The organism is Shewanella sp. BJSY2023SW001 (assembly GCF_047314685.1).
GTDB lineage: Bacteria > Pseudomonadota > Gammaproteobacteria > Enterobacterales > Shewanellaceae > Shewanella > Shewanella indica.
Genome location: NZ_JBKORF010000071.1, coordinates 1 through 50,742, shown reverse-complemented (window position 1 = coordinate 50,742; position 50,742 = coordinate 1). Strand labels below are relative to the sequence as shown.

The following is a 50,742-nucleotide window of genomic DNA, read 5'->3' as shown; positions in this document are numbered from 1 at the left end:
CTGTTGGATGGTAGTTATGGTAGTCAAGCATTTCAGGTAGGTGCGAATGCCAATGAGACTATTTCAGTGAGCTTACGTAATGTGTCAGCAGATGCTATCGGTTCAAGTAAGATAGCGCCTGCAGTAGGTACAACGGCAGGTGTTGTTGATGATGGGACAGCCGTGTATGCAGATACAAAAATCACTCTAACCAATAATAATTCAGGTAATACAACCGATATTGATATTGTAGCAGCGGATGATGCTTCGACGATTGCGAAGAAGTTTAATGATGTAAGCGCAACTACAGGAGTAAAAGCGCAAGCGTATAACACAATTGAGTTAAGTGATTTAGATTATACCACTGGAGGCGCAGGTCTAAATGCGACAATTGGTGGTGCTGTTGTTACTGGTGCGGCTGATGATGCCGATTTAGTTGACCAAATAAATACCAACGGAGCAGACAAGGGCATATCTGCGGCGATTGTTGACGGTAAAGTTCAAGTTACTCAAGCAGAAGGTAAAGATATTGCCATTGTGTCAGGCAATAATGGCTTTGATGTTGCGGCGGTCATTGATGGTAAAGCGGGTACTGCGCACACAGTGGCTGATGCTGGTTCCGCAAATGCTAATGGTGTGTTGTCTTTTGCAGCGAATACGTCTTTTGAATTATCGGGTGCTGCGGCAATTACTTCAGCCGCGACAGTGCAATCTTCACTTTCAACGATTGAAGATATTGATATTGCGACAGCTTCTGGTGCGCAATCAGCGTTAGATGTAATTGATGGTGCAATAGCAATGATTGATAACCAACGTGCTGACCTGGGTGCGGTGCAAAACCGGATGAGCTTTACTATCAACAACTTGAATAGCATTAGCACCAACGTATCTGATGCCCGTAGCCGGATTCAGGATGTGGACTTTGCCAAGGAAACGGCCACTATGACCAAGCAGCAGATTTTGTCTCAGACTTCTTCTGCCATGCTGGCCCAGGCGAACCAGTTGCCTCAGGTGGCTCTGTCACTGCTGTAATCCAAGCGATTAAGGCATAAAAGGTTATAATCAGGAGGGGGAGGGCTTAGTGCCCTCCCTTTTATTTGACGTACCGGGAATAATGGGTTTGCAATGTCATCGGATGATGTTTTAGTCCTTTATGGCTTTTGTTGTACTGGTTATGATGTGACCGGTTGCCAGGTGTCCAAAGGATGAAAGTGCGTCGTTAAGTTTGTGGCAAACCGTAACAGTGAGTAGGGAGAAACCTATGAGCGGTGAAATACAAATGGCTCCTGCAATTTCAGTTGCTGCAACGCCAGTAACTGAAAAATATGACAGGGCACAACAGAATAGCAGCTCAGATAAGTTGGCTGAAGTTGGCACGAAAGCTGCTTTGAATCCAACAGAGCTAGCCGGTGTTGCGTCCGCAAAGCCAGTCGAGGCTGAAGTAGATACTGATACCCTGATAGCGCTGACAGATTCTCTGACTGATATGATGAGCATGATGCGTAAGGGGTTGGAATTCAGGGTCGATGAGATGCAAGGAATGCCAGTTGTCAGTGTGATGGATATGGACTCGGGTGAACTGATAAGACAAATTCCTTCCGAAGAGGCTTTGGCCTTGGCTGAGAAAATGTCTGAAATTGCCGGTGTATTGATGAAGACTGAGGCGTAACTGGTACGTCACAATATTTAGGAGGTTAGCATGGCGGGTTTAACTGCGACCGGCATAGGTTCTGGGCTGGATATTAGTGGTATTGTTTCTGCTTTGGTTAATGCCGAGAAGGCCCCCAAGGAAGCTAGGCTCAATCAGACAGAAGGGTTGATTAACACTCAAATCTCGGCGATAGGTGCGTTGAAAAGCAGTATTTCCGAGTTTATGGATAAGTTGAAACCCTTGTCTGAAAGCAAAACCTTTACCGGCTTTACTTCCAACTTATCCAAGAGCGATTATTTATCGGCCAAGGCGACGCCGGATGCCGTTGCCGGCAGTTACAACTTGGTGGTTGAACAGTTGGCGCAGAGCCAAAAGCTGGGTTCGGCCAATGTAACCGATGTGACCTCCCCTATTGGCAGTGGTTCGCTGGACATTGATGTTGCAGGTGAAAGCTTTGCAATTGAGGTCAATAGTGATGATTCGCTGCAGGATATAGTGAAAAAAATCAATAGCGCAGAGGATAATGTAGGGGTCACGGCGACTATTATCAACAGTGATGCTGGCCCCCAGATGGTGCTGACTTCCAATAAGACCGGAACAGACAATCAGATTCAATTATCGGCTACAGATGATACTGGCACTGCGTTGGCAGATACTTTTGCAATGACGGAAGTTCAAGCCGCTAAAGATGCCATATTGTATGTTGATGGCTTGAAGGTGACATCAAATTCCAATGAGGTTGAGAATGCCATTCAGGGGGTGACATTAAACCTCAAGGATGCGGATGCCGATAAAAGCACAACTCTGACCATAGAGCCGGACAGGGCTGGGGCAACCAAGGCGATTAAAGAGTTTGTTGATGCCTATAACAGCATGATGGAAACGGCCCGTGGGATGTCGAGTTATGATCCTAAGACCAAGCAGTCAGGCGTATTTCAAGGTGACTCTCTTATCCGGAGTTTACAAGGGCAATTTAGGGGGGCTATCTCATCGTCTTACGGTGAAGGTATGGCATTGGCCAATCTGGGGATCAAGACTACCCGCGATGGTTCCTTGGAACTTGATGAAGATCGTCTAAAAGAAGTGCTGGAAAATGATTTAGCCAATGTCACAGACTTTTTTACCAATGAAGAGAATGGTTTCGCGGCTAAAATGAAAAGCGTTGGTGATACCTATGTCCAAACTGGCGGATTGCTCGATAGTCGTGATGAATCACTGGATAATCGTCTGGCCAGGATTGGAGATGAACGCGAGTCTCTGGAATTAAAAATGAAGGCTTATGAGGATAGACTCACTAAACAATACAATGCGATGGATTTATTGGTTGGTCAACTCAACTCTCAAGGAGCCTTGCTGAGCCAGCGTTTGAATTCTCTCCCTGGATTGGTATCCAAAGATAAGTAACTCTATTATGGAGGTTAATTGAATTTGGAGCAGCAGATACTGTTGGACGAGTTGGCAAATTTGTCCAAGAAGCTTGTGGGGGTAGTAGACCAACTTGAGCAATGCTTGATGGAGCAACTGGAAGAACATGAAGAGTTGGCTAGAGTCTTGCATGATTTGGTATTCGAGCGCCAAAAATTAATCGAACAGTTGGTAACATTACCACTGGAAAGTAGTCAAGATGCATTGGAACAACAACACCAACTGACTTTGGACATAGAACGTCGGATTTCTGTTGTTAGGAAAGCCTATGCCGATACTTTGATTACGCTCCGGGGGAATGATCGCAAACTGAATGTTTATCGAACCCTAGATTTTGAAAGGTAGGAACGAGCTATGAGAGGTTCACTGCAGTCGTATAGAACAGTTTCTCTGGAAAGCCAGCTTTCTGAGGCGAGTCCTCATAAAATCACTCAAATGATGTTCAGCGGGGCTTTGGAAAGAATCGTGCAGGCCAAAGCTGCGATGGAGCAAAATAATGTTGCCCAAAAAGGCGTCCTCTTGGGTAAAGCTATTGGTATTATCCAGGGGTTAAGAGGAAGCTTGGTAATGGAAGCCGGTGGTGAAATCGCTACCAACCTCAGCAATTTGTACGACTTTATGCTGCGACGTATTACAGAGGCGAATCTCAACAATGATGTGCAGGCTCTGGATGATGTTGCGGCTGTGCTGCGGGATATCAAAGAAGCCTGGGATGCTATCCCCGCCGATAAACATCACCTTACGGCTCATGAAGAAAATCGCTGAGTTATTGCTCACTCTGAACAAAGGCGCTTAAAGCGCCTTTTTGACACCCGTCATTTAATTGACGATATCGGTGTTTGTACCCTGAATTTAGACTAAAATCTGGAAGGGGTAGGCAGAAAAGCCATCCTAGGCTTGCTTATATCGTGCCGATAATACAATATTCAGCATTGCTAAAAATTTAGCTGAGTATGTGAAGAAAGCATTGCCAGACTTTCCAGAGCAACTAACACTAATAATTAATGCGAATCCATAATTGCCAAAGCTTAGCGGCCCACTGAATGATGCATACAGATCAACGAATTTTACTTGTCGGACCCCCCTCTGAGCGTACCAATCGCTTGTCTTGTGTTTTAGAGTTTATTGGTGAGCAAGTGGAAGTCGTGGCTCCCGATACCATTGATGCGCAATCGCCGGAAACTCGATGTCGGGCCATGATTTTGGTTGCAGATAGCGTAGAGGGTGATGCATTACAATCTCTGATGTTCAAACTGCCATGGCAGCCTATGTTGCTGCTTGGGCAGAGTAGCATTAGCTCCTCGAATCTGCTCGGCCGGATTGATGAACCCCTGAGCTATTCCCAGTTAACCGAGTTGTTGCACTTCTGTCAGGTTTTTGGCCAGGTCAAGCGGCCTCAGGTACCTACCAGTGCCAATCAGACAAAACTGTTCCGCAGTCTTGTTGGCCGTAGCGAAGGTATCGCCAATGTGCGCCATCTGATCAACCAGGTGGCCGGCTCTGATGCTACTGTGTTGGTGCTGGGGCCCTCTGGTACAGGCAAAGAAGTGGTTGCCCGTAATATCCATTATCTTTCAGAGCGTCGTGATGGCCCTTTTATTCCGGTCAATTGCGGCGCCATTCCACCGGAACTGTTGGAAAGTGAGCTGTTTGGTCATGAGAAAGGTTCTTTTACCGGCGCCATCAGCTCCCGTAAGGGGCGTTTTGAACTGGCCGAAGGCGGCACTTTGTTCCTCGATGAAATCGGCGATATGCCGCTGCAGATGCAAGTCAAGTTGCTGCGGGTGTTGCAGGAGAGAGTGTTTGAACGTGTGGGCGGCAACAAGGCGATTAACGCTGATGTACGGGTAGTTGCCGCGACTCACAGAAATCTGGAAACCATGATTGAAGAAGGAGAGTTCCGCGAAGACCTCTTCTATCGTCTCAATGTATTTCCCATCGAAATGCCGCCCCTTAGTGAGCGCCGGGATGATATCCCGCTATTATTGCAGGAGTTGGTCAGCCGGGTGTTCAATGAAGGCAAGGGCCGGGTGCGTTTTACCCAGCGTGCCATCGATTCGCTTAAGGAACATGGCTGGTCAGGTAATGTCCGTGAACTGTCCAATCTGGTTGAGAGGTTAACTATTCTCTACCCGGGTGGCCTGGTTGACGTTAATGACTTACCGGTTAAATACCGTCATATTGATGTGCCCGAGTACTCGGTTGAGGTTAGCGAAGAACAACTTGAGCGTGATGCTTTGGCATCTATCTTCAATGACGAAGAACCGGTTGATCTGCCTGATACCCGTTTCCCCAGTGAGCTGCCGCCTGAAGGAGTCAATCTTAAGGATCTCTTGGCTGAGTTGGAAATCGATATGATACGCCAAGCACTGGATCAGCAGGATAATGTCGTTGCCCGCGCGGCTGAAATGCTGGGTATTCGCCGCACCACTCTGGTGGAGAAAATGCGTAAATATGGCATGAGTAAAGATTAATATCCTGATAATTTTGACTTTTAAGTTGGCATAAAGTCTGCATTAACCCTGTCAGCATCGTATTTTTGACGGGGTTTATATGTCCGCAAGCCCGCTGGCACAGCTCGAAACCATCTCTCATCATGGCCGCGAATGGATCCCGGTAAGGGAAGCCGCCAATATGTCCAATCGTATGGAGCATATTCTGCAGGCCATGCCTTCGGGCGTCGTTATCCTCAATGGTGACGGCTTGGTCAGCGAAGCCAACCCGGTTGCCGAATCTTTGTTGGGTGTTCCTTTGGTGGGTCAGCGCTGGCTCACTATTATCAATCGCGCCTTCGCGCCGCAAAAAGACGATGGTCATGAAGTTTCCCTGCGAAATGGCCGCCGGGTGAAGCTGGCTATTACGCCGCTGACACCTGAGCAGGGGCAGCTGATTATGCTGACCGATCTCACTGAAACCCGGCTATTGCAGCAAAATCTTTCCCACCTTGAACGCCTGTCTGCTCTGGGAAAAATGGTTGCCACGCTGGCGCACCAAATACGCACTCCGCTTTCTGCCGCTTTACTTTATGCCGCTAATTTGGGCAGCCCAAGGCTGGATACCGGCTCCAGAGAGCGTTTTCAGGGCAAACTGCTCGACAGACTTTCCGAGTTGGAACAGCAGGTCAATGATATGTTGTTGATTGCCAAAGGTAAGCAAGAGGAAGCCTGCGACAGAGTGCCTTTCTCGACAGTGCTGGAAAAAGTGATGGCCAACTGCGAGCCAATTGCCGCCAAGCAAAACGCCGAATTGAGTCTGCAACTTGAAGGTGACCGTGAGATGCAGGTCAATCTTCATGGATTGAGCTCTGCCATCAATAATCTGGTGATCAATAGCCTGGAAGCCGGTGCCACAAACGTCATTCTGCGCCTGAGCTGTGACCAGGCACTGCGCCTTGATGTGATAGATAACGGCAAGGGGCTTGATAGCAAGATGCAAAAACAGGTGTTGGAGCCTTTCTTTACCACCAAGCGTCAGGGCACAGGACTTGGGCTGGCGGTGGTGCAGTCAGTCGTGCGCAGCCACGGCGGCAAATTGGATCTCAGCTGTGAGTTGGACACCGGTTGTACCGTTACGCTGAGCTTCCCACTGATGACAGCTTCTCAAGGGGGGGCGGTATGAGCGAAGCAAAAATTCTTTTGGTGGAAGATGACGCCGCACTCCGGGAAGCGCTGCTCGATACCTTGCTGCTGGCCTGTTACGAGTGTGTTGACGTCGCCAGCGCCGAAGAAGCGATAACGGCTTTGAAAGGTAATCGTTTTGACATGGTGATAAGCGATGTACAGATGGAGGGTATCGGCGGTATGGGGCTGCTGGATTATCTGCGTCAGCAACATCCGCAGTTGCCAGTCCTGTTGATGACGGCCTATGCCACTATTGATAATGCCGTCAGTGCTATCAAGTTGGGAGCGGTAGATTATCTCGCCAAGCCGTTTGCTCCTCAGGTGCTGCTTAATCAGGTGAGTCGTTATTTACGCCCCAAGGTGGTTAGTGGCAGCCCCGTAGTGGCTGATGAAAAGAGCTTGGCCTTGCTGGCATTGGCGCAGCGGGTAGCCGCTTCTGACGCCTCTGTGATGATAAGTGGCCCCAGCGGCTCGGGCAAAGAGGTGTTGGCTCGCTACATTCATCAGCACAGCCAAAGACCTGACGGGCCTTTTGTGGCGATTAACTGCGCTGCCATCCCGGAAAATATGCTGGAAGCCACCTTGTTTGGCTACGAGAAAGGCGCCTTTACCGGGGCTTATCAGGCTTGCCCCGGCAAGTTTGAACAAGCTCATGGTGGCACACTGCTGCTCGATGAGATTTCCGAGATGGAGCTGTCTTTGCAGGCCAAGCTGCTGCGGGTGCTGCAGGAGCGTGAGGTTGAACGCCTGGGGGGCCGCAAGACCATTAAGCTCGATGTCCGGGTACTGGCAACTTCCAACCGGGATCTGAAAGAGATGGTGGCCAAGGGCGAGTTTCGCGAAGATCTTTATTACAGGATCAATGTGTTCCCGCTTGCCTGGCCGGCATTGAATCAAAGACCGGCGGATATCATTCCGCTGGCCAAGCATCTGTTGGCACGCCATGCCGAAAATGCGGCAATTAACCCGGTTCCAGCTCTTAGCGATGCTGCCGTGCGGCGTTTGTTGGCCCACCGCTGGCCGGGGAATGTCCGTGAGCTGGATAACGTGATCCAGCGTGCACTGATCTTGAATCAAGGGCAGATAGAAGCCGGCGATATCATTATCGATTTGCAGGATGTTGCGCTGCGAGATACCACAGCCCAGGAAACGCCTGAGGCGCTCGGTGATGAGCTCAAGGCTCAGGAGCATGTGATTATTCTCGAGACTCTGGCCCAGTGTCAGGGCAGTCGCAAGCTGGTAGCCGAGAAATTGGGGATCAGTGCCCGCACTCTCAGATACAAGATGGCGCGTATGCGTGAGATGGGCATAGAGGTGCCCGCCTGAGTCATCTCCCAAAGTGGCCGTCAGGCCGCTTTCCAATCCTTTTGTCTTTCCTCTGGCTCTGCTTGAATACAGGGCCTTTAGCTCTCTCAATTTTGATTATTCCACTTATGGCAAACTAATTGCATAGAGTCCGGTAACCCAGGTTTTTCGTCAATTCGCTGACGACAGGAGTGAGAAGATGCAAATAGGTGCCAATTCTTTATTGCAGGAAATGCAATCACTTAAAGGTGAAATTGCCCCAACGGGATTTCAGTCTTCGCCTGTACGTCAGGTGGGCAATACCTCAGGAACTGATTTCGGCCAATTACTGGCCCAGGCCGTAGGCAATGTCAGTGAGTTGCAAAGCACATCATCCAATCTGGCCACCCGGCTGGAGATGGGCGACACCACTGTGTCTCTGTCTGACACTGTTATTGCCCGCGAGAAAGCCAGCGTTGCCTTCGAGGCCACAGTGCAGGTGCGCAACAAGCTGGTTGAAGCCTACAAAGAGATTATGAGCATGCCTGTTTAAGGCCTGCTTGCATCACAGATCCCGGATAACAGGAACGCACAGTGAGCACAGAATTAGTAGCAGGATCCAATGTTTCCGCCGCTGGAACTACGCTGGATGGGGCCCAACAGGAAAATAAGTCGGGTGTATTGGGCTCCCTCGGGGGAGTGGATATGCTGCGGCAGATCACCATGATCCTGGCATTGGCTATCTGTCTGGCACTGGCGGTATTTGTGATGATTTGGGCTCAGGAGCCTGAATATCGGCCACTGGGCAAGATGGATACCCAGGAGATGGTACAGGTTCTCGATGTACTGGATAAGAACCGGGTGCCGTACAAGATTGAAGTCGATGTGATTACTGTGCCTGAAGACAAGTACCAGGACGTGAAGATGATGCTGAGCCGCGCCGGTATAGATTCCAGCGCCGATGCCAAGGATTATCTGAGCCAGGATTCCGGCTTTGGTGTCAGTCAGCGGATGGAACAAGCCCGGCTGAAGCAGAGTCAGGAGATGAATCTGGCGCGGGCGATTGAAGAGCTCAATAGTGTCAGCCGTGCCAAGGTGATCCTGGCGCTGCCAAAGGAAAATGTATTCGCCCGCAATCGCGCCAAACCCAGTGCCACAGTGGTGGTCAGTACTCGCAGGGGCGGTTTGGGCCAGGAAGAGGTTGATGCAATAGTAGATATTGTTGCCTCTGCAGTTCATGACATGGATCCCAGCCGGGTGACTGTGACAGACTCCAACGGCCGCTTGCTGAACTCAGGCAGTCAGGATGGGGTATCTGCCCGCGCCAGACGCGAGCTTGAGCTGGTGCAGCAAAAAGAAAACGAATACCGCAACAAGATAGATTCGATTCTGATGCCGATCCTCGGCCCGGAAAATTTCACTTCCCAGGTGGATGTCAGCATGGACTTCACCGCCGTCGAGCAAACAGCCAAGCGTTTCAACCCGGATCTGCCATCACTTCGCAGTGAAATGACAGTGGAAAACAACAGCGTTGGTGGCAGCAGTGGCGGCATCCCCGGAGCCCTTTCCAATCAGCCGCCGATGGAGTCCAATATTCCTGAAAACGCTGCCGATGCCGCAGAAAGCAGCAGTGTTACTTCAGGCAACAGCCATAGGGAAGCGACCCGTAATTTTGAGCTGGATACCACCATCAGCCATACCCGTCAGCAGATAGGTGTGGTACGCCGGGTCAGTGTCTCAGTGGCGGTCGACTACAAGGCAGGTGCTGCCGGTGAAAATGGTCAGGTCGCCAGAGTGCCTCGCACAGGTGAAGAGATGGCCAATATCCGTCGCTTGCTGGAAGGCGCCGTTGGCTTCAACAGCCAAAGGGGCGACATGATAGAAGTGGTGACTGTGCCCTTTATGGATCAACTGGTTGAAGATTTGCCTGAGCCACCTCTGTGGGAGCAGCCCTGGTTCTGGCGGGCGATGAAACTCGGCATAGGTGCCTTGGTGATTTTGGTGCTTATCCTGTTCGTGGTGCGTCCCATGCTCAAACGCCTCATCTATCCCGATGGCCAGAATATGCCGGATGAACCTGCGCTGGGGCATGAGCTGGCAGATATTGAAGATCAGTACGCTGCCGACACCCTGGGCATGCTCAACCGCCCTGAAAGTGAATACAGCTATGCCGATGACGGTTCGATACTGATACCGGATCTGCACAAAGATGATGATATGATTAAGGCCATACGTGCTCTGGTGGCCAATGAACCTGAACTGTCCACCCAAGTGGTGAAGAACTGGTTGCAAGAAGATGCCTGAAAAAAAAGCGGATAAACCAGCCGAGAGCGGCTTCGACGTCAAGAATCTCAACGGGATTGAGAAGACCGCCATTTTGTTGCTGAGTCTCAGTGAAGCCGATGCGGCCTCTATTCTCAAACACTTGGAACCCAAACAGGTTCAAAAGGTGGGTATGGCCATGGCGGCCATGCAGGAGTTCGGCCAGGAGAAGGTGGTTGCGGTTCACAAGCTGTTTCTGGATGATATCCAGAAATACTCCTCCATAGGCTTTAACAGCGAAGAGTTTGTGCGCAAGGCACTGACTACCGCGCTGGGTGAAGACAAGGCCGGTAACCTTATCGAGCAGATTGTCATGGGCAGTGGCGCCAAAGGCCTCGACTCGCTCAAGTGGATGGACGCCAGACAGGTGGCGACTATCATCCAGAACGAACACCCGCAGATCCAAACCATTGTTTTGTCCTATCTTGAACCGGATCAGGCGGCGGAAATCTTTGCCCAGTTCCCGGAAAACACCCGTCTCGATTTGATGATGCGTATCGCCAACCTTGAAGAGGTGCAACCTGCAGCACTGCAGGAGCTTAACGACATCATGGAGAAACAGTTTGCCGGTCAGGGTGGCGCCCAGGCCGCCAAGATGGGTGGCTTGAAGGCTGCTGCCAACATTATGAACTACCTGGATACCGGGGTGGAGAGCCAACTGATGGAAACCCTGCGCGAGTCCGACGAAGAGATGGCGCAGCAGATCCAGGACTTGATGTTCGTGTTCGAAAACCTCATCGATGTCGACGACCGTGGTATTCAGACGCTGCTGCGGGAAGTGCAGCAGGATGTACTGATGAAGGCGCTCAAGGGCGCCGACGAGCCATTGAAGGAAAAGATCCTCGGCAATATGTCCAAACGTGCCGCCGAATTGCTGCGTGACGATCTCGAGGCCATGGGGCCAATTCGTATCAGCGAAGTGGAAGTGGCCCAGAAAGAGATATTGTCCATCGCCCGTCGCTTGTCCGATGCCGGAGAGATTATGCTCGGTGGCGGCGGCAGTGAAGAATTCCTCTGACAGGCGAGTTTGAATGACTGACAAAAAGGTGTCCCACAACATTTTGCCGCCGGATGAAGCGGACGAGTTTGTTCATTGGCAGTTGCCCGATGTGGGTGACGCCATGCCGCTTAAGCCGAGTAATCTGTTTGGCTATAAGCCTGGACGCATAGAGCCCAAGGCCGCCGAAGAGGCTGTATCACCACCGACTTTGGCTGAAATCGAATCTATCCGCGAGCAAGCCGAGCAGGAAGGTTTTGCCGAAGGCAAGGAACAAGGACTGGCCAAAGGCCTGGAGGAAGGCCGTCTTCAGGGCTTGGAACAGGGCTACAGTGAAGGTTTTGCCCAGGGGCTTGAGCAAGGCCGGGAAGAAGGCTTGCAACAGGCCGCCGCCATGATAGAGCGTTTCGACGCCTTGCTCGCTCAGTTCGAGGCGCCGCTGGCGCTGCTGGATACCCAGATAGAAGAATCTTTGCTGACCTTGGTCGGCACTTTGGCGCGCAATCTTATTGCCCATGAGCTGAAGACCCACCCGGAACATATACTGGCGGCGCTCAGGCAAGGGATAGATGCCCTGCCTCTCAAAGAGCAGAAAGTGAATCTGCGTTTGCATCCGGAAGATATGGCTTTGGTCAGCGAGCTCTACGGTGAAGAACAACTGGCACGTAACCGCTGGACACTGGAAGCCGATCCCGGCCTCAACCGGGGCGATTGTGTGGTGGATAGCCAACGCTCGCAAGTGGATATGCGTCTGGAAACCCGTTTGGAAGGGGTGTTTGCCAATCTTGAAGCCGAACAATCCATGTTGGCGAAAAAGGCAGCCCAGCAGCAGGCCGCAATAGACGATAGGCCAAGCCCGCCTATACCGGACAGCGAGCAGGAGCAAACGCTTGCCGATGAACAAACTGCCGCGATAAACGATAAGACAGAGACTGCAAGCCAAGAGGACGAACAGCCCAGCGAAGGAGACACTCATGATGCAGCAGCGCCGAAGCCAACTGCTGAGTGAACTCAAACACTTGGCTGAAAAGCAGGCGCCGTTTCAAGCGGTTGCCAGCGGCCAGTTGGTGCGGGTGGTTGGCCTGACGCTGGAAGCCAGTGGTTGCCGGGCGCCGGTTGGTAGTCTCTGCGCCATAGATACCATGGCGGGAAAGCTTATTGCCGAGGTGATAGGTTTTGACGATGAGCTGCTGTATTTGATGCCGGTGGAAGAACTCAGGGGCGTGCTGCCCGGCGCCAAAGTGATGCCGCTCGGTGAGCAAACCGGGCTCAGTGTTGGTTTGAATCTTCTTGGTCGGGTGCTGGACGGCAACGGCCAGCCGCTCGATGGTATGGGCGCCCTGCATACCGACGAACAAGCCTCGCGCCACAGCCCGGCAATCAACCCCTTGGCCAGACGGGCGATTACCGAACCGCTCGATGTAGGCGTCAGAGCCATCAACGCCATGCTTACCGTGGGCAAGGGCCAACGTATGGGGCTCTTTGCCGGCTCCGGCGTGGGTAAGAGTGTGCTCCTTGGCATGATGACCCGCGGCACCACGGCCGATATTATTGTGGTTGGCCTGGTGGGGGAGCGTGGCCGGGAGGTGAAAGAGTTTATCGAAGAGATCCTGGGCGCCGAGGGGCGGGCCCGCTCTGTGGTCATAGCCGCCCCGGCCGATACCTCCCCCTTGATGCGCCTTCGCGCCTGCGAAACCTCGACTCGGATAGCCGAGTATTTTCGCGATCTCGGCTATGATGTTCTGCTGTTGATGGATAGCCTGACCCGTTACGCCCAGGCGCAGCGGGAAATCGCCCTGGCGGTCGGTGAGCCGCCGGCAACCAAGGGGTATCCGCCTTCGGTATTTGCCAAGTTGCCCCGTTTGGTGGAGCGCGCCGGTAATGGCGGTGAAGGGCAGGGCTCGATCACTGCCTTCTATACTGTGCTTACCGAAGGGGACGATCAGCAAGATCCCATTGCCGATGCCTCGCGGGCCATTTTGGACGGTCACATAGTGTTGTCACGGGCCTTGGCCGACTCTGGGCATTATCCGGCGATAGACATTGAAGCTTCCATCAGCCGGGTGGCACCTATGGTGATCAGCGAGGGGCACCTGGAAGCGATGCGGCGCGTCAAGCAGGTTTATTCGCTCTACCAGCAAAACCGGGATCTGATCTCCATCGGTGCCTATTCCCAAGGCTCGGATCCGCGTATCGATAACGCCATACGCCTGCAACCCGCCATGAACGCCTTTTTGCGGCAGGGGATGCGCGATGCCATCAGTTTCAGCGATTGCCAGCAGATGTTGGGGCAGCTTGCAGCCCAATGTAAGGTGTAATATCACTCTGTGCATGGGTTTTGGGGCTCGACAAAAAAGTGCTGAGAATAGGGTAGCCAGAGCCTGATTGAGAGAGTCGGGTTAAGGCCCGCAAGGCAGGCAATTTTAAGGAATAGTAATACAGATGGCGAAACCCGATCCTTTGCACACAGTGTTGAAACTGGCGGTCGAAGCCGAAGAGCAGGCGGCACTGCAGCTTAAAGCCGCGCAAATGGAATGCCAGAGGCGTAAGTCTCAGTTGCAGGCGCTGCAGGAATACCGTCTCGACTATATGAAGCAACTCGATGCCCAGCAGGGGCAGAGCATTGGCGCCTCCTATTACCAGCAGTTTCATCGATTTGTGCGTCAGGTAGATGATGCCATAGGGCAACAACTCGCCGTGGTTGCCGAGGCGGATAAGCAGCGGGGCTATCGGCAGCAACATTGGCTGGAGAAGCAGCAAAAGCGTAAGGCGGTGGAGATGTTGCTGGAGAAAAAAGCTCTGCAGGCCGAAGCCAAAGCTGCCAAACAGGAGCAGAAACTGATCGATGAGTTTGCTTCCCAGCATTTTTTCCGTCGTAAGCTCAAGCATTGAGCCCATTCCGACATCTATTCCCGGACAATTCCTTGAGAATTCATTCTATATTTTTTGTTGGCGTGAATTTTGCTTTGTTTGAGACAGAGACATTAATTCTGACTCGGCCTATCTTTATCATTGAGGGCCTAGGTGCTGGAGGAAGGCATGCAGCAGTTATCCAATATCCTGTTCGGCAATGCAGGCAGCAAGGGAGTGGCCGCTACAGATGCGCTGCAATCAACTGATAACGAAGCTTTTTCTGCTGCTTATCAAGAGGCGCAGACTAAATTCTCATTCGACTCGCAAGGCGTTAAGCCGACATTTCCCGGCGGCAGTCTTGACAGTGAAAACTTCCATGCAAAGCAGGCTGTCGATGTCTCGCTCATTTTGGGGCAGATAGCCATGGGCAAGAACTTGCCGTCTGAAGACGGCACTATGGTCAACACTATGGCCACCAATATGGCCACCGAAGTCGATGAGCAAAGTCTGCTAACACAGATTGCCGCACTTACCGGGCTCAAGGAAGATGAGATTAAGGCCATGTCTCCAGAAGAACAGATACAGCTCCTGGAAAACCTTAAACAGAGTGGTGTCGAGCTTGGCATGTTAGCGACAGATAGCCTGGAAGGCGCAGAATTGATTACCGCTGACGAAAGCGACGAGAGTGAACAAGACAGCGCCCAATTGGCCGCTGCTGATGAGAAAGCGGCAAATAAAGGCGATAGCAAAGCCGAGGATGAAACCATAGATGCTCCTTTACTGGCTCTTGACAAGACGGCTGCAACGGCAAAAAAGGCCAAGTCTCAGCAAGGTGAGCAACAAATGGGTTGGCCGGATGCTGATAAGTCAACGCGTAAGGCGGCGACTCAGGATGGTATGGCTGCAGTGGCTCGTGAAGCAGTGCTTAATGCCGCTGAGGAAAAGAGTGACAAGATCTTGGCGCAAAGCGCAATTGCCGATAAGGCCAAGACAGATACTGCCGGCAAGTTGGACGTTGCGGTGGCAACGGCGGCAAAGTCTGTTGGCGCTGACGGCAAGAGTGACAAAGCTACGGCCAAGGATGTTCTGGCAGGCGTGCTGAAGGCGGAGGCGAAAGGTGTGCAGAGCGCTGCCGAGGTACGAAGCCCTGTGAGTGACGCCATACATCAGGCGCTCAAGGGGGATGCGGCATCAACCCAGACAGATATCAGCCCATTCCAGCAACAGCTGCATCAACAAGGATTACAGCCTCCCCTGCGGGGAGAGATGGCCCAATATCAACTGTCGTTGAGGCAGGGGATGGAGCAATCATTGCAAACCGCCGATATGGTGCAACGTTTTGCCCCCGTGATGCGGCAACAGTTGATTGCCATGGTCAGTAATGGTGTGCAACAGGCTGAAATTCGTCTCGACCCACCTGAGCTTGGAGCCATGATGGTCAGGGTTCAGGTGCATGGTGATCAGACTCAGGTGCAGTTCCATGTCACCCAACCGCAAACCCGGGACATGCTGGAACAGGCTATGCCCAGATTGAGAGAAATGTTGCAGGAGCAGGGAATGAACCTGGCCGATAGTCATATTTCCCAAGGGGGGCGTGAGCAAGGTGAGCAGCAAGGTGGCAATGGCGGTGCTTTTGCCCAGGAGACTGCCAACGGTGAAATTTCCGCCGAAGAAACGGTACAAAGCACAAATCACACAACAAGTTATGGCTCGGGTATAGATTATTACGCCTGAGCAGGTAACCTATAGGGATGGCATTTTTCCGCGGGCAGTGCGGTTGATTAAGGGATAGGAAAGAGGATGGCAGAGCAAGAAGAGCTTGAGCTGCAAGAGGCGCAGGCGCCTAAAAGTAAAAAGAAACTCTTTATCTTCGGTGGCATAGGTCTGGTGGTGTTGCTGCTCATTGGCGCTGGCTTGTGGTTTTTCCTGGGAGGCTCAGATGATTCTGCGAACGATGCGGCCAAGGGTGAGCAGGAAACCGAAGTAACTCAGGTCAACGACAGCAGGGAAGCCTTCTATGTCGCTATGCCCAGGCCGTTTCTGTTTAATTTGCCGGGAGCCAATCGCTCCAGGCTGGTGGAGATCAAGGTGCAGCTTATGGTGCGGGGCAGTGATGACGATGTCACTATCAGGAAGCATGTTCCATTGATTGAAGATGCACTGCTGACTACCTTCAGTGGTGCCGATGTCGAAAAGCTCAGCAGCCAGGCGGGTAAGGATGAGCTCAGGCAGTTGGCGCTGCTCAATGTGCAAAACACGCTGCAACCGGTGACAGGCCGAAAAGTGGTTGAAAAAGTGCTGTTTACCGGCTTTGTGATGCAGTAACAGGGACAAGAGGCGAAGGCAATATCGTGAGTGATTTATTAAGCCAAGACGAAATTGATGCGCTGCTGCATGGCGTGGACGACGTCGAAGAAGATGATTCGCAGGAGTCGACTCTTGAAGCTCAGTCCTATGACTTTTCTTCCCAGGATCGTATTGTCCGTGGCCGGATGCCGACCCTGGAAATTGTCAATGAGCGCTTTGCCCGTCATCTGCGGATCAGCATGTTCAACATGATGCGCCGGGCCGCCGAAGTCTCCATTAACGGCGTACAAATGCTCAAGTTTGGTGAATATGTACATACTTTGTTTGTGCCAACCAGCTTGAATATGGTGCGCTTTAGTCCGCTCAAGGGCACGGCGCTGATCACCATGGAAGCCAGATTGGTGTTCATTCTGGTGGACAATTTCTTCGGTGGTGATGGTCGCTTCCACGCCAAGATTGAAGGGCGGGAGTTCACCCCGACAGAGCGGCGCATAGTGCAACTGCTATTGAAGATCATCTTTGAAGATTACAAAGATGCCTGGGCGCCTGTGATGGATGTCGAATTCGACTATCTGGACTCAGAGGTTAACCCGGCGATGGCCAATATCGTCAGCCCGACCGAAGTGGTTGTGGTTAACTCCTTTCATATTGAGGTAGACGGTGGTGGTGGCGATTTCCACATCACCATGCCTTATTCTATGATCGAGCCAATCCGTGAACTCTTGGATGCCGGGGTTCAAAGTGACAAGCAAGATACTGATATGCGCTGGTCTCAAGCGCTGAAAGACGAGATCATGGATGTCGAGGTGGGGCTGGATGCGCGCTTGCTTGAAAAAGAGATGACCTTAAGAGACGTGATGGAGTTCAAGGCCGGTGATGTGATCCCGGTTGATCTGCCTGAGCATATAGTGATGAAGATTGAAGACTTGCCTACTTACAGATGTAAGTTGGGGAGAGTCAAGGAAAACCTGGCGCTGAAGATCTGCGACAAGATCCCGCGTCCGGAAACGGTCAAGACCGAACTGCAGCTGGTAACCCGCAAAGGGAAATCCAAGGATATCTCGGAAATATAAGGTGAGAGAGAATGAGTACTGAAGAGATGGACGATTGGGCTGCCGCCATGGCTGAGCAGGCTGAAGAAGAGGCCAAAGCGGTTGATTTGGATGAGCTGAAGAATGATGCCAAGCCCTTGTCGGAAGCGGAAGCCGCCAAACTGGATACCATTTTGGATATTCCCGTGACTATCTCCATGGAGGTGGGACGCAGTTTTATCAGCATTCGCAACCTGTTGCAGCTTAATCAAGGCTCGGTAGTGGAACTGGATAGAGTCGCCGGTGAACCTTTGGATGTGATGGTCAACGGCACCTTGATTGCTCATGGTGAAGTGGTTGTGGTCAACGACAAGTTCGGTATCCGTTTGACGGATGTGATAAGCCAGACAGAACGCATCAAGAAACTTAAATAAGCCGGTGGCCATGACTCAAACAACGACCCAGGCGGCAACCGCCTTGACTCACGACGGCGGCAACAGCCTGGCGACCATGGCCAGCATGATGGGTGGGCTTATCCTGGTACTGGCGCTGATTTTTGTGCTGGCTTATCTGGTTAAACGCCTTAATCTGGTGCCGGGCAGCCAATCGGCTATCAAGACGCTGGCGGTTACCCCGCTCGGGCAAAAAGAAAGGTTGGTGTTGGTGGAGCTGGACGGTCAGCAGTACCTGCTGGGAGTTACCGCGGCGCAAGTTTCCCTGGTGGATAAGCTGGAGCGGCCGGTGACCATAGACAACGAGAGCTTCGCCGCCAAGCTCAGACAAGCCAGGGTGAAACCATGATGAAATATTGGCCACTCCTGCTACTTCCCCTGATATTGTTGCCAGGCTTTGCTCAAGCTCAGGATGCGCTGTTTCCTGCGGTAACCGTGACTACCGGGCCGGATGGTTCGACCCAGTATTCGGTGACCATGCAGATCTTGCTGCTGATGACCGCCATGAGCTTCCTGCCGGCCATGGTGATTATGCTGACTTCTTTCACCCGTATCATAGTCGTCTTATCTATCTTGCGACAGGCGATAGGGTTGCAACAGACTCCCTCCAACCAGGTTCTTATTGGTATGAGCCTGTTTATGACCTTCTTTATCATGGCGCCAGTATTTGACCGTATCTATGATGACGCAGTGCAGCCTTACATGAATGACAGCATGACCTTGCAGCAGGCATTCGATGCCGGACAATCGCCGCTTAAAAAGTTTATGTTGTCGCAGACCCGCACCACAGATCTCAACTCCTTTATTGAGATCTCAGGTTATCAGAATATCAAAAATCCTGAAGATGCTCCCATGACTGTGGTGATCCCGGCCTTTATCACCAGTGAGCTCAAGACCGCATTCCAAATAGGCTTTATGCTATTCGTGCCATTTCTGGTACTGGATTTGGTGGTGGCCAGTATCCTGATGGCCATGGGTATGATGATGTTGTCCCCCATGATTGTTTCCTTGCCGTTTAAGATCATGCTGTTTGTACTGGTCGATGGTTGGACCCTGGTGATGGGTACACTTGCCGGCAGCTTCGGTTTATAGGAGGCATAAATGACTCCCGAAGCACTGATCGACATTTTTCGCGAAGCCCTGGCGGTGATTGTGTTGATGGTTTCGGCCATAGTGGTGCCCGGGTTAGTTATAGGTTTGATTGTGGCCGTGTTTCAGGCGGCAACCTCCATTAACGAACAGACATTGAGTTTTCTGCCCAGGCTCTTGATGACTCTGTTCGCACTCATGTTTCTTGGCCATTGGCTGGTACGCACCATGATGGAGTTCTTTATCGAGATGGTTCACAGGATCCCACAAGTGGTGGGCTGAACCATGGAGATATTGTTCGACAGCATTCAACAAACCCTGGCCGCCTATCTTTGGCCCCTGTTTCGGGTGGCCAGCATGTTGATGGTGATGGCGGTTTTTGGTGCCAATACCACGCCCGCCAGAGTCCGTTTGTTGCTTTCGCTGGCCCTGACTGTGGCGATAGCACCTGTCCTGCCGCCCATGCCCGGGGGGGACCTTTTCTCTCTGGCGGCGGTATTTATTACTGCTCAGCAAATTCTTATCGGCACTGCCATGGGTTTTGTCACCTTACTTATCATGCAAACCTTTGTGCTGACCGGGCAGATAATCGGTATGCAGACCAGTTTGGGTTTTGCCTCTATGGTGGATCCCAGCTCAGGGCAGCAGACACCTGTGATAGGTAACTTCTTTTTGCTGCTCACCACCATGATCTTCCTGGCGGTCGATGGTCACCTGGTGATGATACGTATGTTGGTGGCAAGCTTTGAAACCTTGCCGGTATCCAATGAAGGGATAAAAATCGCCAATTATCGAACTCTGGCCGAGTGGGGCAGTTATATGTTTGGTGCCGCTTTGACCATGTCTATCTCGGCCATTGTGGCTTTGCTTACCGTTAACCTTTCTTTCGGGGTAATGACCCGGGCGGCGCCACAGCTGAACATCTTTGCCATAGGTTTTCCCGTCACCATGATAGGCGGGCTGATTATTCTGTGGCTGACGCTGGGGCCTGTAATGGCTCACTTCGATGAGGTTTGGCATGCGGCGCAGCTGTTGCTGTGTGACATGCTGGAGCTGACCTGTAATCTGGATGGAGTGCCCTGATGGCAGAAAACGAAGATGGGCAGGAAAAAACCGAGGAGGCAACCTCCAGGCGCTTGCAACAGGCCAGAGAGAAAGGGCAGGTTGCAAGGTCAAAAGAGTTAGGCACTTCAGCGGTATTATTGGCTGCAGCTCTTGGTTTTGCCATGTTGGGGCCAAGTCTGGCTGCCAGTCTGGCCTCGGTCATGAGCCGTCTCTTCTCCATGGAGCGGGATCAGATATTCGATACCAATAGTCTGTTCAATGTCTGGGGTATAGTTGCCGCCGAGCTGGGTTGGCCTATGGCCGGTTTTATTCTGTTTCTCGGTTTCGTGGCCTTTGTCGGTAATATTGTCCTCGGTGGTATTAGTTTCTCGGCTCAGGCATTTATGCCCAAGGGCAGCAAGATGAACCCCTTGAACGGCTTTAAACGTATGTTTGGGGTACAGGCGCTGGTGGAGTTGGCCAAGGGGATTGCCAAGTTTTCTGTGGTGGCACTATCGGCTTATCTGCTGCTGAGTTTTTATTTCGACGATATCCTGAGGTTGTCGCAGGATCACTTGCCGGGCAATATACGCCATGCACTGGAGCTCTTGGTATGGATCTTTATTTTGCTCTGCGCTTCGACCTTGGTGATAGTGGTGATCGATGTGCCGTTTCAAATTTGGAATCACGCCAAACAGTTGCGGATGACCAAACAGGAAGTCAAGGACGAGTACAAAGACACTGAAGGCAAGCCTGAAGTCAAAGGCCGTATTCGCCAGTTGCAAAGGGAGATGGCCCAGCGGCGGATGATGACCGAAGTGCCCAATGCCGATGTGATAGTGGTTAACCCTGAGCACTTTGCGGTGGCGATAAAATATGATGTCGACAAGTCACCGGCGCCCTTTGTGCTTGCCAAAGGTGTCGACGATGTGGCCTTTAAAATCCGTGAAATTGCCAGGGAGCACCAAGTCGCCATAGTGTCGGCGCCGCCATTGGCGCGGGCGATTTACCATACCACCAAGCTTAATCAACAGATCCCCGAAGGTCTTTTCACCGCTGTGGCCCAAGTGCTCGCCTATGTGTTCCAGCTCAGGCAATACCAAAAAGGCAAGGGCACACGGCCCAAACCCATTCCTCTCAATCAACCCATTCCGGATGAATACAAGCAGTATTGAGGTGAACTTGGCGTGAAACTTGCTGAACTCAGCCCAAGTGTCAAACTTCAGGCTAATAGTGAATGGATGTTAAAGCGACGCTCGGGCAACTGAGGCAAGTAAAACCGGCAAACTTCAAGGGCGTAGGCACGCCGCTTCTGGTGCTGGCGACATTGGCCATGATAGTTTTGCCTATGCCGGCCTTTCTGCTGGATATCCTGTTTTCCTTCAATATCGCTTTGGCGCTGGTGGTGCTCTTGGTGGCTGTTTATACCCAAAGGCCGCTGGATTTTGCCGCTTTCCCGACCGTTTTGCTGGTTGCCACTTTGCTCAGACTGGCGCTTAACGTCGCCTCTACCCGGGTGGTGTTGCTTGAAGGTCACAATGGTGGTGATGCCGCCGGTAAAGTGATTGAAGCCTTCGGCTCGGTGGTGATCGGCGGTAACTATGCCGTGGGTCTGGTGGTGTTCCTCATTCTGATTATCATCAACTTTGCCGTGGTGACCAAAGGTGCAGGGCGTATCTCTGAGGTAAGTGCTCGCTTTACCTTGGATGCTATGCCGGGTAAACAGATGGCGATTGATGCTGACCTCAATGCTGGGATCCTTAACCAGGAGCAGGCCAGGGTGCGCCGCGAAGAGGTGACCCGCGAGGCTGACTTCTACGGCTCTATGGATGGTGCCTCCAAGTTTGTTAAAGGGGACGCGATTGCCGGTATTTTGATCTTGGTGATCAATATTCTCGGTGGTTTCATCATAGGTATAGTCCAGCACGGGCTGAGTTTTTCCCAAGCGGTAGAGATTTACACCCTGCTGACCATAGGTGACGGCTTGGTAGCGCAGATCCCCGGGCTGCTGTTGTCGATAGCTGCGGCGCTGATGGTGACCCGCCAGAATGAGTCCGGCGATATGGGACAGCAGGTCGTACAGCAGATGTTCGACAATCCCAAATCTTTGATGATCGCTTCGGCAGTGCTCTTTGTGATGGGAATAGTACCCGGCATGCCACATCTGGCATTTTTAACCTTTGCAGTACTGACCTCTGTGGGCGCTTTCTTTATCTATAAGCGCAATGAAAAGAACAAACAACAGGCGCTGGAACTGGCCAAGAAAGGGCCGACCGAGAAAAGCCTTAGCGAACCTAAAGAGCTTAGTTGGGACGATGTGCGTCATGTTGACACCATAGGCTTGGAGGTGGGTTATCGCCTTATTCCTTTGGTGGATAAAGGTCAGGGCGGCGAGCTTCTTGGCCGTATCAAAGGGGTTCGCAAGAAGTTGTCTCAGGAGCTGGGATTCCTGGTGCCGGCGGTGCATATCCGCGACAACCTGGACCTTTCCCCGAATGCCTATCGTATCTCCTTGATGGGGGTGGCCAGTGGTGAAGCCGAAGTGCGTCACGATTGCGAATTGGCAATCAACCCGGGCCAGGTATTTGGTAAGCTGGATGGCATAGAAACCAAAGATCCCGCCTTTGGTCTGGATGCGGTATGGATTGCACCCGAGCTCAGAGAACACGCCCAAACCCTGGGTTACACGGTTGTGGATGCCGCCACTGTGGTGGCCACTCATCTGAGCCAACTTTTGACCAACAACGCCTCCAAACTGCTGGGTTATGAAGAAGTGCAACAGTTGCTGGATATGCTGGCCAAGCATTCGCCCAAATTGGTCGATGGTTTTATTCCCGATGTGATGACCTTGGGGAATGTGGTTAAAGTGATGCAAAACTTGCTTAATGAAGGGGTGTCGATTCGGGATCTGCGTACCATAGTGCAAACTTTGCTTGAGTATGGGCCCAAAAGTAATGATACCGAGGTGTTGACCGCCGCCGTGCGTATTGCCCTCAAACGTATGATAGTGCAGGAGATAGCCGGTCCTGAGCCGGAAATCCCCGTCATAACTTTGGCGCCAGAATTGGAACAGATGTTGCATCAGTCAATGCAGGCGACAGGGGGCGAAGGTCCGAATATCGAGCCGGGACTGGCAGAGCGTATGCAACAGTCACTGGCAGGCGCAGCCCAGAAGCAGGAAATGGTTGGTCAGCCCGCCATATTGCTGACATCCGGCATGCTGCGTTCTACCCTGTCTCGTTTTGTTAAGCACACTATTCCCAATCTGCGGGTGATCTCTTATCAGGAGATCCCAGACGAGAAACAGATACGTATAGTGTCAGCCGTTGGCCAACAGGGGTAACCGAGAGTGAAGATTAAACGTTTTTTTGCCAAAGATATGCGCGCAGCCCTGGCTCAGGTGAAAGAGACTCTGGGCGCAGATGCCGTGATCATGTCCAATAAAAAGGTTACCGGCGGCATCGAAATAGTGGCAGCGGTTGATTATGACGACCCCAAGCCAGCAGCGGCACCAACCGCATCGCCTTTTATGGAATTGGGAGAGGATAAAGTCTCCCTCGGCGCTGGGCATGTACACACTAGCAGAAAAGCCAAACCAGAGCCTGTGGCCGACTCTTTGCAAGCTTTACTTGAGCGGCAACAGAGCCGTTTGAATGAACAGCTTGGGCAGCAAAGTAACGTCAAGGAACTCGAGATGCCGGCTTGGGCCCAAGGGCTTACTGAAGAGCACAAACCTGCACCACAGTTGCGGGAAAAGACACCGGAGCGGGTAAGCAAGGGCAACAGCGCCAAGCAACAGCAAGAGATGGAGGCCATGCGTGAAGAGCTGGCTTCGCTGCGCGGCTTGTTGACGCACCAGCTGTCCAGTCTAATGGCGGATCAGCGCAGCCGCACCGATCCCGTCGGCGCTATGCTGGAACGTAAATTATTGGAAGCTGAATTCTCCCCTGAAGTTGCCGAGCGTCTGGCATCGCTGAGTCAGCACTATCAAAGCGCTGAGCTTGGACATGCCTTGCCGCAAAGTCTGGCAAACCTGCTTGATAATCAGGGGGATGATTTAATGCGTCAGGGTGGAATTGTCGCCCTGGTCGGCCCTACAGGAGTCGGTAAAACCACGACATTGGCTAAACTGGCGGCCCGTTTTATTGCCCACCATGGCCCGGATTCCGTATTGTTGGTTACCATGGACCATTATCGCATCGGAGCCTTTGAGCAATTGGCAACTTATGGCAAAATAATGGGATGCCCGGTGAAGCAAGCTCATGACCTCAATGAGTTGGAGCAGATACTGTATCAGTTCCGCAGCCGGAAGCTGGTTTTGATAGATACCGCTGGTATGGGTCAAAGGGATATGCGCCTGTACCAACAACTGGATAATCTTGCCGCCAATACCCGTTTGCCTATTCGTAGCTATCTGGTGCTCTCGGCGACCGGCCAACGTCGGGTGCTTGAAGAGGCGGTAAGTCATTTCCAGCGAATTGATCTCGCGGGGGCGGTTTTAACTAAACTTGATGAGTCCGTCTCTTTGGGGGCCGCGTTGAGCGTGTTGATCCAAAGTGGATTATCATTAAGTTATATTACTGATGGTCAAAGGGTTCCTGAGGATATGCAGGTCGCCGATACCCTGACCTTGGCCAAGCAGGCATTGGCCATACTGAACAAGACTGAAGCAAGTCATTTTAATAATAAAGCCAGGTCAGAAGAGATGACCTATGCATTTGAGTAAAGCTATGACCCGGGACCAAGCGAGCGGTTTACGAATGATGAATCAACCAAATAACGAAAAAGTAAAAGTAATTGCCGTGACCGGAGGCAAGGGGGGCGTGGGTAAAACCAGTGTCTCCATCAATACTGCGGTTGCTCTGGCAGAAAAAGGCAAACGTGTCCTGGTTTTGGATGCTGACTTAGGGTTGGCTAATGTGGATGTGATGCTCGGCCTACGCGCCGAACGCAATTTGTCCCATGTGCTATCGGGAGAGTCTGAACTTGATGATATTATCGTTCGTGGCCCAAAAGGAATAGGCATTATTCCTGCCACCTCGGGCACCCAGGCCATGGTCGAACTGACTGCGGCACAGCACGCCGGGCTTATCCGCGCCTTCAGCGAAATGAAAACCCAGTTTGATATCTTGGTAGTCGATACGGCCGCCGGGATCTCGGATATGGTACTCAGCTTCTCTCGTGCATCACAGGATGTACTCGTGGTTGTCTGTGATGAACCCACCTCTATTACCGATGCTTATGCGCTGATTAAGATACTCAGTCGTGAGCATGGTGTGTTCCGCTTCAAAATTGTCGCAAATATGGTACGGAGTTTGCGGGAAGGGATGGAGTTATTTGCTAAGCTCAGTAAAGTAACAGACAGATTTTTGGATGTGGCACTTGAACTTGTGGCAACTATCCCGTTCGACGAGAATCTGCGTAAGTCGGTGCGGAAACAGAAACTGATAGTGGAAGCTTATCCCAAGTCTCCGGCCAGTATTGCTTATCATGGACTGGCAAACAAGATTATGAGCTGGCCTATACCTCAGCAACCTGGGGGGCATCTCGAGTTTTTTGTTGAGCGCTTGGTTCAAAGGACAGATTACCGAGAGGATGGTACGAGTGAATAAAGCGGCTGCATACGCAGGTTTAAACGATAAGACACAGATCGTTGAGCATTATGCACCGCTGGTAAAACGAATAGCCCATCATCTGCTTGCCCGTCTGCCTGCATCGGTTCAACTCGATGACCTGCTGCAGGCCGGCATGATGGGATTGCTGGAAGCTTCATCCAAGTTTGATGGCAGCAAAGGCGCCAAATTTGAGACCTTTGCCGGGATCCGCATCCGTGGCGCCATGATAGATGAGATACGCCGTGGCGACTGGGTTCCGCGCTCGGTTCATCGCAATAACCGGCGAGTCGCTCAGGTGATGGATGAGCTTGAACAGGAGTTGGGGCGGGATGCCCGTGATAGTGAAATTGCCGAGCGATTGGAGATGTCGTTGGATGAATATCATCATATTCTCAATGATGTTTCTACCGGTAAAATCATAGGAATAGAAGATTTGGGGGTAGCGCCCGATGTGTTGATGTCGGAAGATATGCCGGCAGATGACACTTTTGAGGGCCTGGCTCAAAGCCAATTCCAATCAGCCTTAACCGATGCCATTAAGCGCTTGCCAGAGCGCGATGCCTTGGTTTTGTCGCTGTATTATGACGAAGCACTGAATTTAAAAGAGATTGGTGTCATTCTTGAGGTAAGTGAGTCCCGGGTGAGCCAGATCCATAGTCAGGCCATGCTGAGGCTGAAAGCCAAACTCAAGCATTGGACACAAGCGTAATTAATGATTGAGCAACTTATAAGTATGTCAGCTCACCGGAGGAAACCTTGGACAAGAATATGAAGATTCTTATCGTTGACGACTTTTCAACGATGAGACGGATCATTAAGAACTTGTTGCGAGACCTGGGGTTCAATAACACCCAGGAAGCAGACGATGGTTCAACAGCTCTGCCTATGCTGCAAAAGGGCGACTTTGACTTCGTCGTGACCGACTGGAATATGCCTGGGATGCAGGGAATCGATCTGCTCAAGGCGATTCGCGCCGACGAGCATCTCAAACATATCCCTGTGTTAATGGTAACTGCCGAAGCCAAACGTGAACAGATTATTGCGGCGGCTCAGGCCGGCGTGAATGGTTATGTTGTTAAGCCTTTTACCGCGGCTACGTTGAAAGAGAAATTGGATAAGATTTTCGAACGGCTCGGTTGAGTGGGGTGATGCAATGAAAGCAGAGACATCCGGGCTGGTGACTTTGGAGCAGGCACAGGAATTGGTTGCCCTGCTCAGTCAGGGAGAGCAGGACAAGGCCGACGAATTGCTGCGGGAACTGGCGGCTCCCCTGCAAAGGGATCTGTTCGAAGAAGTCGGTAAGTTGACCCGCCAGTTGCACAACGCCTTAGTGGATTTTCAGGTAGATAGCCGCCTTATTGAGCTTGCCAACACTGATATCCCCGATGCCAAAGAACGTCTTACCTATGTCATTGATATGACAGAGCAAGCAGCCAACAAAACTATGGACGCAGTCGAAGAATGCCTGCCTTTGTCGGATGCTTTGAGCACCAACCTGCAAAATGTCAAACCAGCCTGGGATAAGCTGATGCGCCGTGATTTGGCCTTGCATGAGTTCAAGGGCCTGTGTCATGACGTACAACACTTTATGCAACAGAGTGAAGCCGATGCTTGTCGGCTGCGGGAATTACTGAATCAGATACTGATGGCTCAAGATTTTCAGGATTTGACCGGACAGATGATCCGTCGGGTCATAGAACTGGTGCGGGAAGTGGAAAACAGCTTGGTTTCTTTGCTGACCGTGTTCGGTGAGCAGCCGCTGGATGATCTCTGTGGCGCTGAGGATAAGAGCATAGAGGCAGAAGGTCCCATACTGAACGCAGAGCAACGCGAAGACGTGGTGAATGGTCAGGATGAAGTCGATGATCTGCTATCAAGTCTGGGTTTCTAATTAGGAGTCAATTTAATGGCCTTTGATGTTGATGAAGAGATACTCCAGGATTTTTTGATTGAAGCTGGCGAGATCCTTGAGCTGTTGCAGGAACAGCTGGTATCTCTGGAAAATAATCCGGAAGATACAGATTTGCTCAACGCCATCTTCAGGGGATTTCACACGGTCAAAGGCGGTGCAGGATTCCTCGGGTTGGGGCCCATGGTGGATGTCTGCCACGAGGCAGAAAACACCTTCGATTTATTGCGTACCGGTAAGCGCAGTGTCAACTCCGAGTTGATGGATATCATACTGCAAGCGTTGGACACGATTAACACCATGTTCAACCAAACCCAGTCCGGTCAGGAGCAGGAAGCTGCAGATGAAGTGTTATTGGCGAAACTTAAGCTGCTTAGCTCAGGTGCGCCTTTGCCTTCAGAACAGGCTCAGGCGGAAACGCCTGCCGCAGTTGAAATCGGCGATGAGAGTGTTGATGAGTTATTTGATGGCATGCTTGATAGCGCCGCGGTGGAGCTGTTTGAGGAGCCAACTTCACAATCCCCCGAGACATCGAACCAAAGCGGTGCAGCCAGTATAGATGAAATCGATGAAGCCGAGTTTGAAGCCTTGCTGGATGCCTTGCATGGTTCAGGCAAGGGGCCTTCTGCCGGTAGTACTCCGGCCCCGAGTAGTGATGCTACCAACTCCAGCGACAGCGCCTCTGTAAGTTCTTCTTCGGATGACATCACTGACGATGAATTTGAACGACTGCTCGATGAGTTGCATGGTAAGGGGCAGTTTGCCGCGGCGCCTGCAGCCAACAGCGCAGTCGTTGAGGAAGCCGCATCTGCCAGTGTCGATGCCGATGAAATCTCCGATGATGAGTTTGAAAAGCTCCTCGATGAGTTACATGGCAAAGGCGTCGGTCCAGGGGCTAAAGCCAGTGGTTCAGAGCCTGCTGTATCCCAACCCTCGGTATCTCAAGCTTCTACATCTCAAGCAGCCCAGTCCAAAGCGCCTGCAGCGGCTACACAAAAGGTCACAGCTGCAACTGCCAAAGTCGAGGCTCCTAAAGCCGCCGCCAAACCTCAGGCCAAGTCTCCAGCTGTTGCTAAAGAGGCTACACCTGCCAAGGCTGCAGCCAGCGTGCCGCAGGGGGAAACCACAGTTCGGGTTGATACGGCTCGTCTGGATGAGATCATGAATATGGTCGGTGAGCTGGTATTGGTGCGTAATCGCCTGGTCAGTCTTGGGATATCCCGTGAAGACGAGGAGATGTCCAAGGCGCTGGCCAATCTGGACCTAGTGACTTCCGATCTGCAGGGTGCTGTGATGAAGACCCGGATGCAGCCGATTAAGAAAGTATTCGGTCGTTTCCCTCGGGTGGTTCGCGATTTGGCCCGCAGCCTCAATAAAGAGATAGATCTGCGGATGATAGGTGAAGACACGGATCTGGATAAGAACCTGGTCGAAGCCCTTGCCGACCCTCTGGTGCACCTGGTGCGTAATTCAGTGGATCATGGTATTGAAATGCCTGATGTACGTGAGGCCAATGGTAAGCCCAGAACTGGGGTGATTACCCTGGCAGCCAGCCAGGAAGGTGATCATATTCTGCTTAAAATTGAGGATGACGGCGCCGGTATGGACGCTGGAAAACTCAAAGAGATTGCTATTAGTCGTGGCGTGCTGGATGAAGACAGCGCTGCCCGTATGTCCGATCAGGAAGCCTATAACCTGATTTTCGCACCCGGCTTCTCGACCAAGGTAGAGATTTCTGATATTTCCGGCCGTGGGGTGGGGATGGATGTGGTTAAGACCCGTATCACCCAACTTAACGGCTCTGTACATATCGATTCAGCCAAAGGTAAAGGCACCCGTCTGGAGATTAAGGTACCCTTGACCTTGGCGATTATGCCCACTCTGATGGTGGAAGTTGCCAAGCAAGTGTTTGCCTTGCCGCTCTCCAGTGTGAATGAAATTTTCCATCTGGATCTGACCAAGACCAATATAGTGGATGGACAACTGACGGTAATTGTCAGGGAAAAAGCGGTGCCGCTGTTCTATCTCGAACGTTGGCTTAGCCGTAAACCCATGAGCTTCCAACATGGTGACAAGAAGCATGGCCATGTGGTTATAGTGCAGCTTGGCACTATGCAGATAGGCTTTGTGGTGGATGCCCTGATAGGTCAGGAAGAGGTGGTGATTAAACCGCTGGGCTCCATGTTGCACGGTACGCCGGGGATGGCGGGGGCCACTATAACATCGGACGGCGGTATTGCGCTGATCCTCGATGTACCAGGATTATTGAAGCACTACGCCAAGTCCAAGCGTTGAAGTGCTGTATAAGGATTTAAATGACCATTAAAGTTTTGGTTGTCGATGATTCGAGCTTCTTTCGACGACGAGTCAGCGAAATAGTCAATCAGGATCCTGAGCTTGAAGTGATAGGAATGGCCAATAACGGTGCCGAAGCCGTTAAGCTGGCCGCTGAGCTCAAGCCTCAGGTAATCACCATGGATATTGAAATGCCGATAATGGACGGAATAACCGCCGTGCGGCAGATAATGGCCACTCATCCGACACCTATCCTGATGTTCTCCTCTTTAACCCATGATGGCGCCAAGGCGACCCTGGATGCGCTGGACGCCGGGGCTTTGGATTTTCTACCCAAGCGTTTTGAAGATATTGCCACCAACAAGGATGAAGCGATTCGTTTGCTGCAGCAAAGGGTCAAGGCGTTGGGACGCAGGCGGATATTTCGCCCCATAGTTCGGCCGAACGTAACACCTACGCCTGCTGGTTCGTCAAACCGACCAGCAGCGTCAAGCAGTTTGCAGCGCCAGAGCTCTACAGCAGCAAGTATTGCTGCCAATCGCCAATTGCAGAGACGCAATACGGGGGCGGCGCCTGCAAGAGCCAGCGGCAAGCAATATAAATTGCTGGTGATAGGCACTTCCACCGGTGGGCCTGTGGCATTACAGCGAATATTGACCCAGTTCCCGGCGGACTATCCACATCCCATTTTATTGGTGCAGCATATGCCGGCAGCTTTTACACCGGCCTTTGCCAGCAGGCTTAATGGTTTGTGCAAGATAGAAGTCAAAGAAGCTGTCAACGGTGACATGCTCAGGCCCGGTTGCGCTTATCTTGCGCCCGGCGGCATGCAAATGATGCTGGAGCGTTCAGGGGCCTCAGGCCGGATTAAAATTCTCGCCGGCAATGAAGACATGAATTACAAGCCCTGTGTCGATATCACTTTTGCTTCAGCTTCCAAGGCGTTTGGTGGTGATGTTTTGGCGGTTATCCTGACGGGAATGGGCGCCGATGGCCGTGAAGGGGCGCGCATGCTCAAAGGTGTTGGCGCTACCATCTGGGCCCAGGATGAAGCTTCCTGTGTTGTTTATGGTATGCCGCAGGCAGTGACAACCGCTGGTATCTCCAGCCAGTCCATTTCGCTGGATAATATGGCTGAAGCGATATTGCGAGAGTCGGCTCGTGGCTGATAACGAAACGCGCATACTGGGATACCGGTTGGCGCTGTTTTTATGTTTGGTTGCTCTGTTGGTTGTGGCTGCACTTTACTGGGATTTGCGACAAAAGAACCAGCAACTGAGTGAGGAAGTCACCCAGCTTGAGTCGTCCCAAGTGCTCTTGATGGTGCCGGATGAACAGGCGGCGATTATTGCCGATTGGATGAGCCGTCATCCGCAGCAGACTGCATCCTTATTGGATGTGATTAGACCTAAGGTGGCATCGGGGGCAGAGACGGCAGCGGATGTATCGCCTCAAGTGCAAGCTCCCCGGGCTGCAGCGGCCGCAGAGAACCCTGAAAAAATAACGGTTCAAGGCACTGCTGTAACGCCAGCGCCCCAAGCTGAGACTGAAGGTGCCAGGGTGACGGAGTTGGAAAATGGCGTAAAAGTAATACGTTTACCTCACGGTGGGATCCGGGTCACTACCCGTGAAGAGGGTAATGAGTAGCCGTACAAGACAAGAACGACAATAATAGTGGCTCGTTTCACGAGTTGGCCGACAAGGCGAGAATAAGGGGCAGAAAGTGAAGGTCTGGACCATTGCAAACCAAAAAGGCGGAGTGGGCAAAACCACAACAGTAGCCAGTTTGGCGGGCACGCTGGCCAAGCGTGGTCAGCGGGTTCTGATGATAGACACAGATCCCCATGCTTCGCTGGGTTACTATTTGGGCATAGATTCGGAAGAGGTGCCAGGCTCATTGTATGACCTGTTTCTGGCTCATAAGCAGCTTGACACCTCTTTGGTAAAGCAGCATGCGGTTCCCACCTCGGTTGAGGGAGTCGATCTTTTGGCGGCAACTATGGCGTTGGCCACTTTGGATCGCGCCCTTGGTCACCAGGAAGGCATGGGGCTGGTGCTGCGTAATATTCTCAACTCGGTTGAGGATGACTATGATGTCGCCTTGGTCGACTGTCCTCCTGTGCTGGGGGTATTGATGGTCAATGCTCTGGCAGCCAGCCAACATATAGTGATCCCGGTTCAGACCGAGTTTTTGGCGATTAAAGGCCTGGATAGAATGATCAAAACTATGGAGCTGATGGGGCGCTCGAAGAAGATCCGCTACAGTTACTCCATAGTGCCAACCATGTATGACAGACGCACCAAGGCTTCGCCCGCAGCTTTGCAGCATCTCGGCGAGGTATACGGCGATACCTTATGGCCGGATGTGATCCCTGTGGATACCAAGTTTCGCGACGCCAGTTTGGCCCACCTGCCGGCGTCCCACTATGCCCCCAACACGCGGGGGGTGAAGGCCTACGAGCGTTTGCTCGATTATCTGCTGGCGGGGGAGTTTAATCATGTCAAAATCGGTTGATGAGACTGTTTTTGATTATTTCAACCTGTTGCTGACTGAGTCTGACCCGGCAGCCCAAACGACACCCACTGGGTTAAGGGATAATACTGCTGCGCCAATAGAGGCTGAGCCCAAGATGACGGTCATTTCCCGGCCTGATACAAGTGCCGAGCAATATCCGGCAGCGCAGAAGACGCCGACACTTGACCGCAATGCGCTGGAGCAGTTGTTGGCGCCGGTGTTTAAAGAGGCGGTTGCTGAGACGAAAGCGGCTGAAGTGGCTACAGAAACGCCGTTGAAAACGGTTAACAAGCTTGAACCGCAGGTTGAAGCTATTGCCGGGCAGTTGAATGTTCAAACTGATGCCGCCGTGAGCGAACAGGCTCAGACCCAAGAGCTAACAGAGCCTGAGCGACAGGAAGTGGTGCAATTGGAGACGCAAGTCGGCGCACCGGCAGTGCCCATAGAACCGCTTAAGGATCAACTGGAAGACGAGTTTCAAGTATTGTTCTTTAAAGTGGCGGGACTGACATTGGCGGTGCCGCTGATAAGTCTGGGCGGTATCGTCAGAATAGAGCGTATTAATCATATTTTTGGACGCCCAAGCTGGTTTATGGGGGTTCAGGGCTACCGGGATTCACAACTGAATATCGTTGATACCTGTGCCTGGGTTATGCCGGAAAAATACGACGATAAACTGGCGCAATCCGTAAATTATCAATATCTTGTAGTATTGGAAAACAGTAATTGGGGTTTGGCTTGTGAGTCTTTGGTCAATGCGGTCAAAATTGACAAGTCGCAGGTCAACTGGCGAGGCAGTCAAGGTAAACGCCCCTGGTTGGCCGGAGTAGTGAAAGAACAAATGTGTGGCATTTTACATGTGCAGGCATTGATTGAAATGCTCAATGCCGGGTTAGGTTGTCAGGATCCGATAGACTGAGGTAAATATGACTGATTCAAGAAATGTAGCAGCGGTATCTGCAAGCAAGGACGATGCCGTTCTCCAGTGGGTAACCTTCAGGCTGGATAACGAAACCTATGGCATCAACGTGATGCAGGTTCAGGAAGTATTGCGTTATACCGAAATTGCCCCGGTTCCGGGGGCTCCTCACTATGTATTGGGGATCATCAATTTGCGCGGTAATGTGGTGACTGTTATTGATACCCGCTCGCGTTTTGGCTTACCTTCCTCAGAAGTGGACGACTCTACCCGAATCGTAATTATCGAAGCGGAAAAGCAGGTGATAGGTATTTTGGTCGACAGTGTGGCTGAAGTGGTTTATCTGCGCCGTTCTGAAATCGATAACGCGCCGAATGTGGGTACCGAAGAGAGTGCCAAGTTTATTCAGGGCGTCAGCAACCGTGGTGATGAGCTATTGATCTTGGTCGACTTGGACAAGCTGCTTTCAGATGATGAATGGGCCGAGTTGGCACAGATCTGATAGGCCTTGGTGGAAAAGGAGTTTTAACCCATGATGGGCGATGGTTTCTTGATCGCTGCGCTGGTATATGTCATTGCCTGTCTCGGACTGGTGCTGTATCTGCAAAAACAAAGCAACAAGCTCAGGAACAAGGTTGAGGCGTTAACTGTCCTGGTCAAGGAAAGCGACCGACAAAGAGAGTCCTTCAAGCGGGAGCTGCAGGAGCTGCGTAGCGGTACCATAGGCGTTGGCCGTCGGGTGTTGGAGCTTGAAAAACGTCTCGCGCAGCAAAATGCTCGTCTGGATGAGTCAATGCAGCAGGACCCTCAGGCCAAGCTATACAGCCGGGCAATGAAAATGGTGCAACTGGGAGCCGGTGTCGATGAGCTGATCCGTGAGTGTGAGCTACCCAAAGCGGAAGCTGAACTCTTAATTCGCTTGCATGGCAAGACAGCCCGGGCCTGATAATCAACCAAATAAAAAGAGCGCATCTTGGATGCGCTCTTTTTATTTCTATCGTAATGAAAACGAATGAATCCCCTTCAAGATGTTGCAGCTTTCAAGGTAACCCTCTGCCAGTGTTAGCTCTCTTTCTTTAGGCCTTGTCGACAATTCTTTGATGCAGGTTATTCCACTGCTCGGGAAACTTGCCATCCAGCATATAGACAAAAGCGATCAGCTCAGCGATCAGCTGATAGAGTTCCTTGGGGATCTCTTGTCCCAACTCCAGCATTTGCAGAAAATCACTTAAGTAAGGGTCTTGATGAATATGAATACCCGCCTCTTTTGCCAAAGCGATAATCTCTTCAGCCAGCAGATCTTGCCCTTTGGCGGTGATTTTGGGCGCAGTTTTGCCATCATAACTCAGGGCCACAGCCTGACGAGGTTTGTTTGGCTTGTCGTTTGAATCTTCGGACATGGTCTTTCCTCAGGCCTTCAGTTGTACCAGGTAATGATCGCCGGGCAACAGGGACGCGGGTACAGGGGCAACGTGGGCGTTCAATTCATTGGGAGTGAGTCCTAACTGAAGCAACTTTTGCGACAGTGGTTGCAGGAAATTACTGACTCTATTGATCAGGGTTTGGGTGCTGCCGATAAACTGCAGGTCGACCTTGGTATCCTTCACTTGCGCTTTAATGAGCAAGGAGCCCATTCCCAGGTTAAACTTGAGCTGCAACTGCCAGGCCCTGTCTTTGTCTGTGTCCTGATCCGACTCTTGATGCTCGAACTTGCCTTCCAGTTGCTCATTTCTTTGGTTGAGATAGTAGGGCAGCATAAAATACCAGCATTGACCGCCGTTATCTGTATTGGCCTGTTGATAGAGTGCTACCGCTTGAGACATCTGCTGCAGCGCATCCAGTGTACCTTGCTTTTCCAGCGAGGCCAGTTGGTAATTTTGCAAACCGGATTGACTTTGCAACCCTTCTAAATATTGCTTCAAACGCTGAGGTACACTGAGGTTTTGATTGCCGGCCCTGATGCCAAGCAACAGCTGAAACAAGGTGGTAATGGCACCGGCTTGTGTCAGCGTTTGCGACGGTGCTTGTTGGTGGGTTAGTTGTAATCCAGTGAGGCCCAGTAGTTCAGCTCTCAGCAAAGAGGGCTCGGTCAGTTCACTCAGGGGGACAGGCGATAACGCCGGTAGCTGCTTGAGTAGCTCTGTCGCCTGGTTGTATTTGACTTCAAGAGCCATCGCCTCGGCCCTCGGCATGGCTCCGGCTTTGTTAAAGGCGCGCTGAAGAAAGTTGAGTTCGGGCGTTTTCGGCGCCTCTGGTGTTACTTTATCGAATCTTGTCCTAGTCGTTGGTTTTTCCGTTGGGGCGGTTGGTTTTTCTGCTGTAGTCGTCCTTGCCAACTGTTGTAAAGCCTGAAGTGAAGCTTTGTCTGTCCTTGGTAAAACAGCCGCTCTTGACTCAACCAAGCTTATTTTATCAAGTGTTTGCTGTGTCAAAGGTAATGCAGCTGTCGATACCTTACTGCCAGGCGCCGTTATTGAATTGGTTTTGGAGTCAATACTCGCTCGGGTCTCTGAGTTTATTTGCGGCGCTTGAGCTTTGGGTTGTTGTTCCAGAAGTTTGATTAACCTGGCATAGGTTTGGGCGAGTTCCGGCTTGGTTATCAGACGCTCATTTGCCACATCGGTCGTTGTTGTTGACAAAGCAGGGGCCGGCGATAGCTTCACATCCTGTCTTGCGCTAATAGGGCTTAATTCCAGCTGCAGCCCTTGATTGTTGCTGATGACCTTGGCGACATATTCTCCTGCCGGTAGTTGTAACTGCGCCGGAAAGGCTATGCTGGTACCGTTGGCAAAGCGCATATCAGCCTGAGAAACAGTTAACATGGGTAGCGGGTAGCCTTGTGGTCTGGCTGCCAACTGTTGCAGTACGGTTTGGCTGATGCCATTTTTGGCTGCCAGCTGCATCAGTGCATCCGGCAGCTTTATCTGTACTTCATTCGCCAGCCACAGCAATTGCACCGGCCTGCCTTGAATAATCTCCCCTAAGGGACGGGTCAGCTCCAGCAGGGCAGTATTGGACTGATATATAAGTGCTTTAGCTTGTGTGTTGGCCTGAGGTTCGACGAACTGCAATTGGTACTGAGTATTTTGCAACTCTAATCTGAGCTCGCTACCTAAATCCACTACAGTTACCGGTAACAGCGGAATAGACACGTTTGTTTGAGAGGAAGGCCCTGGCCCTGAAGGCGGGATTGTACCTTTGATTGGATCCATTGTTGCAAACCCCACTCCTCTAGTTGATTTCTTGATGGGCAATCGTAAATTTAAATTTGATCTATTTCCTCAGCGAAGTATCCTTATCCGTCCGAATCGGCATTGGTAGAAGGTTGATTGTCGCACTGGATAATCTTGTTATCGGCGCATAGTAATCAAAGCTTTAACAGTTTTTCGGTTTGACTACAGTGGTACTTATACAAAGAGAGTAATATGAAGTTTAAATGGATTCTGATGCTTGCGGCTGCCCTGGGGGTTCATTCGGCAGTGGCTGCAGAAAGCGGTGAAGGAAAGAATACACAGGACGTACGCATCAGCTACAGTGACCCGCGGGATCCTATCGAAGGGTTCAACCGAGCCATGTGGGACTTCAACTACCTTTATCTGGATAGGTATCTCTATCGTCCAGTTGCTCATGGTTATAACGATTATCTGCCCATTCCGGTTAAATCAGGCATTAATAACTTTGTTCTTAACCTGGAAGAGCCCCACAGTCTGGTAAACAACACGCTGCAAGGCAAGTGGGGCTGGGCCTTGAATGCCGGAGGCCGTTTTACCGTTAACTCAACCGTGGGGTTGCTCGGCCTGATTGACGTCGCCGATATGATGGGAATGCCCCGTAAACAGGACGACTTCAACGAAGTGCTGGGTTACTACGGTGTACCTAACGGGCCTTACTTTATGGCACCATTCTTCGGTCCTTATATCACCCGTGAACTCGCTTCAGATTGGGTGGATGGTCTATACTTTCCTTTGTCAGAATTAACTATGTGGCAGTCAGTGATCAAGTGGGGGCTGAAGAATCTCCACGCACGCTCAGTTGCCATAGATCAAGAAAGATTAGTAGACAACGCGCTCGATCCATACACTTTCGTTAAAGACGCTTACATACAGCACATGGACTATAAGGTGTACGACGGCAATGTGCCTTCGAATGAGGACGAAGACGAGTTGCTAGATGAATATATGCAGGAACTGGAGTAACCCACCCTCTGCTTCTCTACCCGCAGGAGGTTAAAGGTTACTCGTTACCGGCGATTGATACCTGCGGGGATTTAACCATGGCGCTGAACAGTCTCAATGTACTGCTGGTTGAGGATGACCCTGTTTTTCGCAATATTGTTGCCGCCTTTTTGAGTGGACGGGGCGCCAATGTTGTTGAAGCCGAGGACGGTGAGCAAGGGCTGCAGAGTTTCAAAAGCCAGAAATATGATGTGGTGGTAGCCGATCTTTCCATGCCTCGAATGGGGGGCTTGGAAATGCTCAAGGCGATGTCGCGCATCAACCCCGCTATTCCTTCCATTGTGATCTCCGGAAATCAGGTTATGGCCGATGTAGTCGAGGCTCTGCGGATAGGTGCCTGCGATTACTTGGTTAAGCCAGTATCCGATCTTTACAGTATCGAGCACGCTATTAATCAATGCCTGACATCTGTGGATCAGGAGCACGCTGCTGTTAATCGGGACGTGGAAGAACTCTCTTTTATGGAGCTGAATGAAAACTTGGCTTTGCTTGAGCAAAATGCAGAAGCAGCCAGATGCGTGCAGCAACAGCTATTCCCCGCGAGTCATATTGAATATCCCAAGGCCAGATTGGATTACAGTCTGTTCAAGCACGAACAGGTAAGTCCTTACTTTATCGATTCTGCCATGGTTGGTAACCATCATTTAATTATGTATATGGCGCACTTTCATCCGGAGGATAATCGCGCTGCTTTTGCCAGTGTGTTGATGCGGAGTTTTGTTAATCAGAAGCTTAAACTTAATCGCACCGGTGTTAGTTCTGTGGTGATAGAACCCTTCAATATGTTGAGTTATCTGAATGATCGTTTGGTCAAATCAGGCTTGGACCTTTATTGCGATATGATTTACGTGGCAATAGAACTTGATAGTTACCGGGCAGCCATTGCTCAGGCGGGCAGGGGACTGAGGTGTTACATACGTAACCAAGATGGCATTACGCCACTGGCGCTGGCGGATTCGCTGCAGTTGGGACTACTTGAGTGGGGTAAGCCAACAACTCAATTTCGAAGCTTAATGCCCGCAGAGCAGCTTTGTGTTGTTTCCAGTGAGGCAGAACATAGACAGCTGCTGCAACAAAACAGATTCCTGGGGCTGAATTTTAACCCCAAGATCCCCCAGGGGGGCTTTGTGCAACTGTCGTTGTAACGCTTCATAATGACCAAGCCAAGGTGGCAAGTCATTAAATTGCAAAAGATAAAAAAGGCTGCATACTGCAGCCTTTTTTATTCGGTAACCGAATGATTATTAGCGTTTTATCGCTTCATGCTCACCTGTTACGGCAATTTCTTGCTCCAAAGCTTCTTCTTCGGAGTGATCGTGAATTTTGCTTTCTGCGCCGTGCATCCAATCGACCAGTTTATCGGCCATAAAGTAGAGGAGCACGCCTGAAATGGCTGCCGTGATGGCAATGCCGGAGAAGATAGACATGGCATTGGCCAGCTGTTCTTCTTTCTCGCCGCCGTGACCGATAAAGGAACCTACATAGCCTGCGGTTAAGTTAGCAATAAAAATAAAGCAGAACCAAAAGCCCATCAGCAGTGACATGATACGCAGAGGGGCCAACTTAGTGACCATAGACAAACCGATAGGGGAAAGGCAAAGCTCACCCATGGTATGGAAGAAGTAGGCACCAACCAACCACCACATACTGGACTTGGCAGAGGCGTCGCCACCCATCTCCAGTACTGCACCTATCATAAACAGGAAGCCAATAGCCAAAAGTATCAGGCCGAGAGCAAATTTAACCGGTGAGTTGGGCTCTTTATTTCCAAGACGGATCCAGATAGAAGCGATCACGGGGGCAAAAACCACGATAAAAATGGCGTTCAGTGACTGGAAGTAAGTTGTCGGCACTTCCCAATTACCAATAAAGCGGTCGGTGAACTCATTGGTGAACAGATTCATCAAGCCACCGGCCTGCTCAAAACCCGCCCAGAAGATGATGGTAAACAGACCCATCACCATGATCACTTTAATGCGATCACGTTCAACTTTAGTCAGGGGTTCTTTTCTTACTTCACCGCGCTCGGCAGCGCGTTGTTTTTCAATTTTTGCTGCTGGAACTGTACCTATATCACCCAAGAGTTTTTGGGCAAAAAGGAACTGAATAAGCAGAGAGATCAGCATACCGACACCGGCACAGAAGAAACCGGCTTGCCAGTTGTTAACTGTCACTTCAACGCCATCGATAATTTCTTTATGGCCAAAGTTAGTATAGGCCCAGGCGACAACAAAGCCGGACAGGGCGGCACCCAAGTTAATACCCATGTAGAAGATGGTAAAGGCGCCGTCGCGGCGGTGATCGCCTTCTTCATATAGGTCACCTACCATGGTCGAAATGTTAGGCTTAAATAGGCCGTTACCTACAATCAGGGTACCAAGACCGGCATAAAAGACTATGGTCTCCATCCCGGGCACCCAACTATGGGGGGCTGCCAAAGTGAATTGGCCTATCGCCATCAAGGCACCACCGATATAAATCGCTTTCCGCTGGCCAAGAACATTGTCGGCCAACCATCCACCCAAAAGTGGTGTCAGATAGACCAAGCCGGTAAACCAAGCGTAGAGTTTCAAAGCGTCTGCTTGAGTCCAGCCTAACCCCCCTGCGCCTTGGGTTCTTACTTGGTCAACAAGATAAAGTACCAGAATGGCACGCATCGCATAGTAACTGAATCGTTCCCAAAGCTCTGTTGTGAACAGCAGGAACAATCCCTTGGGATGTCCGAGCACAGTCCCCTGAGGTTTTGCTAAGCTCATGAAGTCTTCCACCTTAAAATTGTTAATTGGCCGTGTGACAAAAGTCGACACAGAAAGCGATTGTATTTATCCCAGCTGTTTTGCCGTTAACATCACACTGTTTTGTAAAGCGTTATGGGCATGTCTTTTAATGCGCTGTGATTGAGGCTTTGGTTTTCTGTATTGTAATTTGTTCATCAAAAGCAACAAAGCTCACCTTATATACTCTGGATCCAGTTACAAAGTCAATTTCAGGGCCGGGAAGCGGCGGCTTTATGAGCAATACATGCCTTTATGTGGTCAGACCTGTTCGGTTTGTAACCGTAATTTCAATTAGACCAAAGTGGGGGGAGGGGGAAACCTGAAATTCACTTTCAATTGTAAACTTATGTCTGATATGATTGCCCGCTGTGATAGGACGTCACCCGACAGAAACCAAGTAGTGAGAACACCATGAAGGCCTGGTACCTTTTGTACTGTAAACCTCGCAGTGAAGTGAGGGCTCAACAGAATCTGATGCTCCAAGAGCTTGAGACCTATTTGCCGATGGTGCGGCTTGAAAAGAAAGAGAAAAACAAAACTGTCGTTCAAAAGCAACCTCTGTTTCCCAACTATCTATTCATCAAGTTTGATCCTGAACTGACCAGTGTACGTCAGATCCGCTCTACTCGCGGTGTTGCCAATTTGGTTAACTGCCGTGAGAAACTGCTGCCAATTGATGAGCAACTGATCAATCAGCTCAAACAACGTGAATTAGCTACGCCCTTGATCACAGAAAAGCCCCTGCAATCCGGTGATAAAATACAGTTTACCGAAGGGCCATTTACTGATTTTGATGGCATATTTGCTGAAAAATGCGGCGATACTCGCTGTAAAGTATTGTTTACTTTCCTTGGTCAGCACAAGAGCATAATAGTAGATCAAAAGGCAATTAAAGCAGCGTGTGCGTAATTGCCTGCTGCCCGTGTAGGACATTTCCCATTGTTACAAAGCTCAACATTTGCGAACTATGAATAAATTTGCATTTTTTGCCAAAAAATCAATATCTTATATTTTTCATTTTTGCAAAAATAGTCTGACTGTAACTTGGTAGTTGAATTATTGCTCAGCTTAACAAGGGCTGGGTGTTTTTTGAACTGTATCACTTGGGGGGTTGGGATATAATCCCCCGGCAAAGTAAGACCTGGTACAGGAAATGAATGTTACCTTAAAGACTTTGGGTAGCATTTTTTTAACGCTTTAAAAAATATAGTTTTTGCATCGCAAAGGGCAAGTTGGAGGCCGCAATCCATGGGCGGTAGCGTGTCTGAAGGACAAGAATATGAATAGTTTCATATTCTTAGTGGACGCCGAAGCTCTCTGAGCGCCACGCGGAACGGTAGCGTGTCTGAAGGACAAAAGTGGACGCCGAAGCTCTTTGGGTGGTATGCGGAACGCTAACCCTGTGATGGTGCGAAAACCTGTATAACTCAATGAGTCTGATGTTTATGGCTAAACGCTATTATCAGGTTCAGAGAAGTTAAACCGGAAACTGTTCAGTTTCCGCCATTTAAAAAATCAGCAAGTAAGAGGCGTTGGTCTCAAATGGAATCCGGGTTGAAGCGCTTATGGCGTTAAACGCGGTTGTTGCATTGCTGAAAGGTTCATTTGATTTTTAGTGCTATTCACCATTACGGAGACAACTGGTGTTACAGAAAACCAAAAAACTCATCATAGCGGGTATCGGCGCTTTGGCTTTGCTTGGCTCGCAAGCTCAAGCTGTTACGCCATCACCTCAAATGATCGAACAATTCAAAAATTTGCCTCGCGCTGAACAGGAAAGGTTAGCCAAGCAGTATGGAATAGATCCTTCCATATTGAGTGGAGGCAATAACATCAGTCAGAAACCGGTTAATCCGCAAGTTGTTTATCCAAGAGAAAAAAAGGATAACAGCGCTAATGGGGGCGAAAAGCCAACTTTAGACTTTACGGTTGAAGCAACAGACAAGAGTGCTCTCAAGCGTTTTGGTTACTCCTTGTTTGCCGGTGAACCCAGCACTTTTGCTCCGGTTTCCGATGTGCCTGTCCCCAGTGAGTATCTGATGGGGCCAGGGGATACCCTGATGGTGCAACTTTTCGGTAAAACCAATAGAGAGTTCTCACTTACCGTTAATCGCGATGGCACTGTACAGTTCCCTGAACTCGGCCCTATCAGTATTGCCGGTTTAAGTTTTGCCGAAGCCAAAGATACCCTTAAAAAACGCATCAAACACCAGATGATAGGCATAGAGTCCAATATCACTATGGGTGAACTGCGCTCTATTCGTATCTTTGTGGCCGGTGATGCCTACAAACCCGGGTCTTACACTGTATCCAGTCTGTCAACCATTACTCAAGCGCTGTTTGTCTCCGGCGGCGTGAATGAAATAGGTTCGCTGCGTAAGGTACAGCTGAAGCGTGGCGGCAAATTGGTCGGTACTCTGGATCTTTATGACTTATTGATGCGCGGTGATGCCTCCGGCGATTTGAGGTTACAATCCGGGGATGTGGTGTTCATTCCTCCTGTGGGTGGGCTGGTCAGTGTGGCCGGCGAAGTACGTCGCCCTGCTATCTATGAGCTGAAAGGCGGTGAAACCTTTGGGGATGTGGTGAATATGGCCGCCGGTGTTAAGCCGGGTTCCTATCCAAAGGCCAGTGTGGTCGAACGTTACAATGACCAAGGCCTTAAATCTTTGCTCACAGTTGACCTCACTTCAGCCAAAGGTCAAAAAACAGTGGCCAAAGCGGGCGATGTGGTTAGGGTTAAGGGAACCTCAGGGCAATATGATAATGCCGTGACTCTGGTTGGCGCTGTTGTCCGGCCTGGAAAGTACCAATGGCATCAAGGTTTGAGGGTGAATGATATTCTCAAATCCATTTGGTCTGATTTACAAATATCCGCCGATTTGGATTATGCAATTTTGCTTCGTGAGGTGGATGACTATGGCAACATAGAGGTTTACCAATTTGCACCCGGAAAGGCGATTGTTAATCAGGACGCCAAGGAAAACCTGGTACTGCAACCAAGAGATAAGCTGGTTGTTTTCAACTTCAGTGACGATAGCCTTAACCGATATGAGCTGAATAAGCTGGTCAAGCAAAGAGTGGCCAAGGTGACTTCGCTTTCGGGGAACTCACTGATAGGAAATGATCTGTTCAAGGCAGGTTTCAACCTGCTGCAAAGTAAAACTTTGCATAAGCGCAATGCTGTTGGTGGGGTAGTGGTTGATGACAGCGATGCAACAAGTGATGAACAGGCCGTTGTAATCTCAGAAGTCAGTAAGATGTTATTGAACCTGTTTGATGACACTGACTTAATCAAATATAGCTACATGATGAATCGTAGCGAACTCTTGTACCCGGTTATCAGTAAGCTCAACGCCCAGGCGCGCGCCGGGGACAGTGTAAAAATTGTTGCTGTTGGCGGCCAGGTTCGCCACGAAGGTATGTACCCGCTGACGGTTAACGCTTCTGTCAGCTCTTTAATTGAAGCCGCCGGGGGTTTGAAAGAAGGCGCCTACACAGCCAGAGCAGAGTTAACCCGCACTGTTACCAATGCCGGTGGTTCATCCATAGAGCATAAAACCGTGGACTTAACCAGTGCGCTTCAGGGGAACAAAACCGCTGATTTACCGCTGGAAGGGCGCGATATCCTTACTGTGATGACTACCCCTGATTGGCAGGAGCATCAAACCGTTGAAATACGCGGCGAAGTTAAGTTCCCGGGTATTTACAATATCCGCCGCGGTGAAACGCTGCAGGATGTGATCCAACGGGCCGGTGGCTTTACCGAATTTGCTTATCTCCCTTCTGCGGTATTTGTGCGGGAATCGGTGCGTAAGCAGGAGCAGATGGAAATTAAGAAGCTGGCCGACCAACTGCGGCGGGATATCGCCACCAGAGGGGTCTCCAAGGACGGCAACTTAGTTAACTATGCCGATGCTCAATTGATGCTGAAAGATTTGGAAAGCATTCAGGCCGTCGGCCGTTTGGTGGTGGATTTGCCGGCTATCTCAGTGGGGATATCCCAAGCAAATATCCAGATGGAAGATCAAGATATTCTCTATGTGCCATCAACCAAACAGACCATAGCAGTTATGGGCGAAGTACAACATGCATCGACCCATAGGTATAAAGAAGGTATTACTCTTGACCAATATCTTGATATGTCCGGTGGTACCCGTAAGCGTGCTGATGAAGACAGAACTTACGTAATAAAGGCTGATGGTTCGGTAATGATGCCTAAGCGCTCCATGTGGTTCAGCAGTGAAGACAATCTGCAACCAGGGGACACCATCATAGTTCCATTGGATACAGAGTATAAGGATAACCTGACACTCTGGAGCCAGGTAACCCAAATCATTTACAACACAGCGGTGGCAGTAGCAAGCATTTCCGGGTTGTAACCTCAAATAAATGGCTTTGTTCCAGGGGGGCGTTAAGCCGCTCTGGAGCAAAATCAAAATCACTGATTACTAGATAAAAAAATATGACATCAAATATTACCCCTCAGCAGCATCCTGACGCACAGTTTGCGGCGAATGCGCTAAGAGATGATGAAATCGATCTTCGTGAGCTTTTCAGCGTAATTTGGCAAGGTAAAAAGCTGATTGCGGGGATCACCCTGGTGTTTGCCGTCGCCTCTGTGGTTATCGCGCTAATGCTACCGAACATCTATAAATCGGAGGCGTTATTGGCCCCAGCGTCGGAAGAGCAGGGCGCAGGAGCGCTTGCGGGACTTGCCTCCCAGTTTGGTGGCCTTGCCAGTATGGCGGGGATTAACTTAGGCGGCAAAGGTGGCACTGATAAGACACAACTGGCGATTGAAGTACTCAAGTCAAGGCAATTTATCGGTAACTTTATTGAAAAACACCAAATACTGCCTGAGCTAATGGCGGTCGATAAGTGGCACATGGCTGACAATAGTTTGTCATTTGACCGGGATATTTATGAGCAAGATAGCAAGACTTGGGTACGTGACGTAAAGCCGCCATTTCAGCCAAAACCTTCTTTACAGGAGGCTCATAAAGAGTTTTTAGAAATTTTTTCTGTTAATAAAGATAAAGATACTGGGATGGTTAAAATATCGATAGAGCATAAATCTCCTTTTGTTGCCAAACAATGGTTAGATTGGTTAGTTGCAGATATCAACCTAACCATGAAAGAGCGGGATGTTGCAGAGGCTAATCGAAGTACTGAGTTTTTAAATAAACAGATTGAACTCACAAATGTTGCTGACATTCGAGCCATTCTATACAAGCTGGTAGAAGAACAGGCTAAAACAATAATGTTCGCCGAAGTGCGTGATGAATATGTATTTAAAACAATCGACCCAGCCTTTGTTCCCGAAGAAAAGGCCAAGCCAAAGCGTGCGTTAATTTGCGTACTAGGAACTATGCTAGGCGGTATGTTGGCTGTGCTGATGGTTCTAATTAGGCATTTTTTTAGAGAAGATAGTTAAAGCAAAGACATTGATGGTCTATTGGGACAGTTTGAAGAAAAAACAGTAAAACTTAGGCTTTACAAGGGATTGCGAAGATGCTGCTGTCTCAAAAGTGGATAAAAAGTGTCTCAGTTTGGTTTGAAAGACTGAGATGAATATATGAAAATTCTAATCATTTATCACTCAAGAATAGCCCTTTAATATAGCTAAACTCATTGAATTTGGTAGTAAAAATGAAAATTCTAGTTACAGGTGGAGCCGGATTTATTGGCTCTGCGGTCGTTCGCCATATTATTAATAATACCCAAGATAGTGTCGTTAATGTCGATAAATTAACCTATGCTGGCAATCTTGACTCACTTGTTAGCGTAGAGGAAGATGAAAGATATGCTTTTGAGCAAGTTGATATTTGTGACCGAGCAGAATTAGACAGAGTCTTTAATGAGCATAAGCCTGATGCAGTTATGCACTTGGCTGCTGAATCGCATGTAGACCGTTCAATAACAGGTCCAGCTGACTTTATTCAAACCAACATAGTTGGTACTTACACCCTTCTTGAAGCGACACGTGCATATTGGAACGAGCTATCAGCAGATAAAAAGACAGCTTTTCGTTTTCATCATATTTCTACCGATGAGGTTTATGGCGACTTGCCTCATCCTGATGAAGTACAAAATTCAGACGAGTTACCCCTATTCACTGAAACCACTCCTTATGCCCCTAGTAGTCCGTATTCGGTATCGAAAGCATCGAGTGATCACTTAGTTCGCGCTTGGCTACGCACCTACGGTTTACCTACAATTGTGACCAATTGCTCAAATAACTATGGTCCTTACCACTTTCCTGAAAAACTGATCCCTCTAGTGATTTTGAATGCATTAGAAGGCAAAGACTTGCCTATATATGGTAAAGGTGACCAAATCCGAGATTGGTTATATGTAGAAGATCATGCTCGTGCGTTATATAAAGTTGTTACTGAAGGGAATATCGGTGAAACATATAACATCGGTGGTCATAACGAAAAGCAAAATCTAGAAGTTGTTCAAACTATTTGTTCGATTTTAGATACCTTAGTCCCTAAAGATACTCTTTACTCCGAGCAAATTACTTATGTAACTGATCGACCTGGTCATGACAGACGCTATGCAATTGATTCAAGCAAAATGCAGCGTGAACTTGGTTGGACGCCAATAGAAACTTTTGAAACAGGGCTTAAAAAGACCGTTGAGTGGTATTTAACCAACAAGAAGTGGTGTGAACACGTTCAAGATGGCAGTTATCAACGTGAACGTTTAGGTGTAGAAACTTCGGTTATAAAGGAAAGGGCATAATGAAAGGTATTATTTTAGCTGGTGGCTCAGGAACGCGATTATATCCATTGACTAGAGGGGTATCAAAGCAATTATTGCCTGTTTATGATAAACCTATGATTTATTACCCAATATCTGTTTTGATGTTGGCTGGTATAAGAAATATTTTAATAATAACTACACCTGAAGATAAGAGTTCTTTCCAAAGGCTATTAGGGGATGGAGGTGATTTTGGACTAGTTCTAGAGTATGCTGTCCAGGAAAAGCCTGATGGGCTAGCTCAAGCCTTTCTTATTGGAGAGGATTTTATAGGAGATAGCAGTGTTTGCTTAGCTTTAGGGGACAATATTTTTTGGGGACAGGGTTTTTCTCCTATTTTAAAAAGAGCCGCATCGAGAGTAGAGGGAGCGACCGTCTTTGGCTATCAAGTAAGAGACCCTGAACGTTTTGGGGTGGTGGAATTTGATGGGGAAAAAAAAGCTGTAAGTATTCAAGAAAAACCTCATAAACCAAAATCCAATTATGCGGTAACTGGATTGTATTTTTACGACAATAACGTCGTAAATATTGCTAAAACAGTAAAGCCCTCCTGCCGTGGAGAACTTGAAATAACTAGTATAAATCAAGCATATTTAGAAATGGGTAATCTAAATGTGGAAGTCTTAGGTAGAGGATATGCCTGGCTCGATTCAGGTACTCATGAAAGTTTATTGGAGGCTGCGCTTTTCGTTGAAACGATAGAAAAACGTCAAGGCTATAAAATTGCATGTTTAGAAGAAATAGCTTTTAGTAATAACTGGCTAACAAAACAAGCTTTGTTAAGTGCAGCAGAAAATTATGGAAAAAATGGCTATGGTGAATATCTTAAAGGTTTAGTCGTTGGATAAGTTTATAACGATTACAAAGCTATGTATTAGCTCAGGTGGGGGCGTTGTCTTAAATTTTATAACTTTGGCGTTTGTTGCTGGAGTTGTAAATAAAGCTGAATATGGCAATCTTTCTACTTTATTAGTTATTTCAAATTTACTGGTTCCAATAATAGGATTTGGAATCGGTCAGTATTGGCTAAAAATTAATGCTAAATCCTATAGCTATTATGTTAGCAGTATTATTCCCTCTTTCAAAATAGTTTCCTTACTTTATTTGTCTCTGTTATTGATATTGATTTTTTTAATGTCTATGAATATGCAGAATGTTTATTTGTTATTGTTTTTTTCATTGCATATCTTAGGTCTAATAAGTATTGAATGGCTTGTGTCACATAGTCAGATTAAAGGTAGATTTGACTTGATTTCGATTTATCAAGTTGCGCCAAATATATTAAGGATGCTCTTAATTTTCATTTTGTACTGGTTTTATGAGGGGTTATCTTTAAATCAAGTTATCTACTCATATTTCATAGTTGCCCTGTTCAGTGTCATCTATTGTTTCTATCACTTTTTTAATATTAAACATGATGGTGAAGCTGTCGAATATAGCGCAATTATTAAGGATGCTTATCCATTTGCCTTAATGGGGTTTCTGTACTTAGTTTATTATCAGAGCGATGTGATCTTTTTAAGAGTGATGCTAGGAGAGGAGGAGGCGGCAATATATTCGGTAGCCGTGTCAATAATTACTTTTGTATATATAATTCCTGGGGTTATATACCAGAAATTTCTGCTGGCCAGAGTTCATTTGTTAATGGAAAGTTTGGTTGACATTGAAAAAATAAATAAAATATATTCAAAAAGTATTTTATTAATATTTTTACTGTCGATTTTTGTCGGGGTTGTTGTTTATATTATGTTGCCATTCATATTAAATTTATTCTTTGAAAAATATGAGGAAGATGCAATTGATATAAGTAGATTAATGGTTGTAACCATTCCTCTTGTATTTGTTATGCAGGGAGCAGGAGTTCTACTCAATACGAAAGGCAGTGCTAAATATAAGTTTTTAATTATGTTGGCATGCGCGATATTGAATGTTGTTTTAAACGTTATTTTTATAGAATTATATGGTCTTTTAGGTGCTGTATACTCTACGCTTGTGACATACTTTGTTTTGTGTNTATTATTTTGCAACGGTAAAACTGTTCTTTAATGGTAAAATATCATGCTAAGTTTTGTCAGGTTTTTTTTTGAAGAGTTAAATAGTTTAAACTGTAATTACTATCTTTATAAAGGTATGGAGCATTTAGCCGATGATTTGAATGGTGATCGGGGGGATGTCGATTTATTCGTTACGGAAGAGCATATTGAGCTTTTTTTAAGAGTCGCTTACAAGCATGGTCTTTATCGTGCTAAGAATCAAGTTAAACCACCATACAGGTTATATGGAGTGGATTTAATAACAAAAAAAGAAATTATGATAGATGTGGAAACTTCTTTGAGTGTTAAAGTTTGCGGTAGGCCATCCATTGTACCTGCTGTACTTAACACATCTGTGCTAGAGGATCTTCCAATAAAGGTTCTTTCTAATTCAGACTACTTGCTATTGAATATAATGCTGGCAAATGAATCATCAAAAAAAGATATAGCCACAAAAATTAAATTTTTAGAAGTGATTTATAAAGAAGCAGATTTTTTAAACCAGCCGCCAAGTATAAATATTTTGAAGTTTTTTCTCTGTTATGAAAAAGGTAATAAGTTTTTAGAACAGTCACTTAGAAAGCTTGTAGATAGTACAATTTCTCAATTAAGAACAGATTTCACAAATGATTGCAAATTACAATATGAAAGTCGATTTTTTCGTTATATTTTGCCGATTGTTCGAAAAGCCCGTTACTATTCTGGGCGCTTGTTAGGAGAGTCTAACGCTAGATTATTGAATAAAGGTATGTTTGTTTGTATTATTGGTGTCGATGGTGCCGGTAAGTCAACAATTATAGACATGCTTTCTAGTGATTCCTATTTTAAAAAAATAGGCATAAAAACGGTTTATATGGGAAGCAATAATTTTTGGATTCCAGGTGTCAATTTTCTTTCATCGATTTTAGATGGCATGTTTTTATTAAATATGTTTCCTAGATTTCTTAAAAGTGTTGATCGTCAAGGAAGGTTATTTAAGGTTTTTTACTATCAAACTATGGGAAGAGTAGTTGTATGTGATCGCTATTTTTATGATGATGAGATAGACTTTAATTACAGATTAAATACAAAGTTTGGTTTTGGAAAGATGATGTTTAGAGCGACTAGTATTTTTAAGCCTAAAGTCATATTTAGGCCGGATTTGGCTATTTATCTAGATGTTACTGCTGAAACAGCACACTCCAGAAAAGTCGAATATGAGTTTAGCAAAATGCAACGTAATATTTTTCTCTATCAAGAGTATTTGAAGGGGACAGAGGAGTGTATTTTTATTGACGCAAATCAGCAATTAAATGTTGTTTTTAATAGGGTCTATGAAAGTATTAGCTGCAATATTAGAGATAAAGTTTGAAATTATATATGGGATTGGTTTTATTTTACATTAAAGCGTGTGCCAGAAAGTTACTAAGTTTGATTGGTAATAAAGATGACTCTGAATCACATTCAACTTTTAACACTGTCTTGAAAGAGTTATTTTTAGGGGGCTCAAATAACATAGTTTTGTTGAGAGTTCTTTTTTTTATATATGGCAACATTAAATTTAAGGGGTTTGATTTTATCAAAATCACTGCTACTGGGGTGCTGCAGGTATATGTAAATGATTCGGTTTATTTGTTTTATCT

The 50,742-nt window shown here is 49.1% G+C and carries 49 protein-coding genes; 46 read left to right on the top strand and 3 right to left on the bottom strand.

Annotation, left to right across the window (positions count from 1 at the left end):
* From ACMHXH_RS16280 to ACMHXH_RS16105, 36 genes are all read left to right on the top strand, one after another.
* The coding region (locus ACMHXH_RS16280; RefSeq protein ID WP_413738322.1) for a flagellin at positions 1–1,011 on the top strand (1,011 nt) is incomplete at its 5' end.
* Between the two features lie 229 nt (positions 1,012–1,240).
* Complete coding sequence (locus ACMHXH_RS16275; protein WP_257572928.1) at positions 1,241–1,648, top strand: flagellar protein FlaG; 408 nt, start codon at positions 1,241–1,243, stop codon at positions 1,646–1,648.
* A gap of 30 nt (positions 1,649–1,678) precedes the next feature.
* Positions 1,679–3,034: a flagellar filament capping protein FliD gene (gene fliD, locus ACMHXH_RS16270; RefSeq protein WP_413738319.1), complete on the top strand. Its 1,356-nt coding sequence runs from the start codon at positions 1,679–1,681 to the stop codon at positions 3,032–3,034.
* 18 nt (positions 3,035–3,052) lie between these two features.
* Positions 3,053–3,400, top strand: coding sequence for a hypothetical protein (locus ACMHXH_RS16265; protein WP_413738317.1), 348 nt, complete (start codon positions 3,053–3,055; stop codon positions 3,398–3,400).
* A 9-nt stretch (positions 3,401–3,409) separates the two neighbouring features.
* On the top strand, positions 3,410–3,820 hold the full coding sequence (fliS, locus tag ACMHXH_RS16260; protein WP_413738315.1) for a flagellar export chaperone FliS: 411 nt from the start codon (positions 3,410–3,412) through the stop codon (positions 3,818–3,820).
* Positions 3,821–4,098: 278 nt separating this feature from the next.
* Positions 4,099–5,529: a sigma-54 dependent transcriptional regulator gene (locus ACMHXH_RS16255; RefSeq protein ID WP_039035635.1), complete on the top strand. Its 1,431-nt coding sequence runs from the start codon at positions 4,099–4,101 to the stop codon at positions 5,527–5,529.
* 79 nt (positions 5,530–5,608) lie between these two features.
* Complete coding sequence (locus ACMHXH_RS16250; RefSeq protein ID WP_144361911.1) at positions 5,609–6,673, top strand: sensor histidine kinase; 1,065 nt, start codon at positions 5,609–5,611, stop codon at positions 6,671–6,673.
* Positions 6,670–8,001, top strand: coding sequence for a sigma-54-dependent transcriptional regulator (locus ACMHXH_RS16245; protein ID WP_413738313.1), 1,332 nt, complete (start codon positions 6,670–6,672; stop codon positions 7,999–8,001). The genes ACMHXH_RS16250 and ACMHXH_RS16245 overlap by 4 nt, the downstream gene beginning before the upstream one ends.
* Before the next feature lie 178 nt (positions 8,002–8,179).
* On the top strand, positions 8,180–8,512 hold the full coding sequence (gene fliE / locus ACMHXH_RS16240) for a flagellar hook-basal body complex protein FliE (RefSeq protein WP_144361909.1): 333 nt from the start codon (positions 8,180–8,182) through the stop codon (positions 8,510–8,512).
* Positions 8,513–8,553: 41 nt separating this feature from the next.
* Positions 8,554–10,263, top strand: a complete 1,710-nt coding sequence (gene fliF / locus ACMHXH_RS16235) for a flagellar basal-body MS-ring/collar protein FliF (RefSeq protein WP_101056065.1) — start codon at positions 8,554–8,556, stop codon at positions 10,261–10,263.
* Positions 10,256–11,299 (top strand): flagellar motor switch protein FliG, encoded by a 1,044-nt coding sequence (gene fliG, locus ACMHXH_RS16230; RefSeq protein ID WP_025011061.1) that lies wholly within the window; start codon positions 10,256–10,258, stop codon positions 11,297–11,299. The genes fliF and fliG overlap by 8 nt, the downstream gene beginning before the upstream one ends.
* 13 nt (positions 11,300–11,312) lie before the next feature.
* Positions 11,313–12,287 (top strand): flagellar assembly protein FliH, encoded by a 975-nt coding sequence (fliH, locus tag ACMHXH_RS16225; protein ID WP_413738310.1) that lies wholly within the window; start codon positions 11,313–11,315, stop codon positions 12,285–12,287.
* Complete coding sequence (gene fliI / locus ACMHXH_RS16220) at positions 12,256–13,596, top strand: flagellar protein export ATPase FliI (protein ID WP_413738324.1); 1,341 nt, start codon at positions 12,256–12,258, stop codon at positions 13,594–13,596. The genes fliH and fliI overlap by 32 nt, the downstream gene beginning before the upstream one ends.
* Before the next feature lie 124 nt (positions 13,597–13,720).
* Positions 13,721–14,170, top strand: coding sequence for a flagellar export protein FliJ (fliJ, locus tag ACMHXH_RS16215; RefSeq protein WP_101056067.1), 450 nt, complete (start codon positions 13,721–13,723; stop codon positions 14,168–14,170).
* A gap of 147 nt (positions 14,171–14,317) precedes the next feature.
* Positions 14,318–15,865 carry a flagellar hook-length control protein FliK gene (locus tag ACMHXH_RS16210; RefSeq protein WP_413738308.1) on the top strand — a complete coding sequence of 516 codons (1,548 nt, stop codon included), beginning with the start codon at positions 14,318–14,320 and terminating at the stop codon, positions 15,863–15,865.
* 66 nt (positions 15,866–15,931) lie between these two features.
* Positions 15,932–16,456 (top strand): flagellar basal body-associated protein FliL, encoded by a 525-nt coding sequence (gene fliL / locus ACMHXH_RS16205; RefSeq protein ID WP_101056069.1) that lies wholly within the window; start codon positions 15,932–15,934, stop codon positions 16,454–16,456.
* A gap of 26 nt (positions 16,457–16,482) precedes the next feature.
* Entirely contained in the window at positions 16,483–17,511 is a 1,029-nt protein-coding gene (gene fliM, locus ACMHXH_RS16200; RefSeq protein ID WP_101056070.1) for a flagellar motor switch protein FliM, read from the top strand.
* Positions 17,512–17,522: 11 nt separating this feature from the next.
* Positions 17,523–17,903: a flagellar motor switch protein FliN gene (fliN, locus tag ACMHXH_RS16195; RefSeq protein WP_101056071.1), complete on the top strand. Its 381-nt coding sequence runs from the start codon at positions 17,523–17,525 to the stop codon at positions 17,901–17,903.
* Positions 17,904–17,913: 10 nt separating this feature from the next.
* Positions 17,914–18,270 carry a flagellar biosynthetic protein FliO gene (gene fliO, locus ACMHXH_RS16190; protein ID WP_101056072.1) on the top strand — a complete coding sequence of 119 codons (357 nt, stop codon included), beginning with the start codon at positions 17,914–17,916 and terminating at the stop codon, positions 18,268–18,270.
* On the top strand, positions 18,267–19,013 hold the full coding sequence (gene fliP, locus ACMHXH_RS16185) for a flagellar type III secretion system pore protein FliP (RefSeq protein WP_224866658.1): 747 nt from the start codon (positions 18,267–18,269) through the stop codon (positions 19,011–19,013). Before fliO ends, fliP begins: the two co-directional genes overlap by 4 nt.
* Before the next feature lie 9 nt (positions 19,014–19,022).
* Positions 19,023–19,292: a flagellar biosynthesis protein FliQ gene (gene fliQ, locus ACMHXH_RS16180; RefSeq protein ID WP_039035647.1), complete on the top strand. Its 270-nt coding sequence runs from the start codon at positions 19,023–19,025 to the stop codon at positions 19,290–19,292.
* A 3-nt stretch (positions 19,293–19,295) separates the two neighbouring features.
* The gene (fliR, locus tag ACMHXH_RS16175) at positions 19,296–20,093 is read left to right on the top strand and encodes a flagellar biosynthetic protein FliR (RefSeq protein ID WP_224866660.1); all 798 of its coding nucleotides are present in this window, start codon (positions 19,296–19,298) and stop codon (positions 20,091–20,093) included.
* Entirely contained in the window at positions 20,093–21,229 is a 1,137-nt protein-coding gene (gene flhB / locus ACMHXH_RS16170) for a flagellar biosynthesis protein FlhB (protein ID WP_039035649.1), read from the top strand. Before fliR ends, flhB begins: the two co-directional genes overlap by 1 nt.
* A gap of 62 nt (positions 21,230–21,291) precedes the next feature.
* Complete coding sequence (gene flhA, locus ACMHXH_RS16165; RefSeq protein WP_101056075.1) at positions 21,292–23,397, top strand: flagellar biosynthesis protein FlhA; 2,106 nt, start codon at positions 21,292–21,294, stop codon at positions 23,395–23,397.
* Between the two features lie 6 nt (positions 23,398–23,403).
* Positions 23,404–24,780, top strand: coding sequence for a flagellar biosynthesis protein FlhF (gene flhF, locus ACMHXH_RS16160; protein WP_101056076.1), 1,377 nt, complete (start codon positions 23,404–23,406; stop codon positions 24,778–24,780).
* A gap of 4 nt (positions 24,781–24,784) precedes the next feature.
* Positions 24,785–25,666 carry a MinD/ParA family protein gene (locus ACMHXH_RS16155; RefSeq protein ID WP_039035673.1) on the top strand — a complete coding sequence of 294 codons (882 nt, stop codon included), beginning with the start codon at positions 24,785–24,787 and terminating at the stop codon, positions 25,664–25,666.
* Positions 25,659–26,378: an RNA polymerase sigma factor FliA gene (locus tag ACMHXH_RS16150; protein WP_039035652.1), complete on the top strand. Its 720-nt coding sequence runs from the start codon at positions 25,659–25,661 to the stop codon at positions 26,376–26,378. The genes ACMHXH_RS16155 and ACMHXH_RS16150 overlap by 8 nt, the downstream gene beginning before the upstream one ends.
* A 47-nt stretch (positions 26,379–26,425) precedes the next feature.
* Complete coding sequence (cheY, locus tag ACMHXH_RS16145) at positions 26,426–26,809, top strand: chemotaxis response regulator CheY (RefSeq protein WP_025011074.1); 384 nt, start codon at positions 26,426–26,428, stop codon at positions 26,807–26,809.
* Positions 26,810–26,822: 13 nt separating this feature from the next.
* Positions 26,823–27,560, top strand: a complete 738-nt coding sequence (locus tag ACMHXH_RS16140) for a protein phosphatase CheZ (protein ID WP_039035653.1) — start codon at positions 26,823–26,825, stop codon at positions 27,558–27,560.
* A gap of 15 nt (positions 27,561–27,575) precedes the next feature.
* Positions 27,576–29,873, top strand: coding sequence for a chemotaxis protein CheA (locus ACMHXH_RS16135; protein WP_413738305.1), 2,298 nt, complete (start codon positions 27,576–27,578; stop codon positions 29,871–29,873).
* A 20-nt stretch (positions 29,874–29,893) separates the two neighbouring features.
* On the top strand, positions 29,894–31,042 hold the full coding sequence (locus tag ACMHXH_RS16130; protein WP_101056079.1) for a protein-glutamate methylesterase/protein-glutamine glutaminase: 1,149 nt from the start codon (positions 29,894–29,896) through the stop codon (positions 31,040–31,042).
* Complete coding sequence (locus ACMHXH_RS16125) at positions 31,035–31,520, top strand: membrane anchored protein in chemotaxis locus (RefSeq protein ID WP_101096088.1); 486 nt, start codon at positions 31,035–31,037, stop codon at positions 31,518–31,520. Before ACMHXH_RS16130 ends, ACMHXH_RS16125 begins: the two co-directional genes overlap by 8 nt.
* A gap of 76 nt (positions 31,521–31,596) precedes the next feature.
* The gene (locus ACMHXH_RS16120; RefSeq protein WP_413738302.1) at positions 31,597–32,388 is read left to right on the top strand and encodes a ParA family protein; all 792 of its coding nucleotides are present in this window, start codon (positions 31,597–31,599) and stop codon (positions 32,386–32,388) included.
* Entirely contained in the window at positions 32,372–33,307 is a 936-nt protein-coding gene (locus ACMHXH_RS16115; RefSeq protein WP_413738300.1) for a chemotaxis protein CheW, read from the top strand. Before ACMHXH_RS16120 ends, ACMHXH_RS16115 begins: the two co-directional genes overlap by 17 nt.
* A gap of 7 nt (positions 33,308–33,314) precedes the next feature.
* Complete coding sequence (locus tag ACMHXH_RS16110; protein ID WP_101056083.1) at positions 33,315–33,809, top strand: chemotaxis protein CheW; 495 nt, start codon at positions 33,315–33,317, stop codon at positions 33,807–33,809.
* Between the two features lie 33 nt (positions 33,810–33,842).
* Positions 33,843–34,253: a DUF2802 domain-containing protein gene (locus ACMHXH_RS16105; RefSeq protein WP_101096111.1), complete on the top strand. Its 411-nt coding sequence runs from the start codon at positions 33,843–33,845 to the stop codon at positions 34,251–34,253.
* A gap of 130 nt (positions 34,254–34,383) precedes the next feature.
* On the opposite strand, the gene ACMHXH_RS16100 is transcribed toward ACMHXH_RS16105, so the two are convergent.
* Both ACMHXH_RS16100 and ACMHXH_RS16095 read right to left on the bottom strand, forming a co-directional pair.
* Positions 34,384–34,707, bottom strand: a complete 324-nt coding sequence (locus ACMHXH_RS16100; RefSeq protein ID WP_144361902.1) for an EscU/YscU/HrcU family type III secretion system export apparatus switch protein — start codon at positions 34,705–34,707, stop codon at positions 34,384–34,386.
* A gap of 9 nt (positions 34,708–34,716) precedes the next feature.
* The gene (locus ACMHXH_RS16095; protein WP_413738298.1) at positions 34,717–36,429 is read right to left on the bottom strand and encodes a hypothetical protein; all 1,713 of its coding nucleotides are present in this window, start codon (positions 36,427–36,429) and stop codon (positions 34,717–34,719) included.
* 303 nt (positions 36,430–36,732) lie between these two features.
* Here ACMHXH_RS16095 and ACMHXH_RS16090 point away from each other — a divergent pair, with 303 nt between their 5' ends.
* Positions 36,733–37,503, top strand: a complete 771-nt coding sequence (locus tag ACMHXH_RS16090) for a VacJ family lipoprotein (RefSeq protein ID WP_101056086.1) — start codon at positions 36,733–36,735, stop codon at positions 37,501–37,503.
* Positions 37,504–37,580: 77 nt separating this feature from the next.
* Entirely contained in the window at positions 37,581–38,687 is a 1,107-nt protein-coding gene (locus ACMHXH_RS16085; protein ID WP_101056087.1) for a response regulator, read from the top strand.
* A 99-nt stretch (positions 38,688–38,786) separates the two neighbouring features.
* Here ACMHXH_RS16085 and ACMHXH_RS16080 read toward each other — a convergent pair whose 3' ends face one another.
* Positions 38,787–40,298 carry a peptide MFS transporter gene (locus ACMHXH_RS16080; protein WP_101056088.1) on the bottom strand — a complete coding sequence of 504 codons (1,512 nt, stop codon included), beginning with the start codon at positions 40,296–40,298 and terminating at the stop codon, positions 38,787–38,789.
* A 432-nt stretch (positions 40,299–40,730) separates the two neighbouring features.
* Here ACMHXH_RS16080 and rfaH point away from each other — a divergent pair, with 432 nt between their 5' ends.
* From rfaH to ACMHXH_RS16040, 8 genes are all read left to right on the top strand, one after another.
* Positions 40,731–41,228 (top strand): transcription/translation regulatory transformer protein RfaH, encoded by a 498-nt coding sequence (gene rfaH, locus ACMHXH_RS16075; RefSeq protein WP_101056089.1) that lies wholly within the window; start codon positions 40,731–40,733, stop codon positions 41,226–41,228.
* Positions 41,229–41,962: 734 nt separating this feature from the next.
* Entirely contained in the window at positions 41,963–44,701 is a 2,739-nt protein-coding gene (locus ACMHXH_RS16070) for an SLBB domain-containing protein (RefSeq protein WP_413738296.1), read from the top strand.
* A gap of 83 nt (positions 44,702–44,784) precedes the next feature.
* Entirely contained in the window at positions 44,785–45,756 is a 972-nt protein-coding gene (locus ACMHXH_RS16065) for a Wzz/FepE/Etk N-terminal domain-containing protein (protein WP_413738294.1), read from the top strand.
* Between the two features lie 215 nt (positions 45,757–45,971).
* The gene (gene rfbB / locus ACMHXH_RS16060; protein ID WP_413738292.1) at positions 45,972–47,069 is read left to right on the top strand and encodes a dTDP-glucose 4,6-dehydratase; all 1,098 of its coding nucleotides are present in this window, start codon (positions 45,972–45,974) and stop codon (positions 47,067–47,069) included.
* Positions 47,069–47,935 carry a glucose-1-phosphate thymidylyltransferase RfbA gene (gene rfbA / locus ACMHXH_RS16055; protein WP_413738290.1) on the top strand — a complete coding sequence of 289 codons (867 nt, stop codon included), beginning with the start codon at positions 47,069–47,071 and terminating at the stop codon, positions 47,933–47,935. The genes rfbB and rfbA overlap by 1 nt, the downstream gene beginning before the upstream one ends.
* Entirely contained in the window at positions 47,928–49,133 is a 1,206-nt protein-coding gene (locus ACMHXH_RS16050; RefSeq protein ID WP_413738288.1) for an oligosaccharide flippase family protein, read from the top strand. Before rfbA ends, ACMHXH_RS16050 begins: the two co-directional genes overlap by 8 nt.
* A 12-nt stretch (positions 49,134–49,145) precedes the next feature.
* Positions 49,146–50,471, top strand: a complete 1,326-nt coding sequence (locus ACMHXH_RS16045; protein ID WP_413738286.1) for a dTMP kinase — start codon at positions 49,146–49,148, stop codon at positions 50,469–50,471.
* 8 nt (positions 50,472–50,479) lie between these two features.
* Positions 50,480–50,742, top strand: a 263-nt coding sequence (locus tag ACMHXH_RS16040; RefSeq protein WP_413738284.1) for a hypothetical protein, incomplete at its 3' end; no start/stop codon positions are given.

What these genes read in the sequence shown, in the direction of transcription:
- fliR (WP_224866660.1), top strand. Translation starts at nt 19,296, where the DNA reads ATGGAGATATTGTTCGACAGCATTCAACAAACCCTGGCCGCCTATCTT.
- ACMHXH_RS16250 (WP_144361911.1), top strand. Translation starts at nt 5,609, where the DNA reads ATGTCCGCAAGCCCGCTGGCACAGCTCGAAACCATCTCTCATCATGGC.
- ACMHXH_RS16090 (WP_101056086.1), top strand. Translation starts at nt 36,733, where the DNA reads ATGAAGTTTAAATGGATTCTGATGCTTGCGGCTGCCCTGGGGGTTCAT.
- fliP (WP_224866658.1), top strand. Translation starts at nt 18,267, where the DNA reads ATGATGAAATATTGGCCACTCCTGCTACTTCCCCTGATATTGTTGCCA.
- ACMHXH_RS16135 (WP_413738305.1), top strand. Translation starts at nt 27,576, where the DNA reads ATGGCCTTTGATGTTGATGAAGAGATACTCCAGGATTTTTTGATTGAA.
- ACMHXH_RS16105 (WP_101096111.1), top strand. Translation starts at nt 33,843, where the DNA reads ATGGGCGATGGTTTCTTGATCGCTGCGCTGGTATATGTCATTGCCTGT.
- fliG (WP_025011061.1), top strand. Translation starts at nt 10,256, where the DNA reads ATGCCTGAAAAAAAAGCGGATAAACCAGCCGAGAGCGGCTTCGACGTC.
- flhB (WP_039035649.1), top strand. Translation starts at nt 20,093, where the DNA reads ATGGCAGAAAACGAAGATGGGCAGGAAAAAACCGAGGAGGCAACCTCC.
- ACMHXH_RS16255 (WP_039035635.1), top strand. Translation starts at nt 4,099, where the DNA reads ATGATGCATACAGATCAACGAATTTTACTTGTCGGACCCCCCTCTGAG.
- fliO (WP_101056072.1), top strand. Translation starts at nt 17,914, where the DNA reads ATGACTCAAACAACGACCCAGGCGGCAACCGCCTTGACTCACGACGGC.
- ACMHXH_RS16115 (WP_413738300.1), top strand. Translation starts at nt 32,372, where the DNA reads ATGTCAAAATCGGTTGATGAGACTGTTTTTGATTATTTCAACCTGTTG.
- ACMHXH_RS16110 (WP_101056083.1), top strand. Translation starts at nt 33,315, where the DNA reads ATGACTGATTCAAGAAATGTAGCAGCGGTATCTGCAAGCAAGGACGAT.
- fliQ (WP_039035647.1), top strand. Translation starts at nt 19,023, where the DNA reads ATGACTCCCGAAGCACTGATCGACATTTTTCGCGAAGCCCTGGCGGTG.
- ACMHXH_RS16130 (WP_101056079.1), top strand. Translation starts at nt 29,894, where the DNA reads ATGACCATTAAAGTTTTGGTTGTCGATGATTCGAGCTTCTTTCGACGA.
- ACMHXH_RS16275 (WP_257572928.1), top strand. Translation starts at nt 1,241, where the DNA reads ATGAGCGGTGAAATACAAATGGCTCCTGCAATTTCAGTTGCTGCAACG.
- fliJ (WP_101056067.1), top strand. Translation starts at nt 13,721, where the DNA reads ATGGCGAAACCCGATCCTTTGCACACAGTGTTGAAACTGGCGGTCGAA.
- fliH (WP_413738310.1), top strand. Translation starts at nt 11,313, where the DNA reads ATGACTGACAAAAAGGTGTCCCACAACATTTTGCCGCCGGATGAAGCG.
- fliL (WP_101056069.1), top strand. Translation starts at nt 15,932, where the DNA reads ATGGCAGAGCAAGAAGAGCTTGAGCTGCAAGAGGCGCAGGCGCCTAAA.
- ACMHXH_RS16140 (WP_039035653.1), top strand. Translation starts at nt 26,823, where the DNA reads ATGAAAGCAGAGACATCCGGGCTGGTGACTTTGGAGCAGGCACAGGAA.
- fliN (WP_101056071.1), top strand. Translation starts at nt 17,523, where the DNA reads ATGAGTACTGAAGAGATGGACGATTGGGCTGCCGCCATGGCTGAGCAG.
- ACMHXH_RS16245 (WP_413738313.1), top strand. Translation starts at nt 6,670, where the DNA reads ATGAGCGAAGCAAAAATTCTTTTGGTGGAAGATGACGCCGCACTCCGG.
- ACMHXH_RS16155 (WP_039035673.1), top strand. Translation starts at nt 24,785, where the DNA reads ATGACCCGGGACCAAGCGAGCGGTTTACGAATGATGAATCAACCAAAT.
- fliI (WP_413738324.1), top strand. Translation starts at nt 12,256, where the DNA reads ATGCAGCAGCGCCGAAGCCAACTGCTGAGTGAACTCAAACACTTGGCT.
- ACMHXH_RS16065 (WP_413738294.1), top strand. Translation starts at nt 44,785, where the DNA reads ATGACATCAAATATTACCCCTCAGCAGCATCCTGACGCACAGTTTGCG.
- fliD (WP_413738319.1), top strand. Translation starts at nt 1,679, where the DNA reads ATGGCGGGTTTAACTGCGACCGGCATAGGTTCTGGGCTGGATATTAGT.
- rfaH (WP_101056089.1), top strand. Translation starts at nt 40,731, where the DNA reads ATGAAGGCCTGGTACCTTTTGTACTGTAAACCTCGCAGTGAAGTGAGG.
- ACMHXH_RS16045 (WP_413738286.1), top strand. Translation starts at nt 49,146, where the DNA reads ATGCTAAGTTTTGTCAGGTTTTTTTTTGAAGAGTTAAATAGTTTAAAC.
- ACMHXH_RS16210 (WP_413738308.1), top strand. Translation starts at nt 14,318, where the DNA reads ATGCAGCAGTTATCCAATATCCTGTTCGGCAATGCAGGCAGCAAGGGA.
- rfbB (WP_413738292.1), top strand. Translation starts at nt 45,972, where the DNA reads ATGAAAATTCTAGTTACAGGTGGAGCCGGATTTATTGGCTCTGCGGTC.
- ACMHXH_RS16080 (WP_101056088.1), bottom strand. Translation starts at nt 40,298, where the DNA reads ATGAGCTTAGCAAAACCTCAGGGGACTGTGCTCGGACATCCCAAGGGA.
- fliS (WP_413738315.1), top strand. Translation starts at nt 3,410, where the DNA reads ATGAGAGGTTCACTGCAGTCGTATAGAACAGTTTCTCTGGAAAGCCAG.
- rfbA (WP_413738290.1), top strand. Translation starts at nt 47,069, where the DNA reads ATGAAAGGTATTATTTTAGCTGGTGGCTCAGGAACGCGATTATATCCA.
- ACMHXH_RS16100 (WP_144361902.1), bottom strand. Translation starts at nt 34,707, where the DNA reads ATGTCCGAAGATTCAAACGACAAGCCAAACAAACCTCGTCAGGCTGTG.
- flhA (WP_101056075.1), top strand. Translation starts at nt 21,292, where the DNA reads ATGGATGTTAAAGCGACGCTCGGGCAACTGAGGCAAGTAAAACCGGCA.
- ACMHXH_RS16085 (WP_101056087.1), top strand. Translation starts at nt 37,581, where the DNA reads ATGGCGCTGAACAGTCTCAATGTACTGCTGGTTGAGGATGACCCTGTT.
- fliE (WP_144361909.1), top strand. Translation starts at nt 8,180, where the DNA reads ATGCAAATAGGTGCCAATTCTTTATTGCAGGAAATGCAATCACTTAAA.